Below are 57,671 nucleotides of genomic sequence, written 5' to 3'. Positions count from 1 at the left end.
AGCATCGCCATTACCACCAGCATCACACTCTTCTCAACTGTTTTTTTTGTGCTCTTTATTGTGCGCTACTGGATCACACGCCATTTAGAAACCATGGCCGACTACGCCAAGAAATTGGATTTGAATAATCTGGACAGCGAATTGAAACTGACGCGCACCGAGCGCGATCAACCCGACGAATTAGGTTTGGTAGTCAATGCGATAAACAAAATGCGCCTCAGCATTAGCAACGATTTAAACAAGCGCAATCATCTGTATCAGGAGTTAAGTGTCTATCGCAACCAGCTGGAGCGTTTGGTGTCCGATCGCACCATAGATCTGGAATATAAAACTCAGCAACTGGAAATTAAATCCGCCGAACTGGTTGAACAAAATAATGAGCTGGATGCTTATGCACATACAGTCGCACACGATTTAAAACAACCGGTCAGCACCCTCATTGCTGCCTCAAGCCTATTGGGCAAGGCGCAACTATCCCCAGAAAAACAGCAACAACTCGCCGATACTATCCAGCGCTCCGCCAACAAAATGCGCGCGATTATCGACTCACTGTTGCTGCTCGCCAATATCCGCAAAAGCGAAAATGTAGCGCTCACCAGCGTGGATACGCAACACACCGCAATGGAAGCTTGTGCGCGCCTGCAATCGTTCGCCGATCAACAAGGCGCAACAATTCATCTTGGCGAACATTGGCCAAAGGTATTTGGCCATGAGCAATGGGTTGAAGAAATTTGGATGAATTTTTTATCCAACGCGTTGAAGTATGGCGGAGCCTCACCGAAGGTAGAACTGGGCACTAAAACACTGGCCAACGGCATGATCAAATGCTGGGTAAAAGATTCAGGTCCCGGTTTAAACGCAGAGCAACAGCATGAAATTTTCGATAAATTTGTCCGCTTCGATACGCAATCTGCCGACGGCCATGGGTTGGGTTTATCCATCGTAAAACGTATCGCCCTGCGACTGGGCGGAGAAGTTGGCTACGAAACCGCACCCAACGGTGGCAGTATTTTTTGGTTTAGGTTGAAGAGTGCGGGAGAAAAAACTTCTCCATAATTTAACGATCAAATAGTCTTATCAAAACGCGCAGCCTTCACACGCCGCGCGTTTTTATTTGTCACTGTTATTAAGCCGGTGCGCTGGTGCGAATCAAATGATCAAACGCACCCAGCGATGCTGTCGCCCCCGCCCCCATCGCAATAATAATTTGCTTGTAAGGTACGTTAGTGCAATCGCCCGCCGCAAACACACCCGGCACTGAGGTTTCACCGCGCGCATTGATTTCAATTTCACCACGATTAGTTAATTGCACTGTACCTTTGAGGAAATCGGTATTGGGCAGCAGGCCGATCTGTACAAAAATGCCCTCCAACTCCACTGACGCGATTTCATCGGTATTGCGGCTTTTGTATTTCAGCGCAGTGACTTTTTCACCGTCGCCGATCACTTCGGTCGTCAGCGCTTCGGTGATCACAGTGACGTTGGGCAGGCTGAATAATTTGCGTTGCAATACCGCATCGGCGCGCAACTTTGAATCGAACTCGATCAAGGTCACATGGGCAACTATACCGGCCAAATCAATCGCCGCTTCAACACCGGAGTTGCCGCCGCCGATGACCGCAACGCGTTTGCCTTTAAATAGCGGACCATCGCAGTGTGGGCAGTAGGCGACGCCTTTGCCGCGATAATCTTTTTCGCCGGGCACATTCATTTCTCTCCAGCGCGCGCCGGTGGCGAGAATAATGCTTTTGCTTTTTAAACTCGCGCCACTGGCGAGTTTTACTTCAATTAATTCGCCGGGATTACCACTAGGAATAACCTCAGCCGCTTTTTGTAAATTTATCACATCCACGTCATATTCCTTAACGTGTTGCTCTAGCGCCATCGCTAATTTGGGGCCTTCAGTTTCTTTAACGGAGATAAAATTTTCAATCGATACGGTATCCAACACTTGGCCACCAAACCGCTCGGCAACTACACCAGTGCGAATGCCTTTACGGGCTGAATAAATTGCTGCCGCTGCACCCGCAGGGCCACCGCCGATAACCAATACATCAAACGGATCTTTTTCATTTAATGCTTTGGCTTCACGCACAGCTGCTCCGGTATCAACTTTGGCGATAATCTCTTCGAGCGTCATACGGCCTTGGCCGAAGTGTTCGCCATTAACAAATACCGTGGGCACCGCCATGATTTTGCGCGCATCAACTTCTTGTTGAAACAAGGCGCCGTCGATCATGGTGGCAGTAATATTAGGGTTGAGTGCGGCCATTAAATTCACGGCTTGCACTACATCTGGACAGTTGTGGCAGGAGAGCGATACAAATACTTCAAAATGAAATTTGCCGTCAATTGCCTTAATTTGCTCGATAGTTTTTGCATCCACTTTCGGTGGATGACCGCCGCTGTGCAAGAGTGCAAGCACCAGCGAGGTAAATTCATGCCCCATAGGGATACCCGCGAAATGAATACGGGGGGATTCATCTCGTGCAGATACTGCAAAAGAGGGACGCAATTTAGCATTTCCGTGATCAATCAGACTCACCTTGTCAGATAAGCTGGTAATTTCTTGCAACAACGTAATTAACTCCAGACTTTTTGCGCTGTCATCCAGGCTTGCAACCAATTGGATGGGGCGTTGCAGTTTTTCCAAATAGGCTTTGAGTTGGCCTTTAATGGCAGCGTCTAACATAGTGTGTTCTCCGTAAGATTTTTTGTGCAAGCCCGCCTTGTGAGCGAGCTTGTTTATGCAAATCGTTTTATAAAAAATTTGAAAAATATCGCTTGGCAAAATACTGACCGACAATATTTTCGTCATACCCGCGAACGCGGGTATCCATTAAACAATCTGGACTCCTGCCTTCTCAGGAGTGACGAATACATCAACTTAGCCTTAGATTTTTCCAACCAAATCGAGCGATGGAGCCAGAGTCGCTTCACCTTGCTTCCATTTAGCCGGGCAAACTTCACCTGGATGCGCCGCAACGTATTGCGCTGCTTTTACTTTGCGCAGCAGTTCCGATGCATCGCGGCCAATACCGCCCGCGTTCACTTCGATAATTTGGATCTTGCCCTGCGGGTCAATTACAAAGGTACCGCGATCAGCCAGGCCAGCCTCTTCAATCATCACCCCGAAATTGCGCGTGATAGTGCCGGTTGGGTCGCCGATCATCGGATATTGGATTTTGCCGATGGTTTCCGAGCTGTCGTGCCAGGCTTTGTGGGTGAAATGAGTGTCGGTTGATACGGAATAAATCTCTACACCCATCTTTTGGAATTCAGCGTAGTTATCGGCCAGATCGCCCAATTCAGTGGGACAGACGAAAGTAAAGTCGGCTGGGTAGAAAAACACCACCGCCCATTTACCTTTGATGTCAGCCTCAGTCAGGTGAACGAATTTGCCCTGATGATAGGCTTGGGCGCTGAAAGGTTTGATTTCTGAATTGATAGTTGCCATGAGTAGAACTCCTAAGGTCTGTGTGGGTTTGATCCCGTTGGGTTAATTGATTCAACGGGCACAGATTAGGGAGTTGGGCGCCATGAGGCTAATTGCATATCACCATGCAGTCAATATTCAAAATTTATCGACAACTAAAATCCAATGCCTATTAGCTATCAGAAAATAACAAAAACCGCAGCTTCCTTGCGGAAACTGCGGCTTTTATGGGTAGTGATAGGTAATCGATTAGGCGCTGAGTGACTGGCCGTTCGCTCTACCATGGCGATCAATAATCAGGCCGCCAGCCAAGTGCAGGTCGTCCATAATGATGCCACCACGTTCGATGATGACGGTGCCAGCTAATTTACCGTCATGCACCACAACGCCAGGGGCTGGACGTGAAGTGTTTTCCAGAATCACACCACCTGCGAGTTGATCCTTTTGCACAATAATTCCACGCTCAAGAATCACCCCACCACTCAGCAGTTTGATTCCACCGCGTTCAATAATCACACCACCTTCATCGTGAGTGTCAGGCGTGTTTTCAAGAATGACAGCACCCGCCAATTTGTCCTGCACGATAATGCCTTTTTCCAAAATCACACTGCCGTTGTCCGGCTGGCATTCCAGAATGACAGTACCATTTAAGGATTGATCGAAGGGTGGAGTTGCTTGCTTTTCGAGAATCACCCCACCGGCAGAGGCTAATTGGGCAGCGAACAACAAAGAGATAAACAGAGCAGATTTAGATTTCAACATGATTGCATCCTCGCAATAATTTTTACAATTAACCTACCACTATGGCAGGCAGTTTGATTTCCTTTCGGAGTTTAGGTAACGCATTGAGTCATTGAACAAACCATCCTTGAAGTTCAACACCTCGCGGTGTTTTTTCGTCCCTGTCGCTTTGTTCATGTGGCCATAATAAGCAGTGAACTTGTCAGAAGTTTGTCGCAGATAATTATTTTTGTGGCAATTGTGTCAAAGGCGCAAAAACAACAAGCAGCTAGCCCTAAGGTAATGCCCTGTAATTCAGGCTGGCGCAGTATGCTGCTATGGTCTTTAATTGGTTCTTCTTATTCGCTGCAGCCCATGAAGTAAGCAACCGAAGTTCAAGTAATTACCCGTTGGTTGGTGCGGGTCGCGCAGGCTGAGTTTACGAACCGCAACAGATTGAAGGGCGGCAGCGTGCTCAAAGCGAACAGGTAGCCAAATGAGCTCGGTAACTAATTAGGATTACTTGTGCCGTATAATTCCATAATTAATTCGGAACGATAGTTAACCCTTTGATTTAGCATGGACTAACTAGATTGATGGTTCATCCATTTTTTTGGAGTTATACAGCACCACACCAAATTAGCTGGAATAACTTTTCGCGGGTTATATAGTTGGTGCAATTTAATAAACTGTTAGCGTGAATATATGAATATAAATTATCTTGAGATCTGCACACAAAGACATCATAAAGCCACATTGGCGTTAGTTGAAAAGCTTGTTGGTGTTCCTTCAGAGCTAGTAGAAACTTGTCCCGTTATTGCTAAAAAGGGTACGGAATTGCATATGGTTATGCCAGGAATTACTGGGCTTACTATAGATTATGATTTTGTTAATCCATATATTATGAATGGAGCATTTAGCCTCGAGTTGAAAATGAAGTTTCTTAACCTAATTGAAACGGGAAACAAAATTGAAGCAGGACACAGGTTGCTAGGAATATTCAGCGAGCTATCAAATGACACTAAAGAATTTCTACGTGAAAATCTTAAGATCATTGTAAAAAATAGCAGTACTTGTAAAGAAGTTACAAAAATTCTCAATCAAGAGTCTAAAATTCAGTTTAATTGGGACTTACACAAATTACTTTCAAATTCAGATATGGCGTTTGAGCGCTGGCGCTATATTTACGAAAGTAGTGATGACTCAACATGGTTTGCTGGATACAGTGAAATACAGAAAGCACTCGATTTAAGAATTGCTGATCTGAAAAGTCGCTAACAAATCGTTGCAGCTCGCACGCTGCGCGTGCTGGACAGATTTTAAGTCGCAGTTTTATGGTTTTGCTGCGCAAAAGTATTTCATAAAACTACAACTTAAAATCTTCCGCTGAACTCAACGTTATGGTAAAGAAGGTTTTAGCTTGTGAAATCCTGATTTCCCTAAAAGAAAATCACAAACGTTTATAAATTGAATATAAGAACATAAAATAGAAAGGCGTAAAAAATATCTGAAGTTTTAAGACATCAAGGAGAATTATGAAAGTGTCAAATTTAGTGCTAGGTTTAGGTATAGCATCAGTAGTCATCCCTGCCATAGCTTGCATCGTTGGTTTCGTTCTCATGTATAGTATCCCTGGCTGTAATTGTGATGAGGGCGCGGGATGTCGTGGTTGCGGAAATTTTAATACTTGGGTAGCCAATCTATCAATGGGCGGGTTCGTTGGAACTTTAGGGGCTATTCTGTTTGTTTTACCACCATTAGCCATTGTCTTTGCAGTTTTATCCTATTTTAAAAAATGAAATACTCATTGTAAAAACCATAATAAGGTGGGTTAGATTCCTTCCGGCGCTTCGCGCCTCCACTCGACAGCTTGCAAGTAGTTAATACCCATGAAAATTCCTATCATAATTTTTTCTTTAATGTTGTTTGCAATCAGTATGTGGCTGCCTGCATTTGAATGCACTAGAGACTCTTTGAAAGGCTATGAAGTTTTAATTAGCGGTTGGCTTGGAATAATCGGATTAGATCCAAGGTGGTATGCAAATGTTTTATATGCCTACGTTATTTTTCGTAGCTTAATAAATAAAAATTATACTCCATCCACAATAAGCTCAGCCTTATTGGTTTCGGCGGCAATAGCCTCTTTTGTGTTTATTAGTCCTTTAGCGTGCCCTGCTATGGACACAATGTCTCCATCCAAAGGGCTTGCTGTGGGTGGTAAAGTTTGGTGCAGTGCATTAATATCAGCTTCAGTATTAGCTTTTTTAAAAGAACCCAAAAGCGTTTATCCATAAGTTAATTAAAAAGTTTAAGCTACTAACAAGCGACTGTGGTAAAAAATATTTTGATTAGGCATCAAAATCATTCTTCTCTTTTTTCTAAACATCCTGCCATCTACTTCCGCTTTTGGCCGATAAAGGTCTTTTAACCGCGTACAATTTTGGACAGAATTTTTTGCTTGCTTATAGAGATATGGATGTAGAATCGTTAATAAGCAGATTGAACATTTCGGCTTAAAGGGAGGAGTGTTTAAACCTTTCCAAAAATGTTGTAATTAGTTGCGAAATTTTAAAACTCTAATCACAAACACTGAGATCGAGCCGAGGAATATTAGAGTTAGTGGTGATGGTTCAGGTACCTTTGATGATTTTATGTAGTCAATACTGAAGATCGCTTGCTCTGAAAACAATTGAGCAGGGGTGCTGCCCAACGGCTGGTTGTGCCAGATTCTTTGTATATTGCCCCAAGTTCCGCTAGCTCTTAAGTTTTCGGTGGAAAAGCTGAAATCTTCAGGCGCATCACTTGAAAACGTATTTGAATCTAAAATCACAATAAGATCAAACATAAATCTTGAGAATCGGTCACCTTGGTTTAGCCAATCTCCGATGTGCAACGCATCTACCAGCTCTGAATTAAAACTCGTGTTATCGTTTATTAAAAGCACGTCTTCGCTATTCTCACTTTGAGGATGAAAGCCGCTAATAAAATTGTCGCTGGTCGGAGAGTGAAACCATGCCGTGTTTTCAGTCGGGTCTTTGTCAACAGCTTTCAAAAAGTCGATAGTAAGTGTGCCGCTAACTTTGTCGCCTACGGCATACCCGAAGGCGTCGTGGTGGGCGGTTATTATTGTTCCTGAATATTCAACTTTGTATAAATGTGCCGAAACATGAAGAGGAATTAGTAATACCAACAGAAGAAATTTTCTAGACATTTCTCACTCCTTAATAAGTTGGGATCAGACGAAGTGATCATACTCCTATGTAAGCGAAGGTAAAGCTGACTAGGTGTTAAAATTTTAATAAACATTAACAAGCGACTGTGGTAAAAAAAAATGGTAATTCCGGCATCAAAATCATCCTTCGCTCTTGCTGAGCATCCCGCCGCTAAGTTCTGCTCTTGGCCGTTAAACGAGGTTACGTTCATTCGTCTTCAGCTTCATTAACAAAAATTTAAGCTTGACCCAATTCAGAATTTTCTTCGGTATTGTTGGAGCAAGTTAATACAAACCAAAAACCATGGTAGATAGACATGACACCTTTTGATTTACAACGGATATTGCTAGATGAACTTCCTGTTTCATTCCTTTATGAAGTGGCTTTTCGTGCGAGTTTAGCGTTTATAGCCGTGTTCTTGTTTTTGAAATGCAGCGGGCGCCGGGGGATAAGACAGCTTTCACTGTTTGAGCTTGTGGTGATTCTCACCTTGGGTTCTGCGGCAGGTGACGTTTCTTTCTATCACGATGTGGCTTTATTACCAGTAGCCGTTGTATTTCTAACCCTCCTGATGCTGTATCGTTTAACCATTTTTGCGATTGGGCGAAGTAAACATTTGCATGCATTCATTGAAGGAGTTCCCGTCACGGTTGTTAAAAACGGGCTTTACGAACTTAAATCTTTCAAGAAATTAAATATTTCATCGAGTGAATTGTTAATGGAGTTTCGTCAACGGGGCGTAGAACACTTGGGGCAAGTGAGATTAGCGATAGTTGAAACAGATGGAGATGTTAGCCTTTACTTCTTTGCTGGAGAAAATGTTCGCCCTGGTCTTTCTGTATTACCTCCGGAACATCGAGACGAATATAAAATTGCTCTGCACTCTGGCATTCATTGCTGCATCAATTGTGGGTTCGCCCAGCGGATTGAAAACGGGAGTGGAGCCACATGCGCTCGATGCAACAGTGGCATTTGGTCCGCAGCACTCACTACTCATCGTACCGATGCAAATTAACATTCAGTCGCCTAGTCACAAAATGACTGCACTGCTGTCTAACCCATACCAACGAAAATACTTCCTCTGCTGGCCGCCTCGCGACGTAAGAATTTGTAGGCCAGACTGATGATCCAATCAATTCATTTTCTTTAACAACTTACATGGCACTATCGATGGCACATCTTCCTATTCTGCATCTAACTACGCGTCATCCGTCGGCAATTCTGTTGCTAACCCAGCTGACGGGAATGCTGCTGTATCCCTTCCTTGAAGGAACGCAAGCGGGGCTGGTTGCCTTCAACGTCTTTGGCGTGACGATACTGACGCTCACAACTCACATGGTGCGGCGCACCCCGGGATTAACCTGGATTAGCGGCAGCTTGGCCACGGTTATCATCGTGCTATTAGTGATGCAGACGTTTTTTTCGATGACGTACTTGCTGCCCTGGAGTTCGGGTCTGGAAGCGATTTTTTACTTCTATGCCGCAGGCAGTTTGATTGCCTACATGCTTGAAGATCTGCGAGCCACAACCGACGAACTCTTTGCCGCTGGAGCGACTTTTACTTTGCTGGCTTGGGGCTTTACCCACTTGTACATGCTGATCCAGATACTTCAGCCGGGCACCTATGCCGCCGCCGTCAACCCCCAAGACATGCGTACCTGGACCGAGCTTAACTATCTTAGCTTTGCGCTGCTGTCGAGTACCGGCATTGGCGATGTTATACCGCTGACCCCGCATGCACGCGCGGTGGCCAGCGTCGAAATGTTTGTCGGCGTGCTTTACTTGGCTGGCGTGGTTGCCCGCTTGATCGGCCTGACGATGCAATCGCATCGCGATAACACGCCGAAGCCCTAGGTTGCTCGAAGCTGGCATTTTAGCGTCATAAAGTGAGCCCCCATCATCGGTGTAACAACAGGTGGTGGAGCTAAGCATGAAGAAATGTTTAAGATTGATGAAAAGTTTTCCATATTCATTCCAACAGGGCGCGCCACAAATAGCTCTGTCATTTTTGCGGATTTAAAAACGCCACGTTAAAAAACCACAACCCTTTTTGCGAGTAAGACAAAACAGTGTTTACTGTTTTGCCGCCGCTTTCATCACATCTGCCATAACACCATATACATTTACCCAAGCGGTTTTTACGTCTGCCGTAAAATCTTGCCCAAGCCCCTGCCCCAGGGTTTTTAACAGCGCAGTGCCAACGGTATCGTAGTGGGAATCTTGTACGCCGTAACCGCCGTGACGTTTGCCGAGGTTTTGTAGCACCGGCACTAGCACATCCAGCTCAGTTAATTTATTGACGGCGATGCCGATCATATCGATTAATTTTTTTCCTTGTGCATGTAAATCACCTTTGAAGAGTGGTTTTAATGCGGGGTCAGCATCAAACAGATTGGTATAAAAAAGCGCAGCGGCTTGCGGGCCAATGGCTGCTACTTTTTGCCATGAACTTTGCACGAGTTGGATGGTTGAGCTATCCATAACGACTCCTTTATTCGTAGAGAAAAAGATGGGGGAAATAAAAAGGCAATCACGCTGGGTGATTGCCTTTGTGGTTAACACATTTATTGCAAAATAATACTTTTTCCTGGCGGATCGGGTTGCGGGTTGAATTCGCCAACTTGCGCTTCAATAGTTTTTCCTGGTGGATCCGGCTGCGGATTGAAATTACCGACAGGCTCTTTAACACGCAGATCCGGCATTACTATGCTTGCTTGCGCAGTACCCGCACCCACAACCAAGGCCAACACACTTATCAATTTAATTAATTTCATTTTTCAAATCCTCTTGAATAATTTTCAAAAAATTCCGTTTGTTTAACTAATTTAACTACTTGCGCCAGATTCCGGTGTACACAGAACCGCAGTACCACCAGCCATAACGGGTGTAACCAAGTTTGGCCAAGTCATCTGATTTTTTGTTGAACGAAGTTAACGACATGCCGTGATACGCCTGCCATGCACCAGTCGAAGGAACCCAGCCAGTGTTATAAATTTGGCCATTGTCAGTACAGGCATAAACGTTGGGCATTACACCGGAATCTGCAAAGTGATTGAACCAGGCTTGCATGCGCTCATCCGGAATATTGTTTACTGTCCAATAAGCGACTGAGTGTGGTGCCCAGACCATCATTTCACCGGCGGGTATGGATTTACCCTTTAACAAAGTCCAGGTGGCATTGACTGAAGCAGTCTCATTCGTAAATGGCGTTGTTTGACCGCGATCGAATTTCATTGCGATTGGCAGGTTATCTCCGGTTTGCACATGCACATGCAAATGCGGGCCAGATGAGTTTCCATTATTACCAACCAAACCTAATACTTGCCCTTTGGTAATGCGCGCACCACCCCAGACTCTACCTGCCATTGTCCAAACTGCGCCTTCTTCTTTGGCGGGTAAATAGGTGGCATTGTGCGGACATAAATCGGTTGGGATCGAGCCGGGTTGGGCATGGGCATAGAGAGCGTAGTTGCCATCGTCTTGCAGAACCCACAAGTGGTTTCCGGCATAGCCGATATAACCTTCCGCTACTTTGGCGTGATTGGAGCCGGGCGTGTTTTCCGGCGCGTTACGCCAACAGCCAACGACGGTACCTGAGTCCATCGCTCGAATTTTTGCACCATAAACAATGTGGTTGGAGTTGACCTTGTTGTCCGCGCCATTGGTTTTGAGGTGATCCCATTTACCGCTGCCGATGTGGCGGCGGGCAATAATGTCCAATGCGTATTCCTGAGCGCCGCCAGACCAATGGGTGTCAGTGGTGTAACGGTAATTCAGGTTGATGTCATCGGCGCGCAGTGGAAAATCAGATGCCGAGGCGGCGATAGAAACCAATGCAGCAGAAGCCGCGATCAGTGAACGCCCCAAAGACGATGAATGGAAAAAAGAGTGAAGTGCTTTCATTTTGAACATCCTTATAAATTCAAAAATATGAGTAAGTGTTTAGTGAAGCGCCTGCTTCGGTTTACATCAGGGAAAACATTGAGCAAAAAAAGTGAACAACAGCAATGAACAAGTTCCGTTTAACAGCAGCGACAGCCATGTCGTTTGTTCATGTGGCCATAATAGAGGGGGAAGTTGTCAGGAGTTTGTCGTGCGGAGGGAGATTTGTGTCAATTGTGTCAGCGACCGGGCCAGTCACCGATCGGGACTATCCCGGCACCGGCACATACACATAGCCGACACTGCGTACAGTTTTGATGGTGGTGGGTTTATCCGGATCGGGTTCGATTTTTTTACGCATGCGGGTGATGCGGCTATCGATAGAGCGATCAAAGGGATCTGCATAGGTTTTATGGGCGAGCTCCAATAAATAATCGCGCGACAAAGGGCGGTTGGGATTTTGCAAAAACACCATAAGTAAATCGTATTCCATCGCCGTGAGCGGAATTTCCTCTTCGCCTTCCCAGAGCTTGCGCGCTTCAATATCCAGTAAACATTTGCCAACTTTTTTACGTGCGTCTTGCACCGGTTGGCTATTCGCCGGCACTTCATTTTGCGTGCGGCGCAATACGCTGCGCACGCGCGCCAGCAGGGAACGCAAATCAAAGGGTTTACTCACATAATCATCGGCACCCATTTCCAGGCCGACAATCATATCTACCTGTTCTGCTGCTGCAGTAACCATGATCACACCCGCGCTGGTATGCGCGCGCAGATAACGCGTTAGCGTAAAACCATCCTCACCCGGCATATTTAAATCGAGCAATACTATGTGCGGTGTAAAATCCGGCAACAGCGCTTTTAGTTCCTGCCCGTTCGCCGCCATTTTTACGTCAAAACCTTGCATCGAAAAATAATCGGCCAGGGTTTCACAAATATCCAGCTCATCATCGACAACAATCATTTTGTAATTAATGGTCATGGATGTTTTCTCCACTGTTACTGACCGGTTGATCGGTACCTTGATTAGCAATAGGTTGATTGGCGATAGGCAGACACAGAGTAAAACACGCGCCCATACCCGGTACCTCTTCATATTCAATACTGCCACCGTGGCTCTGGATAATACCGTTGCACACCGACAGCCCCAAACCTGTACCTACACCAACCGCTTTGGTAGTAAAAAAGGGTTCAAAAATACGCGCGCGCAATTCGGGGGCAATACCGCTACCGGAATCCATTACCTTTATGCAAATCTGTTCGCTGTTCTCCACTTGTATGGAAACAATGCGGATAATTTTGCGCGGCTGATCTTGCAGTGCTTGCTGGGCATTGATAACCAGATTGCTAATGACCTGATGCAATTGGTTGTGGTCAGCCATCACTCCCGGCAATTGCTCACTCAATGCCAATTCAAGATTGATTTGTTGATTGCGCAGATTGAAATCGAGTAAATCGATAACATCCTGAATTACGCGATTTATATCGACCAGTTTGCGCTTGGGTGGCTGCTCACGCGCCATGGATAAAAACGTCGAGACAATTTTCACGCAGCGCTCGGCGGCATTGGCAATTTTTTCGGCGCGCTTTAATACGCGCTCGTCTTGTTCCGTTTCGCGTAGCAATTGCGACTGCCCCACCACAATGGTGAGTGGATTATTTAATTCATGGGCAACACCGGCGAGCAGGGTTCCCATGGAGGCCAATTTTTCATTGCGCTGCAGCACTTCGCGCTGCTGTGCAATTTCGCGTTCGGCATTGCGCTGCGCGGTTAAATCGCGGATATAGGCCGTCACTAAACGGCGACCAATTAAATCCACCTGCCGCAGTGTCAACTCAACCGGAAATTCACTCTTGTCTTTGCGTTTGGCCTGCAATTCCAAACGCTGTCCGAGCACGCGCGGCTCACCGGTTTGGCTGTAGCGACGAAAGCCATCTTCGTGACGACCGCGGGTGGCGTCGGGCACAATCAGTTCACCAATTGATTGCCCTAACGCCTCTTCGCGACTGTAACCAAACATGGCCTCGGCGGCTTCATTAAATTCAATGGTAGAACCGCTTTCATCAATTGTGATCACCGCATCAAGCGATGCGGCAATCATCGCGCGGTGTAATTTGCTGCTGTTATTTTTTATCACCCGCGCCTGGTAAAACTGCCAGCGCGCATGTTGCTCAATCGTGTAGCCAGCGAATATACCGATGACCGCGTTGGAGAGCAGAAAAAAATTATTGGAAATAATATCGGGCAGATGCAGCTCTTTATAAAACGCAATCAGGTTGTAACAGAACATGATCACCATCACCGTGCCGAGCGAATTCACAAAGCGCAAGCCGACAATAAATAGCGTCCAGGTAATGCAGAGGTTAATGCCCGCGTAGTAATAATGGCTGTATTGGTTATCGGTAATCAGCAACATGGCGAATATGCCGCTGGCAGCCACCATGCTGGAATAAAAAATAACTGGCTGGTGGATCTGCTTAAAAATCGGTTGGAAGGTGAGCCAAAATAACAGCGCAAACAGCGTGCACACCACAGCGCGGATTCCCCACAACTGCAGCATTTTTTCCGGCACTAATAAATAATCGAGAAAGGCGAAATTTAAATAGAGTGCAAACGCCAGAGCGAGAGCCATGCGCACTTGCCGCGCAATATTGTCGGCGAGGTTCGCCGTGTATTCCTGCTCCAGCGCGGCATCCTTGAAACACAAACGGATAGGATCGAGCACTTGATAGCGCTGCTTGAACGCCAAAGAGCTGTAAGTGTCGATAAGTGGATCGTTCAATTAATACCCCTGATCCACCATTTCCTGTACCCGCGCCAGACCTTGCGCCACATCGGAGCCGGGCGCTGCAAACCGCAGGCCTTGCTGTACAAACATTTTGGCTTTTTCCGGCAGGGCTAGTTGCACATAACTTTGCGCGAGCACCAAATACAAATCAGACGCGCGGCGTTCAATACGCAGGCCACGCTCAGCGGTAGCGATAGCGCCCTGGTAATCCTGGGATAAATATTGTTGGCGCGCCTGTTTGGCGAGACTCTGCGCTGCGGGATTGAGCGCAACGCTTGGCACAGGTTTGGGCACTGCACCGGGCTGCGGCTGCACTACCGCTGGCTCACCGGGTTTTACCACGCTAGTGGGTTTACTAATGACAGGAGCCGGGGTCTGTGGCTGATGGGTGCTGGTCGTGCAGCCGACAATTACAAGCACGCCTGCAAACACGCAGACGCGGGTCAGTAAATTAATCATGGATCACTCTGAGTTCGGATGTATGTGTGTGCCGCGATTTATTCTGAATCTTTCGCGGCGGCCTTTAACAAGCGCGCCACTTCTTTCCACATATCGATGTAAGCGAGTGCCGCGCGGCTACGTTGATTGTAGCTGGTTAGCGGGGCGCGGCGCAGCCCCATTTGCTCGACAGCGGAATCGTTGGGAATATAGGTTTTGAGCATGGGCACCGGCATTTTTTTGCTGTTTTCAACCGCCTCGCGGTGCAAGCTGCGGCGCATGTCCACCTGGTTAAAAAATCCAACGATGCGTGTTGGCGCGGATTTTTTGCCATTCAAAAATTCCACCACCTGTTCCATCGCACGGATCGACAGAGGGCTAGGAATCATTGGGATCAATAAAATATCCACTTCCAACAATAACTGCTCAACGCTGGGCGAGAGGGTGGGCGGAAAATCAAAGATGAGGATATCGGCTTTTTCGCTCAGGGGTTTGAGCAGTTGCTTGAGGAATTTCTTGTCTTTGCTGAGTTCGTCGAATTCGCTGTCCAGACTGCGCAGACTGAGATCCGCGGGAATCAGCGTCAGGCCTGGATAGGGGCTGTACAGCTCCATCTCGCCGATGGATTTGCCTTTGCTGAAAAGTTTAATCGCTTTGGTGGCGTCTGGCTCCTGTTGGCAAAACCAACTGGCAGCAGCTTGGGGATCCAGATCCCAGAGGATCACATTCTTTTTTGCAGCGGCGGCCATATAGGCCATGTTGACTGCGGTTGTGGTTTTACCCACGCCACCCTTGAGGTTATAGAAAGCGATTTTAATCATGACAATCCTATGCGTGTAATGAAGCCTGTTTTTATAGGGATGCAAAACAACCAGCCACCAAGTATTAACTTGTAGCATTTTTAAGCGAATCCTTCAAAATTTATACGTCATCGGGTGTGTAAAAACACGACTGTGTGCAACCCCTACTGCGACTGACTGCATATCCAAGCGCGATCGGCTGGTGGCAGGTACAATCGCCGCTCACTTTAGCGAGCAGCAGTTATGACCCAGATTCATCCCTACGAACAACTCACACCCGACATGGTGCTTGATGCCATTGATAGCACCGGCTTCCTGACCGATGCGCGCATCCTGGCGCTCAACAGCTACGAAAACCGTGTCTATCAAGTGGGGATTGAAGGGGCGAGTCCGCTAATCGCCAAGTTCTATCGCCCCCAGCGCTGGAGCGATGCGCAAATCATCGAGGAACATGAGTTCACTCAAGCGTTGAAGGATTTGGAGATTTCTGTTGTACCACCGATGGCCAACGATGAAGGCAAGACGCTGCGTGAGTTTCAAGGCTTCCGTTTTGCGCTCTATCCGCGCCAGGGTGGCCATGCGCCCAACCTCGATGACTTTGATGCGCTGCTATCACTTGGCCGCACGCTCGGCCGCATTCATGCTTTAGGGCAGGCGCGGCCGTTTGCCCATCGCCCGGCACTGGATATCCAGACCTTCGGGCGCGACAGTTACGATTTCTTAATGGGTAATGACTTTATCCCCACCAGTTTGCGCGAGTCTTATCGCACCCTGGGAGCCGACTTGTTGGCTCGCTGCGAGACCCTTTTCAGCCGCGTGGATTACACGCCCATCCGCCTTCATGGCGACTGTCACCCCGGCAATATTTTATGGCGCGAAGATGTACCGCATTTCGTCGATTTTGATGATGCGCGTATGGGGCCAGCAATTCAGGATTTGTGGATGCTGCTATCGGGTGAGCGCGAGCAGCAAACGCTGCAGCTCGCGGAAGTATTGGAAGGTTACCGCGAGTTTTGCGATTTTGATTTGGCCGAGTTGGCGCTGATCGAGGCACTGCGCAGCTTGCGTATCATGCATTACAGCGCCTGGCTGGCGCGCCGCTGGACTGACCCTGCCTTCCCTCGCCACTTCCCTTGGTTTAATACCGAGCGCTATTGGGGCGAGCATATTCTGGAGTTGCGCGAGCAGCTGGCCGCTATGAATGAACCGCCGCTGGTCATTTATTGAGGATTGCTTGTTGGAAATTCAGCGGCGACACCCAATAATGGTTTATCTACGTTTTTATCTACCCGTTAATCTATTCCGTGTAAGGATTTGGCCATGAATGCCACCGTCACTGCCGCCACCACAGCACTCGTCGCCGATAGCCTGTGGGAATCCATTCGTTTGCAAACCCGCAAGCAGGCGGAGTCTGAGCCAGTGCTGGCCAGCTTCCTCTATTCCACCATCCTCAATCACGACACCCTTGAGGCGGCACTGAGCTTTCATCTCGCCAACAAACTCGACAGCCCGGCATTGCCCGCCATGCTGATCCGCGAAGTGATTGAAGAGGCGATGACATCCGACAAGACGATCGTTGAATCCGTACGCGCTGACTTGATGGCAGTGAGCGAGCGCGATTCCGCCTGCTGCTCACTGGTCACACCGCTGCTCTATTTCAAAGGTTTCCATGCATTGCAGGCTTACCGCGTCGCCCATTGGCTATGGCGCCAGGGGCGCAACTCGCTTGCGCTCTTTTTGCAAAACCGTATCTCAACCGTGTTTGCAGTAGACATTCACCCCGCCGCGCAAATCGGCAGGGGCATCATGTTCGACCATGCCACCGGCATAGTGATTGGCGAAACAGCGGTGATTGAGGACATGGTGTCGATCATGCAATCCGTCACCCTGGGTGGCACCGGAAAAGAAGCGGGCGACCGCCACCCGAAAGTGCGTAAGGGTGTGCTGATAGGTGCGGGCGCCAAGATTCTCGGCAATATCACCGTGGGCGAATGCGCCAAAATTGGTGCGGGGAGCGTGGTGCTTAAAGATGTACCCGCACGCGCTACCGTAGCGGGTGTACCGGCACAAATCATCGGTGAAACCCAGTGCAATCAGCCCGCACGAGAAATGGATCACTTGATTCGCTAGTCATTTCCGGTGGGCGTTTTATTATTTAGAACGACAAAACGCCCCAAAATAACCCCCCTGCACCAAAAAATCCTCGCTGTTTGCTCCATCGGCGCCCAAAAACCCTCTATATAACCTTTATTACGCCTTTGGTCTGATATTTGCTCAACAACTGTCTCAAGACCGAGGAGAACCTATCATGCAATACACTAAACCCATGATCGATTTGGTGTACGAGATTCGCCGCCGCGTAGACGCCGATATGAAGCCGAGCGTAAAAATGGCGAACCCGGAAATGCTGAAGGAATTAGCGGACTACTACCACCACACCAAGGACACGATTACCAGAACGCTGATAAAAGAGCTGCTCCATCTAGCAGGTGACGAGTGGCACCAACTTGTCGAACCAGCCAAAACAGAAATGACCAAAACTACGGAAATACCCAAACAGGTAGTTAAAGTCTATCGCGGGCAAACCATTTTGGTGGATGCACCCCATGCCGCCGAAGAGGGCGTTGCACTGCGCGCGGCTTTGCTGGTATCGGATATTCCTCCACCCGCCAAACCGGTGCGAATGTATCGCGGTCATCCGGTGCTCTGAACCATCACTGCTGGACGATTGACGGATTCAGAGCCACACTAAAAGTGTCGTCAGAAACCGTGCCGGGCGACAACACCTGCCCGACACTCCAGATACTTTTTTAAGCCCCTGCAGCACCGGCAAATTCCCCGTTATGAACATAGTTTTGCGCAGGCTCACTTTTCTTATCATGCTGGCGGCAATATTACTGGCCGCCAGCAGCTCGTATGCGCATGCGCAAAGCACTGCCAGTATCGCAGTCCTTCCCGATATTCATGAGGATTACCGTTTATTCCTGGGCGAGCGCCGCGCTGAAGACGTCACTTACTACGGCGGCAACCATGCGCGTCGGGACGTGATAGAGCTAATCTTGATGCAGCAGGCGCTAAAGCTCGGCGGCTTTTCTCAACCACTAGGCTTTGTTGATGAAGAAAATTATTTCCGCAGCATCCGCAATGTTATCGATGGCAACACTTTAACCATCAGCGGCACTATTTGGTACGAGGATTTAGCTGAGCAAAAAGACCGGTTGCACATATCTCCACCAATTGTGATGAATGGGCAATTTATTGTAGGGATCTACACCTCACCACAAAATCAGTTAGCTCTGGCAAGTAAAAACCTCGAGCAACTCACCCAATTAAAAGTGGTTACCAGCAGCCAATGGAAACCTGATTTACATACCTTGCGAAACTTGGGCTTTGACAAAATTATGTATACGCCCAATTGGGTCAATATGGCGCGTATGGTGAATGCGGGGCGCGTTGATATTGCGCTCTCACCCTTTGAAATGAATAAAGATAAGGAAATTATTGTTGAAGGTATTCGCCTGATTCCAATTGACGGAGTAAAAATTGCAATTCAAGGCAGTCGCCATTGGCCAGTGAGCAAGAGCCACCCGCTTGGGGATGAATTTTATACGGCATTGGTAAAAGGCGTTACACAAATGCGTAGAAATGGAACGATTGAACGAGCTTACAGGGAATGCGGGTTTTTCCACCCCGATTTAACGGAGTGGAAACTTTTAAACCCGCCATCAAATTGACAGGCAAACGACAAGTTTATTTTTGTTGCTGCTTCAACAAATCGCGGATTTCCCTTAATAATAATTCTTCATTGCTCGGAGCAGGAGGGGCTGCAGGAGCTTCCTCTTCTTTTTTCTTCAAACGATTAATCACTTTGATAACCATAAAAATAACAAATGCGATGATGGTGAAATCAATCAGTGTCTGTAGAAATTTTCCGTACGCTACCAAGACCGGAGCCTGACCTTCCAGAAGAGCCGGTAAAGTAAATGCCAAATCTGAAAAATTAACACCGCCTATCAAATACCCAATCGGTGGCATAACCACATCACCTACCAACGACGACACTATTTTTCCAAATGCGGTGCCAATAATGACACCCACAGCTAAATCCACCACATTGCCTTTGATAGCAAAGGCCTTGAACTCTTTTATGATGCTCATGTTAAATCCCCTTTTTGAATGGAATGAGTCTGTTATTGGCAAGCACTGCAAAAGCTTTATAACTCATAACACGATTAAAACCAAGGTTGCCGATTAAAGATGCTGGTAGTTACTCATCTTCACGCTGGGCGTAAACATTAGGAATACCATCTTCATCAACCACCGCATGAATTACCATCGGCTGACAACAGACCTGACAATCCTCTACATAGGTTTGCTGCTCAAGCGAGCAATCGACCAGCACACTGATCGGTTCGCCGCAGTATGGGCAATCGAGAAAACATTCTTCTTGGAAACTCATCAACAACTCCAGCTATTAATACGCAGCAGGTAAATCGATACCCAACTCATTCCACAATGCATCAACGCGATCTTTTACTGCCTGATCCATCACAATCGGCGTACCCCATTCGCGCGTGGTTTCGCCCGGCCACTTATTGGTTGCATCAAAACCGATTTTGGAACCCAAGCCGGAAACGGGTGATGCAAAATCGAGATAATCAATCGGCGTATTTTCAATCATAACTGTATCGCGCGCCGGATCCATCCGTGTGGTCATCGCCCAGATCACATCATTCCAATCGCGCGCGTTCACATCATCGTCAGTGACTATGACAAATTTGGTATACATAAATTGTCGCAGAAAACTCCACACTCCCATCATCACGCGTTTAGCGTGACCGGGATATTGTTTTTTCATGGTGACGACGGCCATGCGATAAGAACAACCTTCCGGCGGCAAATAAAAATCCACAATTTCCGGAAATTGTTTTTGCAAAATCGGCACAAACACTTCATTGAGTGCAACACCGAGAATGGCAGGTTCATCCGGCGGACGACCAGTGTAAGTGCTGTGATAAATCGGATCGCGCCTATGGGTAATTCGCTCAACCGTAAATACCGGAAATTTATCGACTTCATTGTAATAGCCGGTGTGATCGCCAAATGGCCCCTCGGGCGCCACATCATTGGGTGCGATATAACCTTCCAAAATGAATTCGGCCGATGCGGGCACTTGTAAATCGTTGCCGATACATTTCACTACTTCGGTTTTATCGCCGCGCAACAACCCTGCGAATCCGTATTCAGACAGTGTATCGGGCACCGGCGTTACCGCACCGAGAATCGTCGCCGGGTCAGCACCAAGTGCAACTGCAACAGGATAATTTTTACCAGGGCTTTGAATTTGGAATTCACGAAAATCCAAGGCACCGCCACGATGGGAAAGCCAGCGCATAATCAGCCGGTTTTTACCGATTTTTTGCATGCGATAAATGCCGAGATTCTGCCGCTCTTTGTGCGGCCCTCGGGTAACAACGAGCGGCCAGGTCACCAATGGGCCGGCATCGCCCGGCCAACAGGTTTGAATCGGCAACAGATCTAAATTGACCGCATCACCCTCCAACACTACATCCTGACACTGCGCCTTGCTCAGCACTTTCGGGGCTAAATTTAAAACCTGCTTGAACAGCGGCAATTTATCCCAAGCATCTTTAAACCCTTTGGGTGGCTCCGGCTCTTTTAAGAACGCGAGCAACTTGCCCACTTCGCGCAAAGCACCAACGGATTCTTGGCCCATACCCAAGGCAACCCGCTCAGTAGTGCCAAATAAATTGGCGAGCACAGGAATCGCATAGCCTTTGGGATTTTCAAACAATAACGCGGGCCCACCGGCACGCAGGGTGCGATCGCAAATTTCAGTCATTTCAAGGTGGGGATCAATTTCCTGTTTGATGCGCTTTAATAAACCGCGTGTTTCAAGCAGGGCGATAAAATCGCGCAGGTCTTTGTATTTCATTTTTATAAAAACCCAAATAACTAATTTAAAAAGCACAAAAAAGAAAGCCCGTATCGATCACAGCTACGGGATTTTAAATTTCCCGCATTACGCTGTGCTCCATACGGGCTACAAGCTCTTTCGCATCTCCCTTTAAAAAGGAGAATAGAAGATATTACTTGCGTTTCATCGACATAAAGAATTCGTCGTTGGTTTTGAAGTCTTTAAGCTTATCGAGCAAGAATTCCGTTGCCGCAACGTCTTCCATATCGTTCAACAAACGGCGCAGAATCCACGCGCGCTGCAACTCATCTTCACGCATCAACAACTCTTCGCGGCGAGTACCTGAACGACGCACGTTGATCGCAGGATAAATACGCTTTTCAGCAATTTTGCGATCAAGGTGCAACTCAAGGTTACCCGTACCTTTAAACTCTTCGTAAATTACTTCGTCCATTTTGGAGCCGGTATCGACAAGCGCGGTAGCAATAATACTCAAGCTGCCGCCCTCTTCGATATTACGCGCCGCACCAAAGAAACGTTTGGGGCGCTCAAGAGCGTGCGCATCCACACCACCGGTTAATACTTTACCGGATGAAGGAATGACGGTGTTGTAGGCGCGCGCCAAACGGGTGATAGAGTCGAGCAAAATCACTACGTCTTTTTTGTGTTCAACTAAACGCTTGGCTTTCTCGATCACCATATCGGCCACTTGTACGTGACGTGCAGGTGGCTCATCGAAAGTAGAAGCAACCACTTCGCCGCGCACTGAACGCTGCATTTCGGTTACTTCTTCCGGACGTTCGTCGATCAGCAATACAATCAAATGACACTCAGGATTATTGCGCGTAATCGCCTGCGCAATATTTTGCATCATGATGGTTTTACCGGCTTTTGGCGGCGCCACGATCAAACCACGCTGGCCTTTACCGATGGGGGCAATTAAATCGATGATACGACCAGTGAGGTCTTCGGTAGAACCGTTACCGGCTTCGAGTGGCAGGCGAACATTGGGGAATAGCGGCGTGAGGTTTTCAAACAGAATTTTGTTGCGGGAGCTTTCCGGTTTATCAAAGTTAATATCATTGACTTTTAACAGTGCAAAATAACGCTCCCCTTCTTTGGGTGGGCGGATCTTACCGGAGATGGTATCGCCCGTGCGCAAATTGAAGCGGCGGATCTGACTGGGTGAAACATAAATATCGTCAGGGCCTGCAAGATATGAACTGTCGGCTGAACGCAAAAAACCGAATCCATCCACCAAAATTTCCAGCACACCGTCGCCATAAATATCTTCTCCGCCTTTTGCGTGGCGTTTAAGGATATTAAAAATAATGTCCTGTTTGCGCGAGCGGGCGATATTTTCCAAACCCATTTCGTGGGCGATATCAATTAATTCTTCAATCGGTTTCTTTTTAAGGTCGGTGAGATTCATAGGAGAGACTTTGTGGATGGATGTGAGTTGTTGCAGATTATTAGCCGAATGGCACTCTTGTGAAACCAGCGCGTTGACATTAACACGCTGATATTAATCTTTTGAATTAACCTGTTGAATTAATCAGTCAAATTAAATAATGGAATTGCGTTTTTTTGCTGTTATTAAGCCGCTGACTAACGTGCCGGCTCAACGCCATGCGCTCAATCGCCCTGTAGTGTTGTTCGTGCAAGTGAGCTGATGAATTGGCTTATCTGGTTATATCAGATGCCGGGGCAAGAACAACAGCAGGGAAATTAGGGTTTGTTCGTCTGGTTCAAGGGAATCGGGAAGGTGATTCTGGGAGGAACAAACATCAGATTGGGCTGAGTATAACGGCAAATATCGCCCAGTGCAAAAACAAATTGGGCCATCTTGCGATGGCCCACAACAATTAGATTGCAGAGTTGATGAAATCAACCAACTGCGGCTTGCTCACTGCACCTACTTTGGTGGCGTGGGCTGCGCCATTTTTGAAGATGATCAGGGTGGGAATACCGCGTACATTGAATTTGGCTGCCGTTTCTTTATGATCATCCACATTGAGCTTGGTGACTTTTAATTTGCCTTCAAATTGCTCAGCCAAGTCATCAAGAATTGGCGCAATCATTTTACAAGGACCACACCAGGGAGCCCAAAAATCGACCAGCACAGGCAAATCTGCACCTATTACTTCCTGCTCAAAGCTGGCATCGCTAACGTGCACAATGGCATCACTACTCATAATAAACTCCAAACCTGACGGTCATTTAATGGTGAAGGGAAACCCAATTTGTTGTGGCCATCATAAGGATTGCCCCTAATGCAGGCAAGGAGAAAAAACCAATCATTGCCATAGGGGAACGCTATACGCGCGCCGGTAGTGAAATTCAAACCTGGCGATTTAACGCATTAACCAAACCCGTCGCTTCAAATGCGGAGTACAGATTATTGAATGTAACGGGTTTGGACAGATAGTAATTCATACCGCTGGCAAAGACGGCTTCGCGATGTTCCTGCAATGCGTGGGCGGTGAGCGCGATGATCGGGGTTGCCGATAGGCCTTCGCGCCGCTCGTAATCGCGAATCGCACGCGTTGCTTCAAATCCGTCCATTTCCGGCATTTCACAATCCATCAAAATCAGGTTAAAACGCTCATTGGCATCCTGCACCGCATCACACGCCTCGACCCCGTTTTCAGCAAAGATTGGCACTATATTAAGCTTGCCAAGCAAGCCCTTGATAACCATACGATTGACCGGATTATCTTCAGCAACCAGCACACGCAAGTGGGCAAATTTGTCGGGGTCGCGGGCTTGCCGCTCGGCGGCAACCAACGGCACCGGCTCATGCCCCAGAAGCGCAATCAATTCCTGACGCAGCAATTTCATCGAAACCGGTTTGCGCAAAATCGCATGGATCGAAAGACTGCGCATTTGCCCCTGGTCGTGATAAATATCGCCCGCGCTGAACATGCACAGCGGCAACTCGCGAAACTCTGGCAACTCTCGAATCCATTGCGCCAATTCAAAACCCGTAACATCAGGTAACGCGTAATCAAAGCAGACAAAATCATAGGGCTCGCCTGAATGCATAGCATGCTTTAGTTGTGTCAGCGCCGTTTTTGCCGAGACAACTGACTCCATACTCACACCCCAGACACTGCAGTGATGCGCAACAAATTCACTCAGGGTACGGCTGGACTCAACTAACAATAATTTTTTGCCCGATAACAAATTGCTTTTGGACTCCAATGGCGAGTTATTCCAATCGCACACATCTTCGCGCCCCAAGCGTGCAGTAAACCAAAAGGTTGAGCCGCGCCCTTTTACACTGTCAACGCCAATTTCGCCATCCATCAACCCGGCGAGGCTTTTGCAAATTGCCAGCCCCAAACCAGTACCGCCATATTTGCGTGTGGTGGAAGCATCAGCCTGATTAAACGAATCAAATAAATCATCCGTACTGCTCATTTCTATACCGATACCGCTGTCCTGCACAATAAAACGCAACTCAACTTTATCTTCAGGTAAATCCGCAACACGTTTTACTTGCAGGGAGACAAAACCTTCAGTGGTAAATTTAAAGGCGTTGCCGAGCAAATTAATAATGATTTGGCGCAACCGTGTTGGATCGCCCTTCACCCATTTGGGCACATCGGGATCAAGCCCCCCAAACAATTCGATATGACGTTTATTGGCAGTAGCACCAAATAATTGCACACAACTTTCGATCAACTCATCCAACTCAAAGGTGGTTTCTTCGAGTCGCATTTTACCCGCCTCGATTTTGGAGTAATCGAGAATATCGTTAATGATAGTAAGCAGGGTTTCGCCCGAGCGGTGGATAACATCGATGTAATGTTTTTGGTTATCATCGAGCGGCGTATCGCGCAGCATTTCGAGCATGCCGATCACTCCGTTCATAGGCGTGCGGATTTCATGGCTCATGGTGGCGAGGAATTGGCTTTTCGCGCGGCTTGCATCTTCCGCTGCATTTTTCTGGCGGCGAGTTTCCAGCTTTTCTTCTTTTTCAGTGAGCAGTGCCATTTCAATCGCGTGGCGCTGCTCGATATCGTCAAGCAAGGTCTCGCGCATGTGGTTAATTGCGTTGACAACATTATCCAATTCATCGGAAGCCGAATTGACTTTTAAGCGTTTGAGTTTGAGTGGTTTGGTGAGGGTTTCCAAATTAAGGTTGCGCGCGTAGTTGGCGACGGTTTTCATATGGCGCGTCAACAATGTATGCACCAGCCAGACAATAAATAATGCAATCACCAGCGTTTTAGTGCCCTGCACCAATGCAATAAAAAATGCGCGCTCCCACAATTTATCGTAAATACTGCTGAGGCTGGCGGTCACTGTGAGCGTACCCAGCTGCTGCTCCGGCGTGCTCGCGTCTTCATAGACGAGTGGATAACTGCGCACTAAAAACTGGCTGCGTTTATTTTCCAATTCCTGTGGGTCATAGGCGTGATTGCTGGCAACCAACGTCTGCTCGGTATTGTTCCAATCGTGCCAAACCACTTTGACCTGCACTACGTCATCAACCGCAAGCACGCTATTGATCTGGATATTCAATTGCTCCTGATCAAATCCCCACAGACTTTTAGTGATGCTCGCCAGGGTACTGATGCGCACCTGATCCAGACGTTTTTCAAGCGCGGCTATATCGTCGTTAAAATTGCTGTGGAGCTGCAACAAAATCGCAACAAGCGTGACAATCGAACTGCTGATAATAATCAACCCCAACAACCGCGCGGCTATAGGGTTTTCACGCATGTAGTTTCTTATGTTGGGCATCTCAACCAACCGCAGCAAGACCAGTGAGGAATGCCTTTGAGTGTAGCAGCAAAACAACACTTTCCCTATGGCAAGGCACAGGGAAAGCATCACACGCAAAAGGCGTTGCTCAGCTTACATAGCCGGATTGCAGATGTAACAACAAACGCTCGGCGCGTTCGGTAAAATCCTTACGCACAGCCGGGTCTTCCAACTGAACACCCAGTGCATAGACGTAATGGCGCAATCCCGATGGGCCGGTCTTACCTGCGTGCAGCCAGTGCTTGAATACATCGTCAACAAGACCTTTACCCACAAGGCCGAAGTGATCGATAAAAAGCTGGTTCAATTGTTCGATAACGCGCCGGACAACAGGCAATAAGTTAGGTTGGGAATGACGCTCTACTTTAGTTGAGAGGCGCGGGGTCGAGGGTGCAGGATAGCTCATAAAAAATCTCCTTGAGTAACTACTACTTGAGTTAAGCTGATGCAGGTACATTCGCAAAGACTGATTGGTAATAACCGGGCATTTTGAAGCACCAGCTGACTCTGCAAAGAACTGTAAAAAAAAGCCTTGAGCGCGAACAGCTGACCCGCTATTTTCAGCGGCAGATGGTTTACAATGCGCGCCGATTCTTGCACCAATGCAGCCGAAATATACTCCGGCACAACCAAACCCAAGGTTTCAATTAATTAATCTCAATAATCCGACGCGGAGAAAGAGTGGATGAGCATGTTGTTCAACAACGCAAAGGCTGGTAGCCGATTATTTACCTGCACTGGTTTAACCGCCCTGGCGATGAGCTGTGTATTAAGTGCCGGCCTGACCGGATTCGCCCATGCTCAACCACAACCGGCAGTAGCTCCCGCCGCCGCCACCGAAATTGCCCAACCTGCACTCTTTGATGCGATTGCTTCGCGCGCAAAATTACTGGCACGCCGCGAATACAAGCCGATCCAAGCCAATATTCCCGAAGCCCTCGCGAATATGAATTATGACCAATACCGCTCAATTCGTTTCCGCCCTGAATCATCGCTATGGCATAACGAATCCTTATTCGAGCTGCAATTGTTCCATCCCGGCTTCCTCTATCGCGAGCCAGTGACCCTGCACATGGCCACCGATGGCCCCGACGCCTTTGTGCAGTTCAAACAAGAGTATTTTAATTACGACGGCCCTGCCGCACCTTTGGCCGGCGTAGCCCCAGGCAATATTGGTTTTGCCGGTTTCCGTATCCACTACCCGCTTAACAGCAATGAATACAAAGATGAATTTGTTGTATTCCAGGGCGCGTCCTATTTCCGCTTGGTAGGCCCGGGCCTGGCTTACGGCCTGTCGGCACGCGGCCTGGCAATTGATACTGCCGAGCCCAAGGGCGAAGAGTTCCCCGTATTCCGTGAATTCTGGCTGGTCAAACCCGGCCCGACTGATACACGCATGGTGATGTACGCCCTGCTCGACAGCCCATCTATTACCGGCGCCTATCGCTTTGAAATTATTCCCGGTGCACCAACCGAAATGGCAGTGGAAGCGCGGATTTTTGCGCGCAAAGATATCCTTAAGGTCGGCGTAGCACCGCTCACCAGTATGTACATGTGGGGTGAAAACCATACCCGTTTTGTTGATGACTTCCGCCCTGAAGTACACGATTCAGACGGTCTATTGATGGCCGCATCAAATGGCGAGTGGATCTGGCGCCCGATCAGCAACCATCGTCAACTGCGTGTCTCCTCAATGATGGATGAAAATCCGCGCGGTTTTGGCTTACTGCAACGCGATCGCGATTTTGATCACTATATGGATATGGAATCCCGCTACGAGAAGCGCCCGAGCATGTGGATTATCCCCGAAGGTAACTGGGGCAAAGGCCGTGCAGAATTGGTGGAAATACCGAGCGACAGCGAAACCAACGATAACGTTGTCGCCTACTGGGTTCCGGCCAAGTCTATGAAGGCGGGCAGCAACGCCACCTTTAAATATCGCTTGCGCACCTTTGACGATCACTTGCCCGAAAACACCGGTGCCAAGGTCATCCGCACTCGTATCGGTTGGGGCGCCAACCCCGGCCAAGCCAATCCTCCTCCACTGAGCAAGCGCAAATTTGTAATTGATTTCCGCGGCGGAGAATTGGACAACCTCTCTGCCGATGCACCTCTAGTCGCCGAGATGCAAAAGAACTCGGGCACCATCAGTGAACTGGTAGTGCGTCAATTGCCAGATGGCCGCACCTGGCGCGCCTCCTTCAAGCTGGAGCCGGAAGGCAACAAAGTGGCTGATATGCGCGTTTTCCTGAAATTGCGCGATCAACGCCTGAGCGAAGTCTGGAGCTACGTCTGGTATCCGGATGCAATCTGATATGACCCACGAGTTTCGCGCCCCCGCTGACCTAACTGTTTTGCCTGCGGATGCCATACGCATCCCGGGCAAGTCGTTGCGCCGTTATGTGTATGTGATCCTGAGCGTGCTCACCGCTATTAGCGGCGTGTACATCATGTTCGATATCCTGCGCGCCAATGACCTGACCACCCTGGAAGCCGTTATTCTGGTGCTGTTCGGCATCAGTTTTACCTGGCTCGCCCTCGCATTCTGGAGCGGTTTGTTCGGATTTATTTTGCAGATGTTGCGCATCGATCCGCTCACGCTGAAATCCACCAAAGGCATGCTAGAGGACACATCGCCCATCAGCTGCCGCACTGCGGTGGTGATGCCAGTCTATAACGAAGATACTCACCGCGTAATCGCCGGTTTTGAGGCGACTTTGCGCTCGCTGGAAAAGACCGTAGAGATCGCCCACTTCGATTTCTTCCTGCTCAGTGACACCACCAACCTGACTATCGCCCAAGCTGAGCGCGATGCCTGGCAGCTGTTGCAGGAGCGCCTGGGTGACTTGGGCAAGCAGGCGTTTTATCGCCGCCGCGAGAAAAATATCGCGCGCAAAGTGGGTAACCTCGCCGAGTTCTGCCAGCGCTGGGGTGCGAACTACGAAAACATGATTGTGCTGGACGCCGACAGCATTATGGCGGGCGATTGCTTGCTGAAAATGGTGCGCGCCATGCAAGCCAATCCACGCACAGGCTTGATTCAAACCATTCCGATTCCCGTGCGCCAGACCACCTTCTTTGGCCGCTTTGTACAGTTTGCTGCGGTGCTCTACAGCCCAATGCTCGCGACTGGTCTCGCCTTTTGGCAGACAGACGCCGCCAACTATTGGGGCCACAATGCCATCATCCGCATGCGCGCCTTTATCGATCACTGCGGCCTACCGACGCTGCCCGGTAAGGCGCCTTTTGGGGGCGATATTCTCAGCCACGATTTTGTGGAAGCCGCCATGCTGCGCCGCGCCGGTTGGGATGTGTTTTTGCTTGCCGATCTGGAGGGCAGCTACGAAGAAGTGCCGTGCAATATTATCGATTACGCCAAACGCGATCGCCGCTGGGTGCAGGGCAATATCCAACACTTGGGCATTGTCGATACCAAGGATTTGCACCCCATTAACCGCATGCATTTTTTGTTGGGTGCTATCGCCTACATCACCTCATTAATCTGGCTGCTGATGCTGGTACTGAGTACTGCCGACGCTGTAGTGCGCGCGATCAACTCAAACGTCTATTTCACCGAGGTCTACCAGCTCTACCCCAACTGGCCGATTGCCAAAACCGAATTGATTGTGGCGCTGATCCTGCTCACTACCACCCTGTTGATGGGGCCAAAGTTGCTCGGCGTGATAGTGGCACTCACCCACAGACGCAAACAATTCGGCGGCGCGCGCGCGATTGTGAAAGGCACAATAATCGAGACTATTTTTGCGGTGCTGATCGCACCAATCATGATGGTTTATCACGCCTACTTTGTAATTTCTGTATTGCTCGGTTTCAAAGTAAATTGGGATTCGCAAGACCGCGAAGGCCGCTTATTACCCTGGGGCGAATGCTTCGCACGCACCTCCAAAATGACTACAGCAGCGCTTGCATGGGGATTTATGACCTACACCTATGCACCAATTTTCTTCTGGTGGTTATTGCCAGTATTAACCGGACTGGTACTGGCTGCACCCTTGGTGCGCTACTCCAGCAGCCTCGATTGGGGCCGGGGAACGCGCAACCACAAGATTTTTTTGAGCCCTGATGAGACCAGCGAAGACCCGGTGTTATCGCACTTGAATGAACTCTTAGCGGTCGAACATCCGCCACTGGCTGCACCCGCACCGATCCCGGCTTTACCAGCCGATAATTGGACGGATATGCCGCATCGCGCCATGGATGATTACGTGCCGGTAAAGCGCTAATGGATTGAAAACCTCCGCTTCGGCGGAGGTTTTTGTTCGCATCTTCGTCTACTGCCCAGCTCTGCTTCCAACAGGACCGCCACCGGCATGAAACCTTTGATCACATTGATCCTGGCCAGCGTGTCTATCGCTTATCCACTGCTGGTATATGCGGGCATCCAACATATTAGCCCTGCTATTTTCGCGCTGGTGCTTGCAACACTGGCCGTTGCCAAATTTGTTGTTGCACGCCTTCACGGCCAACAGGGCATGACAACAACCGAATGGGCGCTGCTGCTCATCACCCTTGCCTATAGTCTGGCGCTGGTAGTGGTCAACAACGAATTCTTGCTCAAGCTATATCCGGTGCTAATCAGCCTGTGCGTTGCTCTGCTTTTTGCTTTATCGCTGCGCGCACCGGAGAGTTTGATTGAACGCATGGCGCGCATGGCGGGAGAAACAATCACAGCGCGCGCAAAAGCCTATACCCGTGTTCTGACCGGCATATGGGCGCTGTTGCTCGTTGGCAATGCGCTGATTGCACTCTACCAGGCACTTTTCGCCAGTTTGAAAAGCTGGGCACTTTACAGCGGCCTACTCTCTTATGTTTTTTTCGGGCTGTTTTTCGCACTCGAATATACTTACCGCCGCTACTACATCAATAAATATCGCGACGAGACGCAATGACCGATTCATCAAACCTAACGCAGCTGCGCAGCCATTTTTCGTCTGCGCACTGGCCACGCATGAATGCCATCAGCAGCAGCGAACACCGCTGTGTTATCGATTTATTTATCGCGGCTGATATGCATTGGTTGCAAGGGCATTTCCCAGAGCAGCCAGTTGTTGCCGGTGTAGTGCAAACTCACTGGGCAGGGGAACTCGCCAAATACCTGTTTGCGACCAGCGATGAGTGTATTCGCATCGACAATTTAAAATTCCAGCAGGTCATGTTGCCCGGTCAATCCCTACAATTGACGCTGGATTATTCCGGCGGTGCAACAACCGCAGTGAAATTTCGCTACAGCCACGAGGAAACCCTGTTTTCCGAAGGCAAACTCGTTTTTAACACACCGGCAGCCGGCAGCGACTTATGAGTTATTGTTTATTAATTCCCCACTACAACCACGAGCGCCAATTCCTAGCCTTTTTGCCGCAACTGATTGCAACCGGTTTGCCGCTGGTGGTGGTGGATGACGGCAGCAATGACCATAGCCGTGCGCAAGTGGCAGCAGCCGTGGCGCAGTATGCCAATGCTCACTTTTTTGCATTGCAGCGCAATCGCGGTAAGGGTGGCGCACTTAAGGCGGGATTTTATTTTGCACGCAGCTTGGGTTTTACCCACGCCATTCAAATCGATGCTGACGGCCAACATGACATTCAGGACATTGCCGGTTTTGTGCAGCGATCCCAAGCGCAGCCAGAGGCGATAATTTGCGGCAAACCGGTGTTTGATGCGTCAGCGCCCAAGGCGCGAGTTTACGGGCGCAAAGTGACAGACTTTTGGGTTGCACTGGAAACGCTCTCATTGCGCATCAAAGATGGTTTATGTGGCTTTCGTGTTTATCCGCTCACGCAAATTGAAAATGTGCTCGACCAGTATTTCATCGGCAATCGTATGGATTTTGATACCGAGTTGTTAGTTAAGGCAGTCTGGCTTAACACCGCACTGGTGTTTATCGAGACCAAAGTGATCTACCCGGAACACAATGTGTCGCACTTCAATTACCTGAGCGACAATCTGCTGCTGATTAGATTACATGCCCGCTTAATGCTGGGCATGCTGGTACGCCTGCCAATGTTGTTATGGCAGCGTTTGCGAGGCAGATGATGAGCGATCCGCGCACAGAAAAAAACGCTCACTGGTCCACTCTGCAAGAGTCGGGCACCATTCGAGGCATTATGTTTTTGCTATGGCTGCAACGCCTGTTTGGACGCGGTTTTTTTAATATCCTGCTCTACCCGATCATGGTGTATTTTTTTCTGCTTAATCGCCGCGCGCGCAAAGCGTCGCTGGATTTTTTGCAAACCCATGCGCGCCAGTATCCGAATTATTGGCAGGGCAAAACACCGAACTACAGCGATGTGTTTCGCCATATGTATTCCTTTGGTCAATGTATTCTGGATAAGCTCCTGGCATGGAGTATCCCCATGCATGAACAGGATTTTGAAATCGCCAACGAACCTCTGCTCGCTGATTTTATGGCCAAAACACAGGGCCAATTAATTATCGGCTCCCACCTCGGCAATCTGGAATACTGCCGTGGCTTTGTTCAACGCTACAAAGCCAAAACTATTAACGCGCTGGTGTACGATCAACACTCAGCAAATTTTGTCGCGGCGATGCAGAAAATTAATCCGGCCTCGCGCATTCATATTTATCAAGTAAATGAATTAGACATTCCCCTTATTTTGCAACTCAAAGCCAAAATTGATAATGGCGAGTGGCTCTTTATCGCCGGCGATCGTATTCCCCTCAGCGGAGAAGCGCGCACCGTGACGGTGGATTTTTTAGGCCGACAGGCGCAGCTGCCTATTGGCCCCTACATGCTCGCCAAAGTATTGCAATGCGAAGTGCAGTTGATGTTTTCCTATCGTAATGCCAAGAAAATTTATTTCGAGTTGGTGCCCTTTGCGCCTCAAGTAAAACTGCCGCGCGACGATGGCGGCGCACAACTGCGCGCTTACGCACAACAATATGCGCAGGCGCTGGAGCAGCAAGCTGCCCGCGCTCCACTGCAGTGGTTTAATTTTTATCCCTACTGGGCCAGCAGCCAACCGGCCGCCGAATCACGGATAACAGAAAAATCTGGGGCTACCGCAAATGATTGATTCACGCATTTACGATTTAATTCCCCACCGCGAACCCATGCTGTTACTCAATCGCGTTATTGAGTTGGGCCAGAATTTTTCCTGCGCTGAAATTGATATCAATGAGCAGTCATCATTTTTTATGGCAGGCAAAGGTGTGCCCAGTTGGATTGGTGTGGAATACATGGGGCAAACCGCCGCACTGATTGCCGGTTACCAATTGCAACAAGGCACGGTCGCGCCTCACTTGGGATTGCTGTTGGGCACGCGCAAATACGAAGCGCGAGTCCCCTATTTTCGCGCGGGTGATTTACTGCAAGTGCGCTGCACTGAAGTGGCCGTAGTGGGCGATAGCCTCGCCAATTTTCAATGCGAGATTATCAATCTGCGCGATCAACACCTCTGTGCATCGGCAAAATTGTCCGTCTTTCGCAAACCGCTGATAACCCCTTCAGACGAGCATCAACAATCATTGGAAGCATCAATTACAGGAGCAAGCGCGTGACAAGACGTGTCGCAATAACCGGCGCCGGTGCCATTTCTGCACTGGGTAACGAGTGGAAAACGATTCGCGAAAATTTGCTGCAATTAAAAAATCGCGTGCGCTATATGCACGAGTGGGATCAATACCCGGAATTGCAAACGCGCCTTGCATCGCCCGTGGATGATTTTGTGTTACCCGCGCATTACACCATGAAAAAAAAGCGCGGCATGGGGCGCGTTGCACAGATGGCGGTAGCCGCCACCGAACAGGCATTAATTCACGCAGGATTATTTAAGGACCCGATTATCAGCAGCGACGCCACGGGAGTCGCCTATGGTTCTGCCACCGGCAGCAGTGATGCCGCGATGGAATTTTTTGGGCTGCTCGAACACAAATCCATGGCGAAATTAAACGGCACAACCTATTTGCGCATGATGAGCCATTCGGCCGCCGTCAATATCAGTGTGCTCTTCGGCACTTGCGGGCGAATGTACACAACCAGCAGCGCATGCACTGCCGGCAGCCAAGGTATCGGCTTTGCCTATGAGGCCATTCGCAGCGGCCAGCAAACGATTATGATCGCGGGCGGCGCTGAAGAACTTTGCCCAACACAGGCTGCTGTCTTCGATACGGTTTACTCCGCAAGCGTAAAAAATACCACACCGGAATTGTCGCCACGCGCCTTTGATCCGCAGCGCGATGGATTGGTATTAGGTGAAGGCGCATGTACCTTGATTTTGGAAGATTGGGAACACGCCGTTGCGCGCGGCGCCAGAATTCTTGCCGAAGTGATTGGCTTTGCCACCAACTGCGATGGCAACCACCTGGTGCGCCCAAATCAGGTAACCATGGCAAAAGTGATGCAAAAAAGCTTGCTCGATGCGCAATTAAACCCAGAACAAATTGATTATATTTCCGGCCATGGCACTGCAACGCTACACGGCGATATTGCGGAATCGCTTGCAACGCAGGAAGTGATGGGCAGCAACATTCCCTTCAGCAGTTTAAAAAGTTACATCGGCCACAGCCTCGGCGCATGCGGTTCGTTGGAAGCCTGGCTGGGAATAGAAATGATGAATGAAAACTGGTTCTCACCCAATTTAAATTTGGCTGAGGTGGACGAAAATTGTGGCCAGTTAGATTACATTCGCAATGAAGTGCGCGAATTACACGCACAGTATTTCATGAGCAATAATTTTGCGTTTGGCGGAATCAATACATCATTGATTTTTAAGCGGGTGTAACAGCGCCCCCTTTTTTCAAAGGGGGATTCACTCTTAACACATTCCGCCATTCACACTGATCACCTGCCGCGTAATATAACCCGCCGCGTCCGAGACCAAAAAACTCACGGTAGCGGCTATATCATCCACTTTACCGAAGCGCTGCATCGGAACTAATTTCATTGCTTCGTCGTGATAAATGCCTTCGATCATATCGGTTTCAATTACACCGGGGGCGACACAATTAACGGTGATATTGCGTTTGGCCAATTCAATTGCCAAGGCTTTGGTTGCACCGATGATACCCGCTTTGGCTGCGCTGTAATTGGTTTGGCCGCGGTTGCCGATTACACCCGACACTGACGAGAGGGTGACAATACGGCCACCTGAGCGCAGGCGAATCATCGGCATTACCAGTGGATACAACACGTTGTAAAACGCATCCAAATTGGTGTGAATGACCGAGTCCCATTGTTCGCCAGTGAGCGCTGGAAAGGCGTTGTCTGCGGCTATGCCCGCATTACACACCACACCATAAAAAGCGCCCTTGGCTTCAATATCGGCCACCAGAGTTTCACTGACTTTTTCGCGTTCGCACACATCAAACTGAATCAAGCTGGCGCTGCCGCCGTTGGCAATGATCTGCGCAACCACCGCCTCTGCCTCAGTTTTTCCCGAGCGATAGTGCACGCACACATCAAAACCATCGGCGCCCAGTTTTAATGCGCACGCCTTGCCAATACCGCGACTGGCACCGGTTACTAAAATACGTTTTTTGTTCACAGGCTTTCTCCTGACACAGATATTCCAATGATTATTTCTTGGACCAGTGACGGCTGGCGAGCAGCACAGCGCCAATCAAGTTAAAACAACTGCCGATAAATAATGCGATACCAAAAGCACTTACGGCAGGCAAAATACTTAAGCCCAACAAACCAAACGATAAAAGATTGGTAGTGGATGAGATGGCGACTGCCGACAAGGTCTCGACCGAATTTTCGGTCATTTCTGCGATGAAAATGACATAGTCCATGCCCAAGCCCACCACTAAAAATAATGCCATCACATGAAACAAAGTAAGCGGCACATTGAACAGCGCCAGCAACACAAAACTGGCGCAGACCGCAAATACCGGTATCGCAATCAGCTGCAGCATTTTTTTCCAGTGATAACGGGTAAGTAATAGTACCGACATTAACACCAACGCGAGCACCAGCAACTCCATGGAAGAGCGGCGCAGTGTCTGCATGGACATTTCTGAATCTTGCATGGCGCTGAAAAAGCGCACACCTTCAATCGATTCGATTTTTGCGGCTAATTCCTGTGTATTCGTCCCTTTGGGAATTAATAGAAATGCGTGAATGTCGCCCTCTGCCGCAAACCAAAGCGGAGGTAATCCTGCTTGTGCATTGTTAAAAAAATCTGCCGGATTCAGCAGTTGATTTTTCTGCGATGAGTAGGCTGCCACTAGCGCAGCCGAATCTATTTCCGTGAGTTGCTGTTGGGCTAAAAATGTTTTAGCTAAACCTGCTTCACCATAGAGCAGCTGATTCAATTGATAAAATTGTTGCTGCTCTTGTGGCGATGGAAAAAAATTCTGCACGCCCAATAGCCGCTGCCCCAACTCACCGGCACCTGCTTGCAGCGCATAGATGCGGTCATAAATTTGCTGTGCGGACTTGCCCTCTACCACCACAAAACTGGCGGGCTCATGGCTGGCGACCCATTCACTCACTTGTTTTTCTTGTGCCAATAAGTGTTCATTAGCAGCAAAAAAACTGCGCGGGCTATCGCTCACTGGCAAATCAAACCCCTTCGCGGCAAAGCCAGCCAGCAGCAATAATACTCCCGCTGGCACTATGGCTCGTGCAGGAATTTTTCCTGCCATATGCAAGCAGCGCAAAATAATTTTTTGCAAACCTGAATCGTAAACCTTAATGCCTTTTGTCAGGTAATGCCCCAGCGCAATCACTATCAACCACGCATAAATCAAGCCCAATGCCGCGAAGATTGCCACCTGCCGCAAGGCAGCCAGACCCGACCATGCCAACGCGCTAAAGCCAATCACGCTGGTGAGTAGACTTAAAAACAACGCGCGATACAGCGGCAAGCGATTATCACTTTGTGGGTGATGCGCCTGGAAATAATAAAAATGCAGCGCGTAATCCACCACAACGCCAATCAGACTTGAACCAAATACCAACGTGAGCACGTGTATCGAACCAAACCAGAAGTGACATACACTGAAGGCGAATGCCAGGCCCATACCAATCGATAGCGCGGGCAAGACCAACGCACGCGGACCGCGAAATACCCACAGAATCAGCAGTAGCACGCCGATCATGGAGCCGGTACTGATAGTATCAATATCGGCCCGCGCTGATTGCGCCGCGTCTGCTGCAAAAAATAAAATTCCCGATCGGAGAATTTCTACATCGGGATACTGGACGTTAAGCCGTGCAATTAATTGGTTGATGCTAAGGAGCGCCGCATCCTGTTGATTCATCTCCAATGCATCGCTACCGATTTGCAAGAGATGCGCGGCAATAAATAATTCTTCATCACCGCGTTTAACGGTTTGTCTTTCATCGCTTGATCTGAGCGCCAAACGATCCAACAGCCCCACTGCATATTCATTGGCAAAACCCAGTGGATCTTGCGCAACCGGGATTAAACGCAGCAGACCGCCATTGCCATACAGATTGGTTTCTCCGAGGCGCAAAATATCCGTGGGATTTTGCTGTGCCAGCGCAACCTGGGCTTGTGCGCCGAGAATATGGAAAGCATGTTGTTTGAGTTGCGCAGCATAGGCATCGACCAGAGCAGATTGATCGACATAGTGAAGGTTCGCGGTGTCGTCTTCGATCATCTCTCGCAGCTGCTCGCTGGCATCGGCAAGACGATCTTCATCGGGGTGGATCAACACCAGCACAAATTTTTGCGCGGCATCGGCCGACATTTTATTGAGCGCCTGATTGACTGCAGCATCGACGTTGAAGGAAGGAGAAAGGCTGCGCAAATTCGTATCTATGTGCAACCCAGTGCGACTAATGGCAAATACACAAACAAGAGCGACCAGCGTGAGAAACACCAGAGCAGCTGTACACCAACGGCGATAAAGTTGCTGCGTCATAACGCACTCGCTATAGAAAAGAAATCAGGGTGCCAACAACTGCTGACAGGCAGATGCAGCAACGCCAGTCAATTGCGTGCATTGATTGGCCGTGAGCGCGGGCAAGGTTTGCAATTCATAAACCCGGATCGCTGTGTATTCTTCGCCTTGATGCTGCATACGAATACTGACATCTGCATCTGTCCGCGCGATATCAATTGCGCGCAAAAATTTTTCCATTCGCTTTTTACGCGGCGTCAAACGGATACCGGATTCCGTTGCTGTGATCACAAAGTTTTTTTCCAGATAGACACTATCGCCACCCAAGAGGTGATTCAGCATCTGCCCGAGATGACGCTGCAATGTACCCGACAGCTTTTGTATGCTGCCGTCAGCTTTTATCAATTGCGTGGTGCCTTGCAACCTGTACACGAGAGTTTCGTTAAGCGGCGCCGCCGTATGCCAGAGCAAACCCTTATCGCAGGCAAATGCAAAACTGCCTTGGGTCTGCAGCAATTTCGTGAGCCCGGCCAGATTTTTCTCTTGCTGGTAGCGACCGGTTTGATAACAACTTTCCGGTAAGTAATTTTGTAAAAGCGCTGTCGCGGTTGCGCCATTTTCTGCAGCCTTGACGCAAGCGCTGTGTAAGCCGATCAACAGCAGGCCGATAATAGCGGGGGACAAAATGGTGTTTATGGATGCGCGTATCACTGGCATTCCACCAACAGGAGTTGTACTTTTTCGAGTAGCTGGTCAGGGCAGCCGATGCGCAATAATTTTGTCTGGGCATCAACTGCTGCTTGCACTGTGTGGGCTTTGCTCAACACAGCACCAGTAAGCGCATCGCGAATTACATAGTGAATTTTCAGGCGATATTCCCACTCGATCAAACTCGCCGTGACTACCAGTTGCTGCTCAAAGACTAACGGCTGGATGTATTTGATTTGCATGTCCACAATCGGAAACATAAACCCCGAAGCTTTCATATCGGTGTAGTTGTAACCGAGCTTATCCAACAAATTGCAGCGCGCCACTTCCAGATATTTGCAGTAGTGCCCGTGCCAGACGATGTTCATCGAATCCACATCAAAAAACGGCACAATGATGGCGGTATCCACACTGAGCACTGCGTTTGGCTCGCGACGGCGCTGCATTAGTTGGCTGCCTGATCCTGGCTTAAAAACGCGAGAACTGCCTCAATCAAATCAGCAATGGTTTTGACTTGATGGAAATTTTCCAGAGTAATTTTTTTGGCGGTGATGGATTTTAATTCAATCATCAAATTCACCGCGTCGATGCTGTCGATGTCCAGATCTTCGCGCAGGCGCGCAGCGAGAGAGATGGAGTCAGGCTCTACATCAAATTGTTCTTGTAGTATCACGGTGATACGGGCCAGGAGGCTTTCACGGGTATGGATCATAGTGGGAATCTTTTGCTAATTCTTTTTAAGGTGGCGCGCCGGGCGCGACCGGCGCGGGATTATACAAGCTTTAGCGCTGCTTCTGCAGTTCATCGCGCAAGCGCGCGTGCAAGCATGCGGTGAGAGAACGCGCTTGCAGGCCGGGCGGCTGGGTTCTGTCCACCAGAGCCTCCAGCCTCATCAGCGGCAACACACGCAACACAAAATGCGGCGCGCGCGCGGGGATGTGATACCAAGGCTCACCTTTGCGCAACGTCAGAGGCTGGCAGTCAATCATCACTGGCAGGAGCGGGCAATTTGCGGCAAGCGCGATATTGGCAGCGCCGCGCTTGAGGGTCAGTGTATCGCCCTGAGTGCGCGTACCCTCAGGGAAAATCATCAGGGTCTCACCGGTACGCAGGGCGGCAGCGGCTTTCTCCACCAACTCCACCCCCACCTCATCATTGGGAATATAACCGGCGAGGGACACTATCCAACAGGTAACAGGATTGTGTGCCATAGCGGCCTTTACAATAAAAGTCGCATTAGGCATCACCGCCATCAACAGCACCGCATCCAACAACGTGGGATGATTGGCGACGACCAAAACACCCGGCTGTTTGAGCGCGTCAACGCCGTCGAACTCAATAGTAAACAACCCCAAGCCGCGCATGATGCGCACATAAAGCCACACCCAACGCTGGATGGAGTGGCGCGCCAACTGGCGCCGACGCGCCTCGGACCAGGGCAACAGCCGGATCAGCGGCGCCAACAAGAGCGCCAATAACAGTGCACCCACGCCAAACAGCGCAAAGGAAAACGCGGTAGCCAGCAGGCGCCAACAGCGATTGATCTGGCTCATAGCCGGGGTGAAGCCAAGGCTTCAACCTCTACCAGCAGTTGGCTGCGGCAGATATCCGCGTGAATAAAGTTCACTACCAATGCTGGCAGGCGCGCCGCGAAAAAAGCGCGTGCAACCGCCAGATCTTGTGGGCGGCGAAGATAGACTCGCACGCCGCTCAGCTCGCTATCGGCCTGCCCCACATGCATCAGTAGGTGCTTGATATTGTCGAGTGTAATCGTCAACTGCTGCTCCAGATCGCCCACTCCCTGAGTGTTATGACCAATGATGCTGGCAGTACCGGAAATAAACACCTGCTCCCTGCTGCGCAGTGCAAGGCTGGTAGCACGGGCAAAGCTGGGGCTGGTGGGACCGTATTCACGCGGGTATTGATAAGCCGGTTGCTGACGTGGATTTTCGTGATGCACACCGGAATTGCGCCCGGCCAGCAGGTAAATCACCGCACCCTTGGTGTGATGCCCGAGCGCCGAAGCAGCGGGATACTCCTGGGGTGCCACATGGTAGTCATCAAACGCGCGCTGGCGCCCCACGCAGAATTTTTTGTACTCCTCTCGGTCGCCAACGCCGTTGTTGATATCGGGCATGAAGTTCCAGATGCGGAAGGGATAAGGAAAGCCCTTGGCTTGGATTACACGGAACAACCGGCCGTAGGCCACTTCGGTAGCGGCCTCTATATCGCTGCAATCTTCAGGGGCAATCCAGGTGGCGACGCAGAGAACATCCTCGATCAAACTCCACTGGCAGTGTTCATCAGTGCCGCGCTCGGCGATGGAATCGCCGTAGCGAATAACTTCCCAGGGTTTATCGCACAGCGACGGCATACCAAGCGGAATAACGCCGGGTTGCGCCATTGCCGCGCAACTGTCGCCAAAGTTCACCAAAGCCAGAACACCGGGCTGGGCAAGCAGGTGGGCAGTGTCAGGCACCGCACTGGCGGGTAAATATTCCTGGCGAAGCATTGGCATAGCAGTGTCTTATCGTGAGGGCTGAGTGACGTGAAAGGCCGCGAGTTTACCCAAAAACACCCGCCACGTTAAGGTAAGTCTCGGGCGTGTCGGGTGATTTTGGTGCACAAAGCCGTTAAACTGCGCGGCTTTTCATCGACGATTGGTCAATAACGCTAATCCATCACAATAACTCCGAGGTACCTATGTCTGCGCAAACCGCCGCCCAATTGGAAATGGCCGAATTATTGGTAGAAGCACTGAATCTGGAAGATATAGCGGCAAGTGAGATAGCACCGGACGAATCCTTGTTTGGCGACGGGCTTGGATTGGACTCGATTGATGCATTGGAAATCGCCCTGGCCATCTCGCAAAAGTACGGCGTGCAAATGCAAGCTGACGACGAACGCACCCGCAAAGCCTTTGCCACCCTCGCCTCGCTGACCGAATTTGTCCAGAATAATAACGGCAAGTAAGCGCTAAGGGATTCGCCATGCGCACTGCCGAGCTGGAATACCTGCCGCTGCTGGAACGCCGTGGCGATGATTGCGTTGCCCGTGTCAGCACCTTGCTGCCAGCGTTGGGAGTGCAACCGGTGGCCGTCCGTGTGGATGAGTTTATCGGGCAGGTTAAGCGCCTCGCGGCGCACTTGCCGGAAGCGGGTTACACCATCAATCTCTGCGATAACCGCTACTTGTTTACCCTCGGTTTCTGCGCCGCATTGGTGCGCGGGCAAACCAACCTGCTACCGCAGAACCGCGCTCCCGCCACCCAGGCGCTGCTGCGCGAGCAATATCCTGACAGCTATGTGCTGCACGATGGACTGGATAACCTGATCGCCCCCTGCCCAGCGTTCAATCTGAATCAGATAGATTTGCGCGGCGAACCCGAGTGCGATGTTCCGCAAATTCCCGCCAGCCAGCTAGCCGCCATCGCCTTTACTTCCGGCTCCACTGGCCAGCCCAAAGGCAATCCCAAGCCTTGGCATACCTTTGTCACCAGCAGCCGGATGAACGCACAGGAAATGCTCGGCAGCGATTATCGCGATACGCTGCGTTTTGCCTTGGCGACCGTGCCCGCCCAACATATGTGGGGGTTGGAGACGTCGCTCCTGCTGCCGCTGTTTGCACGCCTGTGCATCAGCGATCAGCGCCCACTATTTCCAATGGATGTCGCCAACGCCCTGCAACAATTGCCTGCACCGCGCTTGCTGATCAGTACACCGGTGCATCTGCGCGCATTGGTATCCAGTGGCGTGGACATGCCGGAAGCGGCGCAATTGCTCTGCGCCACCGCGCCCTTATCCACTGAGCTGGCGAGGGCGACTGAAGACTGCTTTGGCGGCGATCTGATTGAGGTTTACGGTTGCAGCGAAGTCGGTTCCATGGCGCGCCGCCGCACGGCGCAAGGCGATGTGTGGCAGCTATTTGAAGGATTGGAGTTTGCTGAGGAATTAACAGTGATTCGCGGCAGTCACTTGCCACAGCAACAACCGGTGCAAGATCGCATCGAGACCCGCGATGGCCGCGCCTTTCGCCTGCTCGGGCGCGGCGACGATATGATTGAAATCGCCGGTAAACGCGGCTCGGTGCAGGAAATGAACAAACTCTTATTGGCCACACCGGGCGTGGTGGATGGTGTGGTATTTATGCCCGAGCCAGGCCAGCAAGCCATCACCCGGCCAGTGGCATTGGTGGTGGGTAAAGACATCACCAAACAACAACTCAGCGCTCGTTTTGCTGAGCATTTAGACCCGGTGTTTATGCCGCGCCCGCTATTACTGGTGGATGCCCTGCCACGCGAGGATAACGGTAAATTACCGCGTACGAAGTTGCTAGCGTTTTACCAGCAGCTGCGCAGTTAATAGCCTCACTCCAGAATTTTCAGCCGCCATTCCCTAATATCTTCAACCGATAGTCACCCAACAACTCGCGCTCGGCAGCGCTAATGTCAAGACTGGGCATTTCCCCCAACATATCCCGCACCGCTTCGGCCACTTGTTCGACTTGCGCCATATTACGCGCCAGCTCGTCGGCGAGCGGGAGCTTGGGGTCTTCCATCAATACCTTGTTAAAAAATTGCAGGCAGGGAATTTGGTATTGATCCATAAACACCCCGCGATTGGGCAGCTGCAAGCGGCGCTCGGCGCGTTGGCGGAACAGGGCTTGGATCGATTGGTTCAGTTGCTGCGCCTTGTGCAACTCGCCTGCAAGTGGGCGAATGCGTTCGAAGTCGCAGAGGGCACTGCGGAAATACAGCAGCGAGAGCACGCCCCAGTAGTAGCTGTAATCCCACAGGAGTTTTAAGCCCATCATCACCCGGTCACCAAAACCACCGTATTGACCAGTGTAGAGCGACAAGGTGTTTTGATAGATGGACCGCAGCAGGCGCTCATAGACAACTGCTTGCACGCGGATGTCCTGCCCACGCCGCTCGGCGGTGATCAGCGAACAAATAAAGCCATTGGCGAAGGCAATAAAATCGCTACCCGGTGAATAAAACGGATCGGCAAAAACACCGGCTTCGCCTGCCACCGCCCAACGCTGGTCGCTAAACAGTTGTTTGCAGTCGTAGGAATAATCCTGTAGCACCACAAAATCGAGGAACCTGGCATCGCCAATCGCTGCTGCACAGCGCGGTTGATGCTGCGCCAGCCAAGTCATAGCGGAGGTTTGGTCGCTAATTGCAGCAGCATCAAAGGCTATATTGTCCATCACAATGCCGATACTGGTCACACCCGAGGCGAGCGGGATAATCCACACCCAGTAACCCGGCCCGACCAAATGGTTGGTGCTTAGCCAGCGACGCCCTTCCGGCATACAGCGGGCGTGCCATTCGGGGCTGGCGCACCAGTCGTCCAGGGTGATTTTTCGGTCTACCCGAAACCAGATAGCGTTGGATTTATGTTCGTTTTTAGCGGCGAGATTCAGATGGTTTTTCAACAAACCGGCGCGCCCGGCAGTATCGACCATCCAGTTGCCGATTAGGGTTTGCTCGCCGCCGGCGGTGCGAATCACCAGTTGTTTGTCCTGCGCTGAACCAGTTTCAGCCTTGATGTCCAGCTGCAGGATATCGGCATTGTCGATCAGGCTGACGCCAAGTTCGCGCACCTCATCGGCAATGTGATTTTCGATATCGCCACGGTCGATTTGGTAGGTAGGAATACCAAAGGTTTGGCTGGCGCCCAGCTCGTCCTGTTGGGCAAAGTCATCGGCTGGCGCACCAAAGAAGATACGGATACCGAACTTTTTGAGGTGATTGGCTTTTAGGTGCTGCATCAGTCCCAAGTGATGCGATAGGTAGTGCGAACCAATTTCCACCGTGGATTCGCCGACTTTGGCAATCGCGCGCGGGCGCGGAAAGCCCTGCTTTTCCACCACGACTATGGCCAATTCGGGATTCGCCTGTTTTAGCTGCTTGGCCAGGCCCAAACCGGCCAGACCGCCGCCGGCAATAATCACGTCCCAATAAGACAGGTTTTGAATCATCACCTAAAAACTCACATCAATATTAAGCACGCGTGCTGGGCTAATTGTAAAACTGCTCTGCCCCGTCTTTTTTGCGGCCAGTTGTTGCAGCAGCCCCAGCACTTTAGCGGCAGGGTTATCGCGGTACAAATTGCCCAACAGCTCATGGGGGAACACAGGAGCAGTTGGTGTTGCGGCGGAATCATCACCCATGGTCAAGCGCGCTACAGGAGAGGCTGCCGAGCCAGCAGGCACAACCAGCAGCGCGGCTGCAAAGCTATGTTCGCAGGCGAAAATCTGGCGATAGGCATCATGGGCGGCGGTATCAAACAGGGTTATCAACACGGGCTCCTGATGCTGCTGACACTGGATAATCGCTTCCAGCAGCGACAACCCGGCGGTATTTTGATAGGCCGCAATGGAGTTGGCGGATTTCATACAGCCAGTACTGATCGTCCAGTAGCCCGCCGCAGCGTTGTGTACCGAATTGTGGAATTTCGTCGGCGATAACTGCTTTTCGGCGGTGGTGAGCACCCGACACATATAGTCGGTAATCTCGGTATCGCCCAAACCGGAGCCAAATACGCAGGCCACATCGCTGGATGCCAAACCGGATTGTTGCAAAGCCTGCCAGCTCACTTCAACAGCGGCGCGCACCGGTAGCGGCGCACGACGGCGTTCGTTAGCGGGGATAATTTCTGGTTTAGGCACTTGGGTTGCCCACTGTAAATCATCGCCAATCGCTGGATTGGCAAACAGCGCCTGCAGCTCAGGCCAATTATTGAACGCTGGCCCCCAAGCGCCAATGCTAACCAAGTCCACGGTCATTTTTGCCTGGCTCATGCTTGCACCCCAATACGGCTAAAAATCAGACAAGCGTTGTTACCCCCAAACCCGAAAGAGTTACTCATCACATGGGTTAAGTCTGCCGTTTGATTTGCAGCTGTCATCTTGATTGCTATCTCGGGGTCAACCTTTGCAAGGTTCAGCGTACCCGGAACTACGCCGGACGATAGCGCCTCCAGCGCAAAAATGGATTCGAGGATTCCTGCAGCGCCCAGCGTGTGTCCCGTCCAGCCTTTGGTGGAACTGACCAGCGTGGACGCAGGAAACATGGTGCCAACCAGATTGCCTTCAATATGGTCATTGGCGCGGCTGGCGGTGCCATGCAGGTTGATGTAGTCGATTTGCGCCGGTGCCAAACCCGCCTGTTCCAGCGCCTGCTCAATTGCCAAACGTGCGCCCTCGCCTTCAGGATGCGGGTGGGACATATGGTGCGCATCCGAGCTTTCGCCGTAACCACTCAGGTGGATACCCGTGTGCTCAATGCCTTGGGCATCATCGCCACGCACCAGCAGCGCAAATCCGGCTGCCTCACCCAAATTGATCCCATCGCGCGCGCCATCAAAGGGGCGACAGGGGGATTCGGACACCAACTGCAGGGAATGGAAACCGTAAAGCACGCTCTGGCAGAGGGTATCGGCACCGCCGACCAAGACCGCATCCACAATATCGGTGCGCAACCAGCGGGCAGCGGTTGCAAAGACTTTCGCGGAGGAGGAACAAGCGGTATTGACCGTCATATTGGGACCATCCAACCCCAGTAACTCAGCAACGAACAAGCCCGGTGCGTGCGGATTCAATACCTGCTCTTGCAGGAATTGAGGCGGCAACTGGCCTAGCCCATCCAAATGGCGATACGCCTCTTCCGAGCGGTCGATACTGGAGGTGCTGGATCCCATCACCACACCGATGCGCGCTGAACCAAAACGTTCAACCAGTTTAGCGAGCGACTGTTGCAACGAGCCTTGCTGTAAACCCAGGGCGATGAGTGCATTATTGCGGCTCTGCCACTGCGCTAACACCGGTGTAAAAACATACTCATCAATGGCGGCGACGCGACCAATCCAGGTCGGTAGATCACAGCCGGGGAAATCGTTGGCACGCAAGCCGGAGCGCTGGTCGGCGAGGGCGGCGCGAATCTCATCCATACCCGCGCCAGCGGCGCAGGTCGCGTCATAATCGACAATCATTATCTGGTCTCGAGACACAAGTCACTCTCTTGTTGGCAATAGAAAAACGAGGATGGGATCAACACAAAGCGCCCATCGAAAAAAATTCGGGATTATAGAGAGCAAGGCGTAAACCGTCATCCCTACGGATGACGGTTTACGCCGGATCAATGGAGACAGGATTAGAACCAGAAGGACAGGTAAAAGCGAATTACGTCGGCCTGCAAACTGTAGAGCGGCTCTTCACCGGCAGCATATTCAGTAGGCGATACACGCGCATCACGGAAGTCATCGTAGTCGATATCGAATTTATCCCAGTTAAGATTAACCGTACTTTTTTCAAACCAGGGAATCACTCCTGCCGGAACTTTATAGGTTACTCCCAAGCCAATCGTAGTCGATGAAAACGGGCTTAACTCTTTATCGCGTGCCAAAAAGTTTTGCGCATCGCGATAAGGAAATAAATCCGAGTAAAAATCGGCGCCCGTTTGTTTATACATCCGATATTTAACTTCAAATAGCCATTGCTCGCGATAAGGGTGTAAATAGCGCAATTCAAAGTTATCCGCATCAATACCCCAGCTATCGGAAAATTGGCGCACTTCAGCTCGTATTGACGCGCGATAGGGCAAGTAATATATCGCTCGCAAACCGAATGCATCGCTATTGCGTGTATGTGGATAAAGTTCTGATTGATAGAGATACCCCCCCGTGCCACTTAAATAGCGCACCGAGCGGTAGGGGTTATTCAAGCAACTTTCATCCTGAGTGAGATCAAGACATTGATCGCTGACACTGTCAAAACTGAACGAAGCCAATAAATTTTTTGTCACAATTTGCGAAGCATTGACACTGTATTTCCGCCGCTCCAAGTTGCGTTCATAAGTTGGGTCAGTATTTTGGCCAACAACATCTTCACCAAAACTAACGCCAAAACCGAGCGTAGTTAAATCGCCAAAAAAACTCTGGTCGATACCAAAGGTGTAAGTCGATGCATCGTAATCATTTTCTTTACTACTGGTATAACCCAAACTTATCGTGGAGCGATCAATCAGGTATTGACCGCTAATGCCATTTTCTTTGCGCTCTTCACTGTAGGGGCTGGCAGTAGCTTGCACGTCAATCGATGCACTGCTCACCATATCCACATAATAATTCGCAGCAACCGATACCGATGCACCAAGATTTTTGCGCACTAAAATTGAAGGGCCATTAATTTCCGCACCGCCACCATCGTAACCGTGATAAAGCACATCAATGCGCTCATCAGGCAAAACCGCGGCCTGTAAAAAACTACTCGCCAGCGTCAACACCAATAACAGTAAACGGTTAATTACAACCACAGCCACCTCCCGATGCACCATCGCCACCGCGCGCCGCTTCGCGTGCATCGTAGACGTGATGCAAGTAAGAATCGGCGATGGGGTTGCGTTCAAAGCTCATGATTTCATCGGCGATTTTTTGCCGTTCATAAGGTTTTACCCAAGGCTTGATGGGACTACAGGCGGCGATGCTAAACAGCAGCACAATAAAAAGCAGGCGGCGAAGTATCATTCTTTGATCAGCTCGCGGATTTGGTCGCGGTATTTGTTTTCATCACCCGCTTTGTAACCGCGGTTGACGAAGCGGATCTCACCTTTTTTATCAATCACCACAGTAGTCGGCATAGCATCGACATTATACAAACTGCTGGCTTTACTTTCTGTGTCATACAGAATCGGAAAGCTCACGCCTAATTCTTTAATTAATTTTTTTGCATCGGTATTGTCCTCTTCTACATTTACACCGTAGAGCACAAAACCGGCTGCGCTGTAGCGCTTGGACATTTCATCCAGCAATGGCATTTCCTTGCGGCAAGGGCCACACCAGGACGCCCAGAAATTCAACATCACCACCTGCCCACGCTGCTCAGCCAAACGCACATTTTCACCGGTGCTGCTGGGCAGGGTGAAATCGGGCGCGGCGTCTGCGCTGGCGTTAACCGCGAAGAGGCCTGCAGCGAGCATTACCCCTAACCCCAGTATTTTTTTGGATACAAATTTTTGCAGTGACATATCACTAACTCCAACAATTAACGCTAGAAAAATAACGACAATCCCAAACGCGATTCGAGATTGGTAATGGTTTTACTTTCACCAAACAATTCATGTGTAAAGCTGTGGCCGCGCATACTTAAATCCAACGCCAACCAATCGGTAGTATAAAAACGCAGGCCGGCACCGAAATTGGTAGTGAAATAATCCTTCGCAGCAAAATCGGTATTGCCTGCACCGGCAACTATGTAGAAATGATTATTGAAGGTCCACTTGTCAGAAATAAAAACCTGTCCGTGCAAAAAATTGTAGCCGAGTGAAATATTGTAATAACTCAAATCGCGCTCATCATCGGTAAGCAACTCCACACCGCCACTCAATAACTCATAGCTGGTTTTTTCGGTTTTGCTCATACCGTAAGCCGCTTCAACAAAAAAGTCCTCCGTGATGTGGTAGGCAAATGTAATTCCCACTACATCGTTGGTACCGAAATCTTCAACACTAAGCAGCCCATAAAAGATGCCCATTTCAAAGTTTTCACTGTCCAGATCATCTTCTTTAATTGTACGGCGCTTGATATCGGGAGTAATGATTTGCTCCAACTCATCGTCATCACTGGAGCCGTCATCCTGCGCGTAAGCACTGCTGTTAATACCAGTTAAACCCAGTAGCAGTGCGCTTAGAAAAAGACGTTGAATCCAACTTTCCATTCATTAACCTCGTCATTGGTATTGCGGCTGGTGATTATGTAGTGATTGGTGTATTCCACCCGCAGAAAAAAACGGCCAGTAATATGGACGTAAGTGCCCAAACTGGCCTGCAATAAATTGTCTTCACGATCTTCCGTTTGCACCAGTGTTGAACTGGGATAGGTGTTGATAGTGCCACCACCGATACTTAAAAAAGGTGATGCGCGCAGCTCTGGAAATGGCTGGAATAAAATACCGCCGGCAATAATTTGGCTGTCAGAAAACTGCCCGGTATTTTCGGCGTAGCGCAACTCCGCAGATAAATTTTTGGTGAAGCGATACCCTATATTCATGGTCAGGCTATCGGCACCGGCAAAATCGCCATAAGCCGCCCCCATTTCAAACCGATCAACCAAATAATCAGCTTGTTTGCTATCAGGAAATTCTGGTTTGCTGCCATCAAGCGCGAGGGTGAATTCCATATCGTCGCGCTTGATCCAGCCGACAATGCCACGCCTGGTTTTAATTTTGATCCATTCAGTGCGGCTTTTTAACAGGGTGATAATTTCTTCGCGCTCGACTACATGGAAAATCGGATAGCCGCGCCCCGGGCCGGAGTAGACATTGATAAATGCCTCATCAACGCTGACCTGTAGTGGCTCTTGCGCAACAAACCAATTACTGAACCAACCCTGCGCCAGAACCGGTTGCCCCGCCAGCAGTAAACAACTCGCGAACAGACGCCCGATCAACGAAGAGATGCGCGAGTGTTTTTGTTGTTGTGATGCGCCGAAAATCGTCATTGAAAATCAATCTACCGAGTCAAAAGGATTGTTGTAATAAGCCGCGCGAATATCCAGCCATTCCGATAATAATTTCAGCTCGCTGTTATTGAGCCAGCCGCGATGATCGACAGTATCCGTTGCCGCATCAAAATTGGCAAAGCGATCAAAAATTCTGGCGCTGGCACGGGCGCCACCGGTGGACATGGAGGGCGACACACCAATCTGGCGGGTAAGGGGAATTGGATTGCCGTCGGCATCTAACACCAACACCAATTCCACTACGCCCAACTCATCGGTGACCTCCTGCTGCACAAAGGGACAATCCACTACACCTTCACAAGTGGGATTGCCGTCGACATCCAGAGTCACCACACACTCGGGAATCGCATCTTCATCTACGACAAATTCGCATACCGGAATATTGTCCGTGAGACCCGCCATATCATCGGTGAGGATCTGACGTAAATCTGCACTGAGCAACTCGCGATAAGCAGTCATATGATCATTGTTTAAATCTGATGGCTGATTGGTCAACTCTAGCTGACCTGCCGGAACCTGCACAAGCGCGTTACCATTGGCATCGGTAGTATTGCGACTATGACAGCCGATGCACTGGCGCTCGACGGCATCGACCATACGGCTGCGTTCCCAGAGCGGTTGGATATGGGTTTCGTAATTGATGATGACGCGGCACAGACTGCTCCAGCCATCCGGATCAACGCACGCTTCCGCTGTGGGAGCGTGAATTTGCGCGGGGTCTTCAGCGAGTGCGCTGTAACGATACTCAAAACTGGTATCTTTGGCGCGCACGGTTGTATCTGTCCACTCATCATTGAAGACAATATCCACACTCGGCTGACGCTGGGCAACGGGGGCACAGCTTGCAGGATTGCCAGGGGTTTCACAAAAGGTGGATCGGGTGGCAAATTCCGCCATAGTCTCGCCCATGCTGGGTGCAATGGGTGTACCTAAAGCGTCAAAGCGGATGGTATTGAGAAACTGTACGCCGCTAGTTGCCGCCCCTTGATTAAGCGCTACAGTTTCCGCACCGGCACGACCATGAGCCACATCATTCTGGTTGTTGTGGCAACCGTTGCATTCGCGCACTTCGCCTGGGCGCAGTTGTAACCAATTATTGTGCAAAGGGCTGATGCGACGACCATTGGCATCGAGGATTTCTATAGTAAAAGCGACATCAGCTGGCACTTTCACTTTCACCGAGCCATCCGGTTCGATGGGCGCATAGCCGAGAATCTCGCGCATCACCCCGCCACTCACACCAAAGGCAGTACCTTCAAAATCGAGTGTATCGTTGTCGGGCATGGAAACCGCTTTGATAAGGCGCAAAAAGCGTGCAGGCCGTTGGGCAGCCGGCGCTGCTGCCATAGCGGCAAGGTTCGCGGGGGCGTTATTAAAACCGTAGCGGCCGAAGACCCCATCGACGTCGTAAACACTGCGGATATGCAGCACCCCCACTGCCTCCTGCGCTAATTGGGTATCCACCTCAGAGCGAAAATAGGTCGGTGGAGTAATTTTTTCGAGCGAGACCGCATCGGTATACATCACGCCGGCTTTGGCCAGAACTACTGGTTGTTGAGTTTGTTGGGCAATGTTGTAAATCCAGATACCGTAAAAAGGCTCAGCCTCTTCAATATCGGGGATAGCAAGATTCGCTTCAGTACAAGGCAATAAACGCTCGGTCACCGGCTCTTGCAATCGGCATTGGCTCCAACTCACCAGCAGACGGTTAGTGCCATCGTACAACGGGTAGAGCGAGGCAAAACGTCCATGTGTCGAAATTTCGCCATCGCCCTCCCGGATATTCACCGGCAGTATAGAGATGCGCTCCTGTCCGGCCGCACTCATTCCCGTAGCGCCAGGTACTGGACGGTTGTTTTCACTAAAACCAGCGCCGTCAATGACCACCATATCGCCGCCAAGCAATGCGCCACTAGGCTTAAGGATGGCGGCGATTCGGCCATCGGGCATGGTATTGAGGTTAAATAGACGCGGCGTAGTCTGGGTATCATCGTCCGGACTTTCATTTAGGCTATTGTGGCCGTAATAAATCTGGCTGTTAGTGCCGTCTGGATTGACTGTATAGAGACTGAGATTGTTATTCCCTAGTCTGTCCCAGCGCATATAAAACACGCGACCATCAGGCAACAAGCCCGGCTGTATATCGTGGCTCTGGTTATAGGTGATTTGTTGTATATCAGTACCATCATCCTTCATGGTGTGCAGTACGTAAGCAGGTTCATTGCGGTCGCTATCAATACCGGCAATATACTGGGGCTTGCCGTCATCCAACAAAATCGCCTTACTGCGCGTCTGGCGCGTGGATGCAAAGAGGATGCGACCATCGGTGAGATAGCGAGGAGAAATATCTTGCCCTGCTTCAGCGACTATATCGGCGCTGATAATCCGGCGCAGAACTTTAGTCTCCAACTGGTATTCCCAGATATTCCAAGTGGGCTGATCCTCTTCATCGGCGCCTTCAATCTCCGGCGCACGCATGGCAAAAATCAACTTTTGTCCATCCGGGTGTACCGATATATCTTTAACATCGTATAGCGGCCCATCGGGGAAATCTTCAACCGGAAAATCTTCCAATGGGAAAGCGGCAGAGCTGATATCCACCGCTGCCGCTTGGGCAGTGGCGCGCGCTTTAATAAAGAGTTTGGCTCCAGGATTAAATGCCGCTGGCTCAAACACATCGGGAAACACCGGCTCTCCGTCCTCATCCAGCGGGATCGGGCGCTCTATGTAGGCGATAGGCAAATCCACCACCACCGGATCAGGCTGTTGCCCGCCGCCATTGCTCCCGCCACCGCTACCACCGCCACAGGAACTCAATCCCGGCAGCAGCACTAACAAACTGGCCGCCAATAGAAAACGCTGGCGAAGAAGAGACTCGCAGAGATTCATAACATTTGCCTTATATCGCACTGGCTTATACCCCTTTTGGGACGAGGTCAGCAGGTTGCACCGGATGAGGTTGATGGGGAAAGTTATAGTCGCTCTTGCCAATAAAGATAGCCAACAGCGCCGGTGCAGATAATTGTCAGGCAAACCTGTGCGCCATTCTCTCGATTTAATCACGAAAGACGGTGAAATCCTTTGGTTAGTGCGACGAATGCCAACCCTCGTCTGCGCGCCACCGCACTGATATATGTTGATCTAAGCGCCTGTCTTGTAGATCTGTGATTAAGTAGGCAAAGGCTTACTCTAATTAGGCACATGTTTCATCCCATGTGCTGACTATAATCTGATCCTTCTCTACCTAAAAAGATTGCCCTGCTGGTAAATCAGCCAGGCAACCAGAACTCTTTGGGAGCAACCGTGAACAACCTATCTTTCCTGCCGCCCCATACCGGGTCGCCCAAGGGAGGGCCTTTGTTATCGAGCCTTATTGCAAGGTTCGCAACAGGCCTTCTCGTTTTCGCCATCAGCTCCTCCCTCGCTCAAGCGGGCTCGCGCGAGCAGGCCGTACAAATCCACAACCGCGTCGCCGGTGTGCCGCCCTCGGAAGCAGTGCTGCTGCAAATGGCAGCGCAGATAGATGCAGGCCAAGTCGCTGAAGCGGTAAAAATCGCCATGAACAACGAGTCCTTTTACAGCGTCACGCTGAAAAATATGGCGACGCCCTGGACCAACCGCGACCAGACTGTCTTCGCCCCACTCAATGACTACACCGCCACCGTTATCGGCCTTGTGCGCGACGATGCGGATTTTCGTACCGCGCTTTACGACGATGTGATTTACACCAGCAATGCCAGCGGTCTGCCCGCCTACTCCAACAGTAACAACGAGCACTATGAAGCACTGGAAAATCTGGGTATCAGTTTGAAAGACACGCTGGTGCGTCGCACTCAATCGACAATAAACGGGCTTCCTGCCTCGGCTACCTCCGGCATCATCACTAGCCGTGCGGCCGCCAAAGCCTTTTTTATCGCGGGTACCAACCGCGCCATGTTCCGTTTTACTTTGGTCAACCATCTTTGCCGCGACCTTGAGCAAGTACACGACACCTCACTGGTGCCGGATTTTATCCGCCAGGATGTAAGCCGTAGCCCCGGTGGTGATAGCCGGGTATTCCTCAACAACTGCATCGGTTGCCACAACGGCATGGACCCAATGGCCAAAGCCTACGCCTATTATGATTACGAATTCGATATCACTGCCGATCCGGATGGTGTGAATGGCGCAATCCACTACAACAGCGAGGGCGTCATCGACCCTGATACCAACAGTCGTGTGGAGAAGAAGTACCGGATCAACAGCTCCACCTTTAAACCCGGTTATGTGACCACCAATGACGATTGGCAAAACTACTGGCGTAGAGGCCAGAACAGCCATTTGGGCTGGGCGTGGAATTCACCGGCATTGTCCGGTATGGGTAGCGGCGCGAAGAGCATGAATATGGAACTGGCACATTCCAAAGCCTTCGCCAGTTGCCAAGTTGAGAAAGTGTTCCAAAACGTATGCCTGCGCAAACCGGGCGATGCCACCGATAGAGCCAAGGTCGAGGAATTTACCCAGAACTTTGCCGCCAACAACTACCAGTTGAAGCAGGTGTTTATCGACACCGCCAACTACTGTAAAGGCCAATAGGGGAGATGACCGTGAATACAATCCAGTTATGCTCCACTTTTCAGTTGCGCTCAGGATTATTGCTTATCGCGTTGCTGGCTACATTAGCCGGTTGTGGCTCTGGCTCTGGCTCCAAAACTGAAACCAACCCCAATACCAACCCCGGTAATGGAGGCGGCGATGATTTCAGCTACAAAGGCAGCAACCCCGCCTCTACCGCCGACATCACCAAATTTCAGAATAATCTGTGGATAAATATCGCCCGTGAAAGCCGCTGCGGCGGCTGCCATACCCAGGGCAAACAAGCGCCGGAATTTGCCCGTGGAGATGATATCAACCTCGCTTACGCCGCCGTAATCGATAACGGTTTGGTCAGCCTCGGCAACCCAGCGCAATCGCGCCTGGTCACCAAGGTTGCGGCTGGGCATAACTGCTGGCTCGCCGATTCGGTCGCCTGTGGCGATATCATGACCACCTGGATCACAGCTTGGGCGGGCAATACCGGCACCACCGCCAACAGCGTGGTGCTAACCCCGCCCGCCGAAAAAGACCTGAGTAGCAGCAAAGTATTCCCCGATAGTCCGGCAGCCTTCTCGACTACCGTGTACCCGGTGCTAACCGAATACTGCGCACAGTGCCATAGCGAAAGTGCGATCACCCGCCAGCAACCCTATTTCGCAAGCAGCCGGGTCGAGGCCGCTTACGAGGCAGCTAAAACCCGCATGCGTCTGGATAACCCCGCAGCCTCGCGTTTTGTACAACGCCTTTCATTCGACGGTCACAACTGCTGGAGCAACTGCAGTCAGGATGCCGCCGAGATGCAAGCCGCCATCACTGCCTTTGCTGACACTATAGTTCCAATCACCGTCGATCCAGACCTGGTAATCAGTAAAGCGGTCGGATTGAGCGATGCCTTTGTGGTCACCAGCGGCGGCCGCATCGATACCGATATCATCGCCAAATACGAGTTTAAGACGGGCAAAGGCAGCATTGCCTACGACACCGCCGGGGTAGACCCGGTCGCCAACCTCAACCTGATTGGCAATGTCGGCTGGAGCAGTGCCTGGGGTTTGAAATTCAAAGATACCGGAAAGGCACAAGCCTCCACCGGCGACAGCCGCAAGTTCTATGATTTGCTGCGTGCAGCCGGTGAATACTCGATTGAAGCCTGGGTGATTCCCGACAATGTGGTGCAGGGCGACAATGACAATAACCCCGCACGTATAGTCACCTACTCGGGCAGCAATACCACCCGCAACTTCACCCTCGGCCAGTACGAGTATAACTACAGCTTTTTGAACCGCACCTCCATGAGCGATGAAAATGGCCTGGATGAATTAGCCACAGCGGCCAACAAAGAAATCCTGCAAGCCAGCTTGCAACATGTAGTGGTTACCTTTGACCCAATCCGCGGCCGCCGCATTTATGTGAACGGCGAATTTACTGGCGATACTGATCCCGATGCGGGCGCGGTATTAAAAGATTGGGACAGTAGCTTTGCACTCGCGATTGGTAACGATGTGTCCAACAACCGCCCTTGGGCGGGCAGCATCCGCTTCCTCGCGATCCACAAACGCGCCATGAGCGCAGGCGATATCAAAACCAACTTTGATGTGGGCGTAGGTGCAAAATATCTGCTGCTGTTTAACGTCTCGGAATTGGTCGGCACGCCGCTGAGTTTTATCGTGTTTGATGTGCAGCAGTTTGACGATTATGCCTATCTGTTCAGCTCGCCTTTCTTCACCAATCTGGGCGACCAAAAAATAACTAGCGAAGTGGATTTGAAAGGCCTGCGCATCGGCGTTAACGGCACTGAAGCGCCGGTCGGTCAGGTATTTGCCAATCTGGATACCAAAATCAGCGCCGCACAAATGGTCGAAGGACGCCAAACCCTTTCGACACTCGGCACGATTGTAGAGATGAAACAAGGGCCTGATCAGGACCAGTTTTTCCTCACCTTCGACCAGATCGGCAGCAATACTTATAGCCGTGCGGAAGTGGTAGTGCCGCCACCAGCGACACCGGCAGATATCCCCGGCCAGGCGCACATCGGCCTGCGCAACTTTGCCGAGATCAACGCCACTCTTGCAGCCATGACCGGCGTAAGCAAAACCACACCAGCGGTGAAAACCACTTACACCAAAGTCGAACAGCAGTTGCCAACCCTGACCAATATCGAAGGCTTTTTGGCCGCGCAGCAAATGGGCGTAACCCAACTCGCGGTGGCCTACTGCAACGCGCTGGTGAACGATACCAGCCTGCGCACCAGTTACTTCAGCGGTTTTAATTTTGGCGCTGGCGCTGGTACCGCATTTGATGCCACAGGCCGCAACCAGATTATCGACCCGCTGCTGAAAAACCTGCTGGCAAGCGATATCGCCTCGGGTGGCGCCCTCAGCAACCAAGCAAATCCAGCAGAAATTCGCGCGGAGCTGAACCAGCTGATCGACCGAATGACCGCTTGCGCTGCGAACAATAGTTGCACCAGCAACCGCACCGCCACCACCGTCAAAGCTACCTGCGCCGCCGCCATGGGCAGTGCAGTGATGCTGTTGCAGTAATTACCGGAGCAGACACCATGACCAGCAAAAAAACTACCCTGCACCCGGACGCACCGCTCCTGCTCAACAACCACAGCCGCCCGGTCACCCGGCGCGAGCTGGTATCACAAGGCTTCCGCGCCGGCACGGCAACGGTATTGGGCGGCTCGATTTTCAGCTTGTTTGCGAACCCCCGGGAAGCAGAGGCGGCGCTCTCCGCTGACCTGATTGCTATGCGTAGCGCCTGCGGTATTGCAGCGCAGGGAGCTGGCAAGATTCCGTTTATCTGTTTTGATCTCGCGGGTGGCGCCAATATCGCCGGCTCCAATGTATTGATCGGACAGCGCGGCGGCCAACTGGATTTTCTCAGCGCGGGCGGCTACAGCAAACAGGGCCTACCACTGGCCATGAGCCCAGCCGCCTCCACCGCCGCCAATCCGCTGATCAACAATGAGCTCGGCCTATCCTTCCATTCAACCAGCGCTATGCTGCGCGGTATTCTGGAA

General features: G+C 50.4%; 57 protein-coding genes (2 of these 57 cut by a window edge). 23 read left to right on the top strand and 34 right to left on the bottom strand.

From position 1 onward, the window contains the following. Nucleotides 1-1,056 carry the 3' portion of a sensor histidine kinase gene (locus B4E62_RS17525; protein ID WP_331352969.1) on the top strand. Its footprint begins 471 nt before the window's first position, so only the last 1,056 of its 1,527 coding nucleotides appear in the window; its start codon lies beyond the left edge, outside the window; it ends in the stop codon at nt 1,054-1,056. A gap of 70 nt (nt 1,057-1,126) precedes the next feature. On the opposite strand, the gene ahpF is transcribed toward B4E62_RS17525, so the two are convergent. From ahpF to B4E62_RS17510, 3 genes are all read right to left on the bottom strand, one after another. Next, entirely contained in the window at nt 1,127-2,692 is a 1,566-nt protein-coding gene (gene ahpF / locus B4E62_RS17520) for an alkyl hydroperoxide reductase subunit F (protein ID WP_331352968.1), read from the bottom strand. A gap of 201 nt (nt 2,693-2,893) precedes the next feature. Next, the gene (gene ahpC, locus B4E62_RS17515; RefSeq protein ID WP_331352967.1) at nt 2,894-3,457 is read right to left on the bottom strand and encodes an alkyl hydroperoxide reductase subunit C; all 564 of its coding nucleotides are present in this window, start codon (nt 3,455-3,457) and stop codon (nt 2,894-2,896) included. Between the two features lie 228 nt (nt 3,458-3,685). After that, complete coding sequence (locus B4E62_RS17510; RefSeq protein ID WP_331352966.1) at nt 3,686-4,198, bottom strand: hypothetical protein; 513 nt, start codon at nt 4,196-4,198, stop codon at nt 3,686-3,688. A 663-nt stretch (nt 4,199-4,861) separates the two neighbouring features. Here B4E62_RS17510 and B4E62_RS17505 point away from each other — a divergent pair. From B4E62_RS17505 to B4E62_RS17495, 3 genes are all read left to right on the top strand, one after another. After that, a complete protein-coding gene (locus B4E62_RS17505) occupies nt 4,862-5,434 on the top strand; it encodes a hypothetical protein (protein ID WP_331352965.1) in 573 nt (190 codons plus the stop codon). A gap of 257 nt (nt 5,435-5,691) precedes the next feature. Then, nucleotides 5,692-5,955 carry a hypothetical protein gene (locus tag B4E62_RS17500; RefSeq protein WP_331352964.1) on the top strand — a complete coding sequence of 88 codons (264 nt, stop codon included), beginning with the start codon at nt 5,692-5,694 and terminating at the stop codon, nt 5,953-5,955. Nucleotides 5,956-6,045: 90 nt separating this feature from the next. Further along, complete coding sequence (locus tag B4E62_RS17495) at nt 6,046-6,450, top strand: hypothetical protein (RefSeq protein WP_331352963.1); 405 nt, start codon at nt 6,046-6,048, stop codon at nt 6,448-6,450. A 260-nt stretch (nt 6,451-6,710) separates the two neighbouring features. On the opposite strand, the gene B4E62_RS17490 is transcribed toward B4E62_RS17495, so the two are convergent. Beyond that, on the bottom strand, nt 6,711-7,367 hold the full coding sequence (locus B4E62_RS17490) for a hypothetical protein (RefSeq protein WP_331352962.1): 657 nt from the start codon (nt 7,365-7,367) through the stop codon (nt 6,711-6,713). A 317-nt stretch (nt 7,368-7,684) separates the two neighbouring features. Between B4E62_RS17490 and B4E62_RS17485 the strand changes: the two genes are divergently transcribed. Both B4E62_RS17485 and B4E62_RS17480 read left to right on the top strand, forming a co-directional pair. Further along, nucleotides 7,685-8,383, top strand: a complete 699-nt coding sequence (locus B4E62_RS17485; RefSeq protein ID WP_331352961.1) for a DUF421 domain-containing protein — start codon at nt 7,685-7,687, stop codon at nt 8,381-8,383. Between the two features lie 155 nt (nt 8,384-8,538). Next, entirely contained in the window at nt 8,539-9,222 is a 684-nt protein-coding gene (locus tag B4E62_RS17480) for an ion channel (RefSeq protein WP_331352960.1), read from the top strand. A gap of 219 nt (nt 9,223-9,441) precedes the next feature. Here the strand turns inward: B4E62_RS17480 and B4E62_RS17475 are convergent, their stop codons facing one another. The 7 genes from B4E62_RS17475 to B4E62_RS17445 form a co-directional block, all read right to left on the bottom strand. Beyond that, nucleotides 9,442-9,849 (bottom strand): globin family protein, encoded by a 408-nt coding sequence (locus B4E62_RS17475; RefSeq protein ID WP_331352959.1) that lies wholly within the window; start codon nt 9,847-9,849, stop codon nt 9,442-9,444. Between the two features lie 83 nt (nt 9,850-9,932). Then, on the bottom strand, nt 9,933-10,142 hold the full coding sequence (locus B4E62_RS17470; protein ID WP_331352958.1) for a hypothetical protein: 210 nt from the start codon (nt 10,140-10,142) through the stop codon (nt 9,933-9,935). Nucleotides 10,143-10,197: 55 nt separating this feature from the next. Continuing rightward, nucleotides 10,198-11,271: a hypothetical protein gene (locus B4E62_RS17465; RefSeq protein WP_331352957.1), complete on the bottom strand. Its 1,074-nt coding sequence runs from the start codon at nt 11,269-11,271 to the stop codon at nt 10,198-10,200. Between the two features lie 247 nt (nt 11,272-11,518). After that, on the bottom strand, nt 11,519-12,232 hold the full coding sequence (locus B4E62_RS17460; RefSeq protein ID WP_331352956.1) for a response regulator: 714 nt from the start codon (nt 12,230-12,232) through the stop codon (nt 11,519-11,521). Beyond that, nucleotides 12,222-14,033, bottom strand: a complete 1,812-nt coding sequence (locus B4E62_RS17455; protein ID WP_331352955.1) for a two-component system sensor histidine kinase NtrB — start codon at nt 14,031-14,033, stop codon at nt 12,222-12,224. The genes B4E62_RS17460 and B4E62_RS17455 overlap by 11 nt, the downstream gene beginning before the upstream one ends. Continuing rightward, entirely contained in the window at nt 14,034-14,498 is a 465-nt protein-coding gene (locus B4E62_RS17450) for a hypothetical protein (protein WP_331352954.1), read from the bottom strand. Nucleotides 14,499-14,536: 38 nt separating this feature from the next. Then, nucleotides 14,537-15,298, bottom strand: a complete 762-nt coding sequence (locus tag B4E62_RS17445; RefSeq protein ID WP_331352953.1) for a ParA family protein — start codon at nt 15,296-15,298, stop codon at nt 14,537-14,539. Nucleotides 15,299-15,520: 222 nt separating this feature from the next. On the opposite strand from B4E62_RS17445, the gene B4E62_RS17440 reads away from it, so the two are divergent. The 4 genes from B4E62_RS17440 to B4E62_RS17425 all read left to right on the top strand — a co-directional run bounded on the left by B4E62_RS17440 (nt 15,521) and on the right by B4E62_RS17425 (nt 19,011). Beyond that, entirely contained in the window at nt 15,521-16,504 is a 984-nt protein-coding gene (locus tag B4E62_RS17440) for a serine/threonine protein kinase (RefSeq protein ID WP_310067610.1), read from the top strand. A 93-nt stretch (nt 16,505-16,597) separates the two neighbouring features. Further along, nucleotides 16,598-17,407 (top strand): serine O-acetyltransferase, encoded by an 810-nt coding sequence (gene cysE / locus B4E62_RS17435; protein ID WP_331352952.1) that lies wholly within the window; start codon nt 16,598-16,600, stop codon nt 17,405-17,407. A 178-nt stretch (nt 17,408-17,585) separates the two neighbouring features. Continuing rightward, nucleotides 17,586-17,987, top strand: a complete 402-nt coding sequence (locus tag B4E62_RS17430; protein WP_331352951.1) for a hypothetical protein — start codon at nt 17,586-17,588, stop codon at nt 17,985-17,987. A gap of 133 nt (nt 17,988-18,120) precedes the next feature. After that, complete coding sequence (locus B4E62_RS17425; RefSeq protein WP_331352950.1) at nt 18,121-19,011, top strand: hypothetical protein; 891 nt, start codon at nt 18,121-18,123, stop codon at nt 19,009-19,011. Between the two features lie 16 nt (nt 19,012-19,027). Here B4E62_RS17425 and mscL read toward each other — a convergent pair whose 3' ends face one another. From mscL to B4E62_RS17390, 7 genes are all read right to left on the bottom strand, one after another. Continuing rightward, nucleotides 19,028-19,435 (bottom strand): large-conductance mechanosensitive channel protein MscL, encoded by a 408-nt coding sequence (gene mscL, locus B4E62_RS17420; RefSeq protein ID WP_310067617.1) that lies wholly within the window; start codon nt 19,433-19,435, stop codon nt 19,028-19,030. Between the two features lie 109 nt (nt 19,436-19,544). Further along, on the bottom strand, nt 19,545-19,736 hold the full coding sequence (locus B4E62_RS17415) for a CPXCG motif-containing cysteine-rich protein (protein ID WP_310067619.1): 192 nt from the start codon (nt 19,734-19,736) through the stop codon (nt 19,545-19,547). A gap of 15 nt (nt 19,737-19,751) precedes the next feature. Next, nucleotides 19,752-21,233 (bottom strand): 4-hydroxy-3-polyprenylbenzoate decarboxylase, encoded by a 1,482-nt coding sequence (gene ubiD / locus B4E62_RS17410; protein WP_331352949.1) that lies wholly within the window; start codon nt 21,231-21,233, stop codon nt 19,752-19,754. Between the two features lie 154 nt (nt 21,234-21,387). Then, nucleotides 21,388-22,647, bottom strand: a complete 1,260-nt coding sequence (gene rho / locus B4E62_RS17405; protein WP_062064458.1) for a transcription termination factor Rho — start codon at nt 22,645-22,647, stop codon at nt 21,388-21,390. A 433-nt stretch (nt 22,648-23,080) separates the two neighbouring features. Continuing rightward, on the bottom strand, nt 23,081-23,410 hold the full coding sequence (trxA, locus tag B4E62_RS17400) for a thioredoxin TrxA (protein ID WP_133679746.1): 330 nt from the start codon (nt 23,408-23,410) through the stop codon (nt 23,081-23,083). Between the two features lie 145 nt (nt 23,411-23,555). Then, nucleotides 23,556-25,967, bottom strand: coding sequence for a response regulator (locus B4E62_RS17395; RefSeq protein WP_331352948.1), 2,412 nt, complete (start codon nt 25,965-25,967; stop codon nt 23,556-23,558). A gap of 109 nt (nt 25,968-26,076) precedes the next feature. Further along, complete coding sequence (locus B4E62_RS17390; RefSeq protein WP_310067634.1) at nt 26,077-26,394, bottom strand: hypothetical protein; 318 nt, start codon at nt 26,392-26,394, stop codon at nt 26,077-26,079. Between the two features lie 285 nt (nt 26,395-26,679). On the opposite strand from B4E62_RS17390, the gene B4E62_RS17385 reads away from it, so the two are divergent. The 8 genes from B4E62_RS17385 to B4E62_RS17350 all read left to right on the top strand — a co-directional run bounded on the left by B4E62_RS17385 (nt 26,680) and on the right by B4E62_RS17350 (nt 34,750). Beyond that, nucleotides 26,680-28,302 carry a glucan biosynthesis protein G gene (locus B4E62_RS17385; protein ID WP_310067636.1) on the top strand — a complete coding sequence of 541 codons (1,623 nt, stop codon included), beginning with the start codon at nt 26,680-26,682 and terminating at the stop codon, nt 28,300-28,302. Nucleotide 28,303: 1 nt separating this feature from the next. Then, nucleotides 28,304-30,232, top strand: a complete 1,929-nt coding sequence (gene mdoH, locus B4E62_RS17380; RefSeq protein ID WP_331352947.1) for a glucans biosynthesis glucosyltransferase MdoH — start codon at nt 28,304-28,306, stop codon at nt 30,230-30,232. Between the two features lie 87 nt (nt 30,233-30,319). Further along, entirely contained in the window at nt 30,320-30,898 is a 579-nt protein-coding gene (locus B4E62_RS17375; protein ID WP_331352946.1) for a hypothetical protein, read from the top strand. Beyond that, nucleotides 30,895-31,308 (top strand): hypothetical protein, encoded by a 414-nt coding sequence (locus B4E62_RS17370; RefSeq protein WP_331352945.1) that lies wholly within the window; start codon nt 30,895-30,897, stop codon nt 31,306-31,308. Before B4E62_RS17375 ends, B4E62_RS17370 begins: the two co-directional genes overlap by 4 nt. After that, the gene (locus tag B4E62_RS17365) at nt 31,305-32,042 is read left to right on the top strand and encodes a glycosyltransferase family 2 protein (protein ID WP_331352944.1); all 738 of its coding nucleotides are present in this window, start codon (nt 31,305-31,307) and stop codon (nt 32,040-32,042) included. The genes B4E62_RS17370 and B4E62_RS17365 overlap by 4 nt, the downstream gene beginning before the upstream one ends. Beyond that, the gene (locus tag B4E62_RS17360; protein WP_331352943.1) at nt 32,039-33,043 is read left to right on the top strand and encodes a hypothetical protein; all 1,005 of its coding nucleotides are present in this window, start codon (nt 32,039-32,041) and stop codon (nt 33,041-33,043) included. The genes B4E62_RS17365 and B4E62_RS17360 overlap by 4 nt, the downstream gene beginning before the upstream one ends. Further along, on the top strand, nt 33,036-33,527 hold the full coding sequence (locus B4E62_RS17355) for a hypothetical protein (RefSeq protein WP_331352942.1): 492 nt from the start codon (nt 33,036-33,038) through the stop codon (nt 33,525-33,527). Before B4E62_RS17360 ends, B4E62_RS17355 begins: the two co-directional genes overlap by 8 nt. Next, the gene (locus B4E62_RS17350) at nt 33,524-34,750 is read left to right on the top strand and encodes a beta-ketoacyl-ACP synthase (protein ID WP_331352941.1); all 1,227 of its coding nucleotides are present in this window, start codon (nt 33,524-33,526) and stop codon (nt 34,748-34,750) included. Before B4E62_RS17355 ends, B4E62_RS17350 begins: the two co-directional genes overlap by 4 nt. Nucleotides 34,751-34,783: 33 nt before the next feature. Here the strand turns inward: B4E62_RS17350 and B4E62_RS17345 are convergent, their stop codons facing one another. The 7 genes from B4E62_RS17345 to B4E62_RS17315 all read right to left on the bottom strand — a co-directional run bounded on the left by B4E62_RS17345 (nt 34,784) and on the right by B4E62_RS17315 (nt 41,067). Then, on the bottom strand, nt 34,784-35,512 hold the full coding sequence (locus B4E62_RS17345; RefSeq protein ID WP_331352940.1) for a 3-ketoacyl-ACP reductase FabG2: 729 nt from the start codon (nt 35,510-35,512) through the stop codon (nt 34,784-34,786). A 31-nt stretch (nt 35,513-35,543) separates the two neighbouring features. Continuing rightward, a complete protein-coding gene (locus tag B4E62_RS17340; protein ID WP_331352939.1) occupies nt 35,544-37,862 on the bottom strand; it encodes an MMPL family transporter in 2,319 nt (772 codons plus the stop codon). A gap of 24 nt (nt 37,863-37,886) precedes the next feature. After that, a complete protein-coding gene (locus B4E62_RS17335; protein ID WP_331352938.1) occupies nt 37,887-38,552 on the bottom strand; it encodes a hypothetical protein in 666 nt (221 codons plus the stop codon). Next, nucleotides 38,549-38,995 carry an acyl-CoA thioesterase gene (locus tag B4E62_RS17330; RefSeq protein WP_331352937.1) on the bottom strand — a complete coding sequence of 149 codons (447 nt, stop codon included), beginning with the start codon at nt 38,993-38,995 and terminating at the stop codon, nt 38,549-38,551. Before B4E62_RS17330 ends, B4E62_RS17335 begins: the two co-directional genes overlap by 4 nt. Next, nucleotides 38,995-39,261 (bottom strand): acyl carrier protein, encoded by a 267-nt coding sequence (locus B4E62_RS17325; RefSeq protein ID WP_331352936.1) that lies wholly within the window; start codon nt 39,259-39,261, stop codon nt 38,995-38,997. The genes B4E62_RS17330 and B4E62_RS17325 overlap by 1 nt, the downstream gene beginning before the upstream one ends. A gap of 70 nt (nt 39,262-39,331) precedes the next feature. Continuing rightward, entirely contained in the window at nt 39,332-40,102 is a 771-nt protein-coding gene (locus B4E62_RS17320) for a lysophospholipid acyltransferase family protein (RefSeq protein WP_331352935.1), read from the bottom strand. Continuing rightward, nucleotides 40,099-41,067 (bottom strand): hypothetical protein, encoded by a 969-nt coding sequence (locus tag B4E62_RS17315; protein ID WP_331352934.1) that lies wholly within the window; start codon nt 41,065-41,067, stop codon nt 40,099-40,101. The genes B4E62_RS17320 and B4E62_RS17315 overlap by 4 nt, the downstream gene beginning before the upstream one ends. Before the next feature lie 185 nt (nt 41,068-41,252). Between B4E62_RS17315 and B4E62_RS17310 the strand changes: the two genes are divergently transcribed. Both B4E62_RS17310 and B4E62_RS17305 read left to right on the top strand, forming a co-directional pair. Further along, the gene (locus B4E62_RS17310) at nt 41,253-41,522 is read left to right on the top strand and encodes a phosphopantetheine-binding protein (RefSeq protein WP_331352933.1); all 270 of its coding nucleotides are present in this window, start codon (nt 41,253-41,255) and stop codon (nt 41,520-41,522) included. A 17-nt stretch (nt 41,523-41,539) separates the two neighbouring features. Beyond that, on the top strand, nt 41,540-42,910 hold the full coding sequence (locus tag B4E62_RS17305) for an AMP-binding protein (protein ID WP_331352932.1): 1,371 nt from the start codon (nt 41,540-41,542) through the stop codon (nt 42,908-42,910). 19 nt (nt 42,911-42,929) lie between these two features. Here B4E62_RS17305 and B4E62_RS17300 read toward each other — a convergent pair whose 3' ends face one another. From B4E62_RS17300 to B4E62_RS17260, 9 genes are all read right to left on the bottom strand, one after another. Then, the gene (locus B4E62_RS17300) at nt 42,930-44,534 is read right to left on the bottom strand and encodes an NAD(P)/FAD-dependent oxidoreductase (RefSeq protein WP_331353090.1); all 1,605 of its coding nucleotides are present in this window, start codon (nt 44,532-44,534) and stop codon (nt 42,930-42,932) included. Between the two features lie 3 nt (nt 44,535-44,537). After that, on the bottom strand, nt 44,538-45,356 hold the full coding sequence (locus tag B4E62_RS17295; protein ID WP_331352931.1) for a beta-ketoacyl synthase chain length factor: 819 nt from the start codon (nt 45,354-45,356) through the stop codon (nt 44,538-44,540). Continuing rightward, complete coding sequence (locus B4E62_RS17290) at nt 45,353-46,564, bottom strand: beta-ketoacyl-[acyl-carrier-protein] synthase family protein (RefSeq protein WP_331352930.1); 1,212 nt, start codon at nt 46,562-46,564, stop codon at nt 45,353-45,355. The genes B4E62_RS17295 and B4E62_RS17290 overlap by 4 nt, the downstream gene beginning before the upstream one ends. A 143-nt stretch (nt 46,565-46,707) precedes the next feature. Continuing rightward, nucleotides 46,708-47,868 (bottom strand): DUF3570 domain-containing protein, encoded by a 1,161-nt coding sequence (locus B4E62_RS17285; protein ID WP_331352929.1) that lies wholly within the window; start codon nt 47,866-47,868, stop codon nt 46,708-46,710. Then, nucleotides 47,855-48,079, bottom strand: coding sequence for a DUF4266 domain-containing protein (locus tag B4E62_RS17280; RefSeq protein WP_310067642.1), 225 nt, complete (start codon nt 48,077-48,079; stop codon nt 47,855-47,857). Before B4E62_RS17280 ends, B4E62_RS17285 begins: the two co-directional genes overlap by 14 nt. Continuing rightward, entirely contained in the window at nt 48,076-48,579 is a 504-nt protein-coding gene (locus B4E62_RS17275) for a TlpA family protein disulfide reductase (protein WP_374725241.1), read from the bottom strand. The genes B4E62_RS17280 and B4E62_RS17275 overlap by 4 nt, the downstream gene beginning before the upstream one ends. Nucleotides 48,580-48,602: 23 nt before the next feature. Further along, complete coding sequence (locus B4E62_RS17270; RefSeq protein ID WP_331352928.1) at nt 48,603-49,268, bottom strand: outer membrane beta-barrel domain-containing protein; 666 nt, start codon at nt 49,266-49,268, stop codon at nt 48,603-48,605. After that, on the bottom strand, nt 49,238-50,050 hold the full coding sequence (locus B4E62_RS17265) for an SH3 domain-containing protein (protein ID WP_310067647.1): 813 nt from the start codon (nt 50,048-50,050) through the stop codon (nt 49,238-49,240). Before B4E62_RS17265 ends, B4E62_RS17270 begins: the two co-directional genes overlap by 31 nt. Nucleotides 50,051-50,056: 6 nt before the next feature. Continuing rightward, entirely contained in the window at nt 50,057-52,960 is a 2,904-nt protein-coding gene (locus B4E62_RS17260; RefSeq protein WP_331352927.1) for a hypothetical protein, read from the bottom strand. A gap of 483 nt (nt 52,961-53,443) precedes the next feature. Here B4E62_RS17260 and B4E62_RS17255 point away from each other — a divergent pair, with 483 nt between their 5' ends. The 3 genes in view from B4E62_RS17255 to B4E62_RS17245 are tightly spaced (at most 17 nt apart) and all read left to right on the top strand, a layout consistent with a single transcriptional unit that may run on beyond the window. Next, a complete protein-coding gene (locus B4E62_RS17255) occupies nt 53,444-54,646 on the top strand; it encodes a hypothetical protein (RefSeq protein WP_414633272.1) in 1,203 nt (400 codons plus the stop codon). 11 nt (nt 54,647-54,657) lie between these two features. Then, the gene (locus tag B4E62_RS17250) at nt 54,658-57,186 is read left to right on the top strand and encodes a LamG domain-containing protein (RefSeq protein ID WP_331352926.1); all 2,529 of its coding nucleotides are present in this window, start codon (nt 54,658-54,660) and stop codon (nt 57,184-57,186) included. 17 nt (nt 57,187-57,203) lie between these two features. Beyond that, on the top strand, nt 57,204-57,671 hold the 5' end (the start) of the coding sequence (locus B4E62_RS17245; RefSeq protein ID WP_331352925.1) for a hypothetical protein. 1,152 nt of this gene lie beyond the right edge of the window; 468 of the gene's 1,620 nt are visible here — the first part of the coding sequence; it begins with the start codon at nt 57,204-57,206; the stop codon falls past the right edge of the window.

The organism is Cellvibrio sp. UBA7671, from assembly GCA_002483145.1.
In the GTDB taxonomy this organism is placed as follows: domain Bacteria; phylum Pseudomonadota; class Gammaproteobacteria; order Pseudomonadales; family Cellvibrionaceae; genus Cellvibrio; species Cellvibrio fibrivorans.
This window is presented reverse-complemented; position numbering and strand designations above follow the sequence as displayed.

What these genes read in the sequence shown, in the direction of transcription:
- B4E62_RS17470 (WP_331352958.1), bottom strand. Translation starts at nt 10,142, where the DNA reads ATGAAATTAATTAAATTGATAAGTGTGTTGGCCTTGGTTGTGGGTGCG.
- B4E62_RS17275 (WP_374725241.1), bottom strand. Translation starts at nt 48,579, where the DNA reads ATGTCACTGCAAAAATTTGTATCCAAAAAAATACTGGGGTTAGGGGTA.
- B4E62_RS17280 (WP_310067642.1), bottom strand. Translation starts at nt 48,079, where the DNA reads ATGATACTTCGCCGCCTGCTTTTTATTGTGCTGCTGTTTAGCATCGCC.
- B4E62_RS17295 (WP_331352931.1), bottom strand. Translation starts at nt 45,356, where the DNA reads ATGAGCCAGGCAAAAATGACCGTGGACTTGGTTAGCATTGGCGCTTGG.
- B4E62_RS17370 (WP_331352945.1), top strand. Translation starts at nt 30,895, where the DNA reads ATGACCGATTCATCAAACCTAACGCAGCTGCGCAGCCATTTTTCGTCT.
- B4E62_RS17490 (WP_331352962.1), bottom strand. Translation starts at nt 7,367, where the DNA reads ATGTCTAGAAAATTTCTTCTGTTGGTATTACTAATTCCTCTTCATGTT.
- B4E62_RS17445 (WP_331352953.1), bottom strand. Translation starts at nt 15,298, where the DNA reads ATGATTAAAATCGCTTTCTATAACCTCAAGGGTGGCGTGGGTAAAACC.
- B4E62_RS17450 (WP_331352954.1), bottom strand. Translation starts at nt 14,498, where the DNA reads ATGATTAATTTACTGACCCGCGTCTGCGTGTTTGCAGGCGTGCTTGTA.
- B4E62_RS17440 (WP_310067610.1), top strand. Translation starts at nt 15,521, where the DNA reads ATGACCCAGATTCATCCCTACGAACAACTCACACCCGACATGGTGCTT.
- ubiD (WP_331352949.1), bottom strand. Translation starts at nt 21,233, where the DNA reads ATGAAATACAAAGACCTGCGCGATTTTATCGCCCTGCTTGAAACACGC.
- B4E62_RS17340 (WP_331352939.1), bottom strand. Translation starts at nt 37,862, where the DNA reads ATGACGCAGCAACTTTATCGCCGTTGGTGTACAGCTGCTCTGGTGTTT.
- B4E62_RS17480 (WP_331352960.1), top strand. Translation starts at nt 8,539, where the DNA reads ATGGCACATCTTCCTATTCTGCATCTAACTACGCGTCATCCGTCGGCA.
- B4E62_RS17510 (WP_331352966.1), bottom strand. Translation starts at nt 4,198, where the DNA reads ATGTTGAAATCTAAATCTGCTCTGTTTATCTCTTTGTTGTTCGCTGCC.
- B4E62_RS17430 (WP_331352951.1), top strand. Translation starts at nt 17,586, where the DNA reads ATGCAATACACTAAACCCATGATCGATTTGGTGTACGAGATTCGCCGC.
- cysE (WP_331352952.1), top strand. Translation starts at nt 16,598, where the DNA reads ATGAATGCCACCGTCACTGCCGCCACCACAGCACTCGTCGCCGATAGC.
- B4E62_RS17390 (WP_310067634.1), bottom strand. Translation starts at nt 26,394, where the DNA reads ATGAGCTATCCTGCACCCTCGACCCCGCGCCTCTCAACTAAAGTAGAG.
- B4E62_RS17305 (WP_331352932.1), top strand. Translation starts at nt 41,540, where the DNA reads ATGCGCACTGCCGAGCTGGAATACCTGCCGCTGCTGGAACGCCGTGGC.
- B4E62_RS17495 (WP_331352963.1), top strand. Translation starts at nt 6,046, where the DNA reads ATGAAAATTCCTATCATAATTTTTTCTTTAATGTTGTTTGCAATCAGT.
- B4E62_RS17485 (WP_331352961.1), top strand. Translation starts at nt 7,685, where the DNA reads ATGACACCTTTTGATTTACAACGGATATTGCTAGATGAACTTCCTGTT.
- ahpC (WP_331352967.1), bottom strand. Translation starts at nt 3,457, where the DNA reads ATGGCAACTATCAATTCAGAAATCAAACCTTTCAGCGCCCAAGCCTAT.
- mdoH (WP_331352947.1), top strand. Translation starts at nt 28,304, where the DNA reads ATGACCCACGAGTTTCGCGCCCCCGCTGACCTAACTGTTTTGCCTGCG.
- B4E62_RS17355 (WP_331352942.1), top strand. Translation starts at nt 33,036, where the DNA reads ATGATTGATTCACGCATTTACGATTTAATTCCCCACCGCGAACCCATG.
- trxA (WP_133679746.1), bottom strand. Translation starts at nt 23,410, where the DNA reads ATGAGTAGTGATGCCATTGTGCACGTTAGCGATGCCAGCTTTGAGCAG.
- B4E62_RS17365 (WP_331352944.1), top strand. Translation starts at nt 31,305, where the DNA reads ATGAGTTATTGTTTATTAATTCCCCACTACAACCACGAGCGCCAATTC.
- B4E62_RS17385 (WP_310067636.1), top strand. Translation starts at nt 26,680, where the DNA reads ATGTTGTTCAACAACGCAAAGGCTGGTAGCCGATTATTTACCTGCACT.
- B4E62_RS17465 (WP_331352957.1), bottom strand. Translation starts at nt 11,271, where the DNA reads ATGAAAGCACTTCACTCTTTTTTCCATTCATCGTCTTTGGGGCGTTCA.
- B4E62_RS17315 (WP_331352934.1), bottom strand. Translation starts at nt 41,067, where the DNA reads ATGCCAATGCTTCGCCAGGAATATTTACCCGCCAGTGCGGTGCCTGAC.
- B4E62_RS17475 (WP_331352959.1), bottom strand. Translation starts at nt 9,849, where the DNA reads ATGGATAGCTCAACCATCCAACTCGTGCAAAGTTCATGGCAAAAAGTA.
- B4E62_RS17320 (WP_331352935.1), bottom strand. Translation starts at nt 40,102, where the DNA reads ATGAGCCAGATCAATCGCTGTTGGCGCCTGCTGGCTACCGCGTTTTCC.
- B4E62_RS17415 (WP_310067619.1), bottom strand. Translation starts at nt 19,736, where the DNA reads ATGAGTTTCCAAGAAGAATGTTTTCTCGATTGCCCATACTGCGGCGAA.
- B4E62_RS17300 (WP_331353090.1), bottom strand. Translation starts at nt 44,534, where the DNA reads ATGATTCAAAACCTGTCTTATTGGGACGTGATTATTGCCGGCGGCGGT.
- B4E62_RS17500 (WP_331352964.1), top strand. Translation starts at nt 5,692, where the DNA reads ATGAAAGTGTCAAATTTAGTGCTAGGTTTAGGTATAGCATCAGTAGTC.
- B4E62_RS17460 (WP_331352956.1), bottom strand. Translation starts at nt 12,232, where the DNA reads ATGACCATTAATTACAAAATGATTGTTGTCGATGATGAGCTGGATATT.
- B4E62_RS17260 (WP_331352927.1), bottom strand. Translation starts at nt 52,960, where the DNA reads ATGAATCTCTGCGAGTCTCTTCTTCGCCAGCGTTTTCTATTGGCGGCC.
- B4E62_RS17330 (WP_331352937.1), bottom strand. Translation starts at nt 38,995, where the DNA reads ATGCAGCGCCGTCGCGAGCCAAACGCAGTGCTCAGTGTGGATACCGCC.
- B4E62_RS17325 (WP_331352936.1), bottom strand. Translation starts at nt 39,261, where the DNA reads ATGATCCATACCCGTGAAAGCCTCCTGGCCCGTATCACCGTGATACTA.
- rho (WP_062064458.1), bottom strand. Translation starts at nt 22,647, where the DNA reads ATGAATCTCACCGACCTTAAAAAGAAACCGATTGAAGAATTAATTGAT.
- B4E62_RS17270 (WP_331352928.1), bottom strand. Translation starts at nt 49,268, where the DNA reads ATGGAAAGTTGGATTCAACGTCTTTTTCTAAGCGCACTGCTACTGGGT.
- ahpF (WP_331352968.1), bottom strand. Translation starts at nt 2,692, where the DNA reads ATGTTAGACGCTGCCATTAAAGGCCAACTCAAAGCCTATTTGGAAAAA.
- B4E62_RS17375 (WP_331352946.1), top strand. Translation starts at nt 30,320, where the DNA reads ATGAAACCTTTGATCACATTGATCCTGGCCAGCGTGTCTATCGCTTAT.
- mscL (WP_310067617.1), bottom strand. Translation starts at nt 19,435, where the DNA reads ATGAGCATCATAAAAGAGTTCAAGGCCTTTGCTATCAAAGGCAATGTG.
- B4E62_RS17360 (WP_331352943.1), top strand. Translation starts at nt 32,039, where the DNA reads ATGATGAGCGATCCGCGCACAGAAAAAAACGCTCACTGGTCCACTCTG.
- B4E62_RS17395 (WP_331352948.1), bottom strand. Translation starts at nt 25,967, where the DNA reads ATGCCCAACATAAGAAACTACATGCGTGAAAACCCTATAGCCGCGCGG.
- B4E62_RS17505 (WP_331352965.1), top strand. Translation starts at nt 4,862, where the DNA reads ATGAATATAAATTATCTTGAGATCTGCACACAAAGACATCATAAAGCC.
- B4E62_RS17425 (WP_331352950.1), top strand. Translation starts at nt 18,121, where the DNA reads ATGAACATAGTTTTGCGCAGGCTCACTTTTCTTATCATGCTGGCGGCA.
- B4E62_RS17265 (WP_310067647.1), bottom strand. Translation starts at nt 50,050, where the DNA reads ATGACGATTTTCGGCGCATCACAACAACAAAAACACTCGCGCATCTCT.
- B4E62_RS17310 (WP_331352933.1), top strand. Translation starts at nt 41,253, where the DNA reads ATGTCTGCGCAAACCGCCGCCCAATTGGAAATGGCCGAATTATTGGTA.